Origin of the sequence: Massilia rhizosphaerae (genome assembly GCF_016093545.1) — a bacterium.
GTDB classification, from domain to species: domain Bacteria; phylum Pseudomonadota; class Gammaproteobacteria; order Burkholderiales; family Burkholderiaceae_D; genus Telluria; species Telluria rhizosphaerae.
Genome location: NZ_JADKYX010000027.1, coordinates 57,672 through 104,616 on the forward strand (window position 1 = coordinate 57,672; position 46,945 = coordinate 104,616).

Annotated in this window: 48 protein-coding genes (1 of these 48 running past the window's edge); 38 read left to right on the top strand and 10 right to left on the bottom strand. The window is 67.4% G+C overall.

Going from position 1 to position 46,945, the window contains the following annotated elements; translation table 11 throughout:
• Positions 1 to 457, top strand: the 3' portion of a protein-coding gene (locus tag ISF28_RS27840) for a DUF488 domain-containing protein (RefSeq protein WP_198120434.1). Its footprint begins 107 nt before the window's first position; 457 of the gene's 564 nt are visible here — the last part of the coding sequence; the start codon falls outside the window, past its left edge; it ends in the stop codon at positions 455 to 457.
• Positions 458 to 484: 27 nt separating this feature from the next.
• Here ISF28_RS27840 and ISF28_RS27845 read toward each other — a convergent pair whose 3' ends face one another.
• On the bottom strand, positions 485 to 1,255 hold the full coding sequence (locus ISF28_RS27845; protein WP_198120435.1) for a hypothetical protein: 771 nt from the start codon (positions 1,253 to 1,255) through the stop codon (positions 485 to 487).
• A gap of 236 nt (positions 1,256 to 1,491) precedes the next feature.
• Between ISF28_RS27845 and motA the strand changes: the two genes are divergently transcribed.
• Positions 1,492 to 2,352 carry a flagellar motor stator protein MotA gene (gene motA, locus ISF28_RS27850; protein WP_198120436.1) on the top strand — a complete coding sequence of 287 codons (861 nt, stop codon included), beginning with the start codon at positions 1,492 to 1,494 and terminating at the stop codon, positions 2,350 to 2,352.
• Between the two features lie 120 nt (positions 2,353 to 2,472).
• On the opposite strand, the gene ISF28_RS27855 is transcribed toward motA, so the two are convergent.
• The 3 genes from ISF28_RS27855 to ISF28_RS27865 all read right to left on the bottom strand — a co-directional run bounded on the left by ISF28_RS27855 (position 2,473) and on the right by ISF28_RS27865 (position 5,296).
• Positions 2,473 to 3,006, bottom strand: coding sequence for a DUF2939 domain-containing protein (locus ISF28_RS27855; protein ID WP_198120437.1), 534 nt, complete (start codon positions 3,004 to 3,006; stop codon positions 2,473 to 2,475).
• A gap of 106 nt (positions 3,007 to 3,112) precedes the next feature.
• Positions 3,113 to 4,012, bottom strand: coding sequence for a serine hydrolase (locus ISF28_RS27860; RefSeq protein WP_370663510.1), 900 nt, complete (start codon positions 4,010 to 4,012; stop codon positions 3,113 to 3,115).
• A gap of 267 nt (positions 4,013 to 4,279) precedes the next feature.
• On the bottom strand, positions 4,280 to 5,296 hold the full coding sequence (locus tag ISF28_RS27865) for a sulfate ABC transporter substrate-binding protein (RefSeq protein ID WP_198120439.1): 1,017 nt from the start codon (positions 5,294 to 5,296) through the stop codon (positions 4,280 to 4,282).
• Between the two features lie 230 nt (positions 5,297 to 5,526).
• Here ISF28_RS27865 and ISF28_RS27870 point away from each other — a divergent pair, with 230 nt between their 5' ends.
• The 6 genes from ISF28_RS27870 (at position 5,527) to ISF28_RS27895 (ending at position 9,075) form a co-directional block, all read left to right on the top strand.
• Positions 5,527 to 6,054 (top strand): GNAT family N-acetyltransferase, encoded by a 528-nt coding sequence (locus tag ISF28_RS27870; protein WP_198120440.1) that lies wholly within the window; start codon positions 5,527 to 5,529, stop codon positions 6,052 to 6,054.
• Between the two features lie 105 nt (positions 6,055 to 6,159).
• Entirely contained in the window at positions 6,160 to 6,822 is a 663-nt protein-coding gene (locus ISF28_RS27875) for a YcbK family protein (protein ID WP_198120441.1), read from the top strand.
• Between the two features lie 100 nt (positions 6,823 to 6,922).
• Positions 6,923 to 7,207, top strand: a complete 285-nt coding sequence (locus ISF28_RS27880) for a DUF378 domain-containing protein (RefSeq protein WP_198120442.1) — start codon at positions 6,923 to 6,925, stop codon at positions 7,205 to 7,207.
• A 4-nt stretch (positions 7,208 to 7,211) separates the two neighbouring features.
• Positions 7,212 to 7,670 carry a metallophosphoesterase family protein gene (locus ISF28_RS27885; protein ID WP_198120443.1) on the top strand — a complete coding sequence of 153 codons (459 nt, stop codon included), beginning with the start codon at positions 7,212 to 7,214 and terminating at the stop codon, positions 7,668 to 7,670.
• 70 nt (positions 7,671 to 7,740) lie between these two features.
• Positions 7,741 to 8,187, top strand: a complete 447-nt coding sequence (locus tag ISF28_RS27890; RefSeq protein WP_198120444.1) for a hypothetical protein — start codon at positions 7,741 to 7,743, stop codon at positions 8,185 to 8,187.
• An 81-nt stretch (positions 8,188 to 8,268) separates the two neighbouring features.
• Positions 8,269 to 9,075 carry a transporter substrate-binding domain-containing protein gene (locus ISF28_RS27895; RefSeq protein WP_198120445.1) on the top strand — a complete coding sequence of 269 codons (807 nt, stop codon included), beginning with the start codon at positions 8,269 to 8,271 and terminating at the stop codon, positions 9,073 to 9,075.
• Between the two features lie 35 nt (positions 9,076 to 9,110).
• On the opposite strand, the gene ISF28_RS27900 is transcribed toward ISF28_RS27895, so the two are convergent.
• The gene (locus ISF28_RS27900; RefSeq protein ID WP_198120446.1) at positions 9,111 to 10,787 is read right to left on the bottom strand and encodes an electron transfer flavoprotein-ubiquinone oxidoreductase; all 1,677 of its coding nucleotides are present in this window, start codon (positions 10,785 to 10,787) and stop codon (positions 9,111 to 9,113) included.
• Between the two features lie 179 nt (positions 10,788 to 10,966).
• Here ISF28_RS27900 and ISF28_RS27905 point away from each other — a divergent pair, with 179 nt between their 5' ends.
• The 23 genes from ISF28_RS27905 to ISF28_RS28015 all read left to right on the top strand — a co-directional run bounded on the left by ISF28_RS27905 (position 10,967) and on the right by ISF28_RS28015 (position 30,489).
• The gene (locus tag ISF28_RS27905; protein ID WP_198120447.1) at positions 10,967 to 11,743 is read left to right on the top strand and encodes an SDR family oxidoreductase; all 777 of its coding nucleotides are present in this window, start codon (positions 10,967 to 10,969) and stop codon (positions 11,741 to 11,743) included.
• A complete protein-coding gene (locus ISF28_RS27910; protein ID WP_198120448.1) occupies positions 11,740 to 12,522 on the top strand; it encodes an alpha/beta fold hydrolase in 783 nt (260 codons plus the stop codon). The genes ISF28_RS27905 and ISF28_RS27910 overlap by 4 nt, the downstream gene beginning before the upstream one ends.
• A gap of 42 nt (positions 12,523 to 12,564) precedes the next feature.
• Positions 12,565 to 12,984, top strand: coding sequence for an acyl-CoA thioesterase (locus ISF28_RS27915; protein WP_198120449.1), 420 nt, complete (start codon positions 12,565 to 12,567; stop codon positions 12,982 to 12,984).
• Between the two features lie 258 nt (positions 12,985 to 13,242).
• Positions 13,243 to 13,977 (top strand): beta-ketoacyl synthase chain length factor, encoded by a 735-nt coding sequence (locus ISF28_RS27920; protein WP_198120450.1) that lies wholly within the window; start codon positions 13,243 to 13,245, stop codon positions 13,975 to 13,977.
• Positions 13,970 to 14,743, top strand: coding sequence for a lysophospholipid acyltransferase family protein (locus tag ISF28_RS27925; RefSeq protein WP_198120451.1), 774 nt, complete (start codon positions 13,970 to 13,972; stop codon positions 14,741 to 14,743). Before ISF28_RS27920 ends, ISF28_RS27925 begins: the two co-directional genes overlap by 8 nt.
• On the top strand, positions 14,736 to 14,990 hold the full coding sequence (locus tag ISF28_RS27930; protein WP_198120452.1) for a phosphopantetheine-binding protein: 255 nt from the start codon (positions 14,736 to 14,738) through the stop codon (positions 14,988 to 14,990). The genes ISF28_RS27925 and ISF28_RS27930 overlap by 8 nt, the downstream gene beginning before the upstream one ends.
• Positions 14,991 to 14,999: 9 nt before the next feature.
• Entirely contained in the window at positions 15,000 to 15,296 is a 297-nt protein-coding gene (locus ISF28_RS27935) for an acyl carrier protein (protein WP_229519435.1), read from the top strand.
• 4 nt (positions 15,297 to 15,300) lie between these two features.
• The gene (locus tag ISF28_RS27940) at positions 15,301 to 15,846 is read left to right on the top strand and encodes a COG4648 family protein (RefSeq protein ID WP_198120453.1); all 546 of its coding nucleotides are present in this window, start codon (positions 15,301 to 15,303) and stop codon (positions 15,844 to 15,846) included.
• Complete coding sequence (locus ISF28_RS27945) at positions 15,839 to 17,581, top strand: ApeI family dehydratase (protein WP_198120454.1); 1,743 nt, start codon at positions 15,839 to 15,841, stop codon at positions 17,579 to 17,581. The genes ISF28_RS27940 and ISF28_RS27945 overlap by 8 nt, the downstream gene beginning before the upstream one ends.
• Entirely contained in the window at positions 17,575 to 18,657 is a 1,083-nt protein-coding gene (locus ISF28_RS27950) for an SAM-dependent methyltransferase (RefSeq protein WP_198120455.1), read from the top strand. Before ISF28_RS27945 ends, ISF28_RS27950 begins: the two co-directional genes overlap by 7 nt.
• A gap of 1 nt (position 18,658) precedes the next feature.
• The gene (locus ISF28_RS27955) at positions 18,659 to 19,399 is read left to right on the top strand and encodes a glycosyltransferase family 2 protein (protein ID WP_198120456.1); all 741 of its coding nucleotides are present in this window, start codon (positions 18,659 to 18,661) and stop codon (positions 19,397 to 19,399) included.
• Positions 19,387 to 20,340, top strand: a complete 954-nt coding sequence (locus ISF28_RS27960; protein WP_198120457.1) for a lysophospholipid acyltransferase family protein — start codon at positions 19,387 to 19,389, stop codon at positions 20,338 to 20,340. The genes ISF28_RS27955 and ISF28_RS27960 overlap by 13 nt, the downstream gene beginning before the upstream one ends.
• Positions 20,327 to 21,886, top strand: a complete 1,560-nt coding sequence (locus ISF28_RS27965) for an HAL/PAL/TAL family ammonia-lyase (protein WP_198120458.1) — start codon at positions 20,327 to 20,329, stop codon at positions 21,884 to 21,886. The genes ISF28_RS27960 and ISF28_RS27965 overlap by 14 nt, the downstream gene beginning before the upstream one ends.
• Positions 21,879 to 22,313 (top strand): acyl-CoA thioesterase, encoded by a 435-nt coding sequence (locus tag ISF28_RS27970; RefSeq protein ID WP_198120459.1) that lies wholly within the window; start codon positions 21,879 to 21,881, stop codon positions 22,311 to 22,313. Before ISF28_RS27965 ends, ISF28_RS27970 begins: the two co-directional genes overlap by 8 nt.
• Positions 22,310 to 22,918 carry an outer membrane lipoprotein carrier protein LolA gene (locus ISF28_RS27975; RefSeq protein ID WP_198120460.1) on the top strand — a complete coding sequence of 203 codons (609 nt, stop codon included), beginning with the start codon at positions 22,310 to 22,312 and terminating at the stop codon, positions 22,916 to 22,918. The genes ISF28_RS27970 and ISF28_RS27975 overlap by 4 nt, the downstream gene beginning before the upstream one ends.
• Complete coding sequence (locus ISF28_RS27980; RefSeq protein WP_198120461.1) at positions 22,915 to 25,278, top strand: MMPL family transporter; 2,364 nt, start codon at positions 22,915 to 22,917, stop codon at positions 25,276 to 25,278. Before ISF28_RS27975 ends, ISF28_RS27980 begins: the two co-directional genes overlap by 4 nt.
• Positions 25,256 to 25,819, top strand: a complete 564-nt coding sequence (locus tag ISF28_RS27985) for a DUF3261 domain-containing protein (RefSeq protein WP_370663511.1) — start codon at positions 25,256 to 25,258, stop codon at positions 25,817 to 25,819. Before ISF28_RS27980 ends, ISF28_RS27985 begins: the two co-directional genes overlap by 23 nt.
• Before the next feature lie 8 nt (positions 25,820 to 25,827).
• A complete protein-coding gene (locus ISF28_RS27990; protein ID WP_198120462.1) occupies positions 25,828 to 27,009 on the top strand; it encodes a beta-ketoacyl-ACP synthase in 1,182 nt (393 codons plus the stop codon).
• On the top strand, positions 27,006 to 27,464 hold the full coding sequence (locus tag ISF28_RS27995) for a hotdog family protein (protein ID WP_198120463.1): 459 nt from the start codon (positions 27,006 to 27,008) through the stop codon (positions 27,462 to 27,464). Before ISF28_RS27990 ends, ISF28_RS27995 begins: the two co-directional genes overlap by 4 nt.
• A complete protein-coding gene (fabG, locus tag ISF28_RS28000) occupies positions 27,461 to 28,195 on the top strand; it encodes a 3-oxoacyl-ACP reductase FabG (protein WP_198120464.1) in 735 nt (244 codons plus the stop codon). Before ISF28_RS27995 ends, fabG begins: the two co-directional genes overlap by 4 nt.
• Positions 28,192 to 29,412 (top strand): beta-ketoacyl-ACP synthase, encoded by a 1,221-nt coding sequence (locus tag ISF28_RS28005; RefSeq protein ID WP_198120465.1) that lies wholly within the window; start codon positions 28,192 to 28,194, stop codon positions 29,410 to 29,412. The genes fabG and ISF28_RS28005 overlap by 4 nt, the downstream gene beginning before the upstream one ends.
• Before the next feature lie 28 nt (positions 29,413 to 29,440).
• A complete protein-coding gene (locus ISF28_RS28010) occupies positions 29,441 to 30,028 on the top strand; it encodes a hypothetical protein (protein WP_198120466.1) in 588 nt (195 codons plus the stop codon).
• 23 nt (positions 30,029 to 30,051) lie between these two features.
• Positions 30,052 to 30,489: an excinuclease ATPase subunit gene (locus tag ISF28_RS28015; protein ID WP_198120467.1), complete on the top strand. Its 438-nt coding sequence runs from the start codon at positions 30,052 to 30,054 to the stop codon at positions 30,487 to 30,489.
• Between the two features lie 80 nt (positions 30,490 to 30,569).
• Here the strand turns inward: ISF28_RS28015 and ISF28_RS28020 are convergent, their stop codons facing one another.
• Positions 30,570 to 31,130, bottom strand: a complete 561-nt coding sequence (locus ISF28_RS28020; RefSeq protein ID WP_198120468.1) for a LuxR C-terminal-related transcriptional regulator — start codon at positions 31,128 to 31,130, stop codon at positions 30,570 to 30,572.
• A 147-nt stretch (positions 31,131 to 31,277) separates the two neighbouring features.
• Between ISF28_RS28020 and ISF28_RS28025 the strand changes: the two genes are divergently transcribed.
• A complete protein-coding gene (locus ISF28_RS28025) occupies positions 31,278 to 31,976 on the top strand; it encodes a CoA transferase subunit A (RefSeq protein ID WP_198120469.1) in 699 nt (232 codons plus the stop codon).
• A 17-nt stretch (positions 31,977 to 31,993) separates the two neighbouring features.
• Positions 31,994 to 32,644, top strand: coding sequence for a 3-oxoacid CoA-transferase subunit B (locus ISF28_RS28030; RefSeq protein WP_198120470.1), 651 nt, complete (start codon positions 31,994 to 31,996; stop codon positions 32,642 to 32,644).
• Positions 32,645 to 32,680: 36 nt separating this feature from the next.
• Here ISF28_RS28030 and ISF28_RS28035 read toward each other — a convergent pair whose 3' ends face one another.
• The 3 genes from ISF28_RS28035 to ISF28_RS28045 form a co-directional block, all read right to left on the bottom strand.
• Positions 32,681 to 33,052: an energy transducer TonB gene (locus tag ISF28_RS28035; RefSeq protein WP_198120471.1), complete on the bottom strand. Its 372-nt coding sequence runs from the start codon at positions 33,050 to 33,052 to the stop codon at positions 32,681 to 32,683.
• Positions 33,053 to 33,182: 130 nt separating this feature from the next.
• Entirely contained in the window at positions 33,183 to 34,502 is a 1,320-nt protein-coding gene (locus ISF28_RS28040) for a M56 family metallopeptidase (RefSeq protein WP_198120472.1), read from the bottom strand.
• Positions 34,499 to 34,885: a BlaI/MecI/CopY family transcriptional regulator gene (locus ISF28_RS28045; RefSeq protein WP_198120473.1), complete on the bottom strand. Its 387-nt coding sequence runs from the start codon at positions 34,883 to 34,885 to the stop codon at positions 34,499 to 34,501. The genes ISF28_RS28040 and ISF28_RS28045 overlap by 4 nt, the downstream gene beginning before the upstream one ends.
• Positions 34,886 to 35,032: 147 nt before the next feature.
• On the opposite strand from ISF28_RS28045, the gene ISF28_RS28050 reads away from it, so the two are divergent.
• Together ISF28_RS28050 and ISF28_RS28055 are read left to right on the top strand one after the other, a co-directional pair.
• Positions 35,033 to 35,785, top strand: a complete 753-nt coding sequence (locus ISF28_RS28050) for an SIMPL domain-containing protein (protein WP_198120474.1) — start codon at positions 35,033 to 35,035, stop codon at positions 35,783 to 35,785.
• Positions 35,786 to 35,870: 85 nt separating this feature from the next.
• Positions 35,871 to 37,691 (top strand): ABCB family ABC transporter ATP-binding protein/permease, encoded by a 1,821-nt coding sequence (locus ISF28_RS28055; RefSeq protein ID WP_198120475.1) that lies wholly within the window; start codon positions 35,871 to 35,873, stop codon positions 37,689 to 37,691.
• Here the strand turns inward: ISF28_RS28055 and ISF28_RS28060 are convergent.
• Positions 37,679 to 40,738, bottom strand: a complete 3,060-nt coding sequence (locus tag ISF28_RS28060) for a TonB-dependent receptor (protein WP_198120476.1) — start codon at positions 40,736 to 40,738, stop codon at positions 37,679 to 37,681. The genes ISF28_RS28055 and ISF28_RS28060 overlap by 13 nt on opposite strands.
• Positions 40,739 to 40,958: 220 nt before the next feature.
• On the opposite strand from ISF28_RS28060, the gene ISF28_RS28065 reads away from it, so the two are divergent.
• The 3 genes from ISF28_RS28065 (at position 40,959) to ISF28_RS28075 (ending at position 46,761) form a co-directional block, all read left to right on the top strand.
• Complete coding sequence (locus ISF28_RS28065) at positions 40,959 to 43,256, top strand: ATP-binding protein (RefSeq protein WP_198120477.1); 2,298 nt, start codon at positions 40,959 to 40,961, stop codon at positions 43,254 to 43,256.
• Positions 43,257 to 43,571: 315 nt separating this feature from the next.
• Positions 43,572 to 45,656, top strand: a complete 2,085-nt coding sequence (locus ISF28_RS28070) for an ATP-binding protein (RefSeq protein WP_198120478.1) — start codon at positions 43,572 to 43,574, stop codon at positions 45,654 to 45,656.
• Positions 45,657 to 45,807: 151 nt separating this feature from the next.
• Positions 45,808 to 46,761 carry an IS1595 family transposase gene (locus ISF28_RS28075; protein WP_198120479.1) on the top strand — a complete coding sequence of 318 codons (954 nt, stop codon included), beginning with the start codon at positions 45,808 to 45,810 and terminating at the stop codon, positions 46,759 to 46,761.
• Positions 46,762 to 46,945 lie beyond the last annotated feature (184 nt).

A 46,945-nucleotide genomic window follows, 5' to 3' on the forward strand; every position in this document is an offset into this window, starting at 1 on the left:
GAAATCGCGCCACAATCCGCAATTCGGACAGGATCAGCTGGCCGCGTCGCTGGCCGACGCCGGCATCGAATACCGCTACTTGCCCGGCCTCGGCGGCCTGCGCCGGCCGCGCAAGGATTCGCCGAACACGGGCTGGCGCAACACGTCGTTCCGCGGCTATGCCGACTACATGCAGACCGGCGACTTCGCTGCCAACGTCGACGCCGTCATCGAACTGGGGCGCGAGAAGCCTTGCGCGCTGATGTGCGCGGAAGCGGTGCCGTGGCGCTGCCACCGCTCGCTCGTGGCCGACGCGCTGCTGGTGCGCGGCGTGCCCGTCGACGACATCATCGACGCACGCCAGCGCCGCCCGCACAAGCTGACGCCGTTCGCACACGTCGAGGGCTTGCGCATCACGTATCCGCCGGAGCCGGATTTGCTGACGCAACCCAAACCGTCCGGCAAGGAAACGACGTGACTCATGGCAAGGCTTCGACGTCGTGCGTCAAGGATGCGGTATCGGGTTACCGGCCTTGCACCAGTGGCGGGCAAGCGCAAAACCGAACAGGGCGATGGGCACTTCCAACCAGAACGGCGTTGCCATACTCCATCGGTAGCCCCATTCGGGCAACTGCAGCGCTGTGAACAGTGCTGCGAACAGGAAAAGTTTCTTTGCTCGCTCCGGGTGCGACCGTATTGTCAAGATGGCGGCATAAAACGCACCGCAACCGACCAGTGCCGCCAGCACCAGGATTGGCGGCAGGGCGCCTGACCTGGCCAACTCTGGATACGCGTACGAATATCTGATCAAAACGGTCAGATGATTCGCAGCCAGACCAAGGAGCAACATCCTGTATAGATGGCGTCGGTCTGACTGTACCGGCGAACGACGCCTGGGCGATCGCTCGAACAGCCGTACCGTGAAATATATCAAGGCAAGGTAGTACAGCGCGTCAAAGAAGGTGACGGGCACGTTGGGCCGGCCAAATAACTCGGACAGGCTGTTCGTCAGCAAGTAGCCCATACCAGCCAGTGCTTCAGTACGCATCAGGAACACGGCGCAACCGGTAGCCACTTGCACGACACAGGTGACGCCCCAGAGCAATAATACGTAGGCGGTCGTAATGCCCGCTATGGTATTCAACGGTGGGACCGCAGGAGCATCGTTGAGAACCATGAGGCCGGCCGCAAGCAGCATCAGTGCTGACAGCCAACAAATCGCAGAGATGATGTAGGCGGCCAGGTCGCGCTTGAGTGCAGGAGATTCGGTTGACATTGTTGAGCCAGGCGTAACGAAGGAATGGTGTGTTGAGCAATATATTATTGCATTTTGGAAAGTTTGTTTGAAAATAGTTAGACTGAGCCTATAACGTCGCATGTGCGCCGATGTCGATTACCGACGGCACTTGCTGTTCGATCGCAAGCTGCTTTCCAACTCGCACGCTAACCTTTGCTTTCCATATGGCAACAATGTTAAAGTTGCGGCTTGGGAAAAGTTATCGGAGCGGTATCATGTTGATTGTCGTGGGTTTCGTGATCGTCCTGCTGGCGGTGTTCGGCGGCTTCGTCCTGCAAGACGGGCACCTGGCCGCGTTGTTCCAGCCTTACGAACTCCTGATGATCTTCGGCGGCGCGCTGGGCGCGTTCGTCATCGCCAACGATCGCAAGGCCATCGGCCTCACGTGGCGCAGCCTGCCGACGCTGTTCCACGGCTCGCGCTACACGCGCGAACTGTATATGGCCTTGATGGGGCTCATGTTCGACCTGTTGACGAAGGTTCGCCGCGAAGGGTTGATGGCGCTGGAAGACGAGATCGACGCGCCTTACGAAAGCGCCATCTTCACGAAGTACCGCGCCATCTTGCTGGACGATCATTTATTGGAATTCATCACCGACTACCTGCGCCTGATGGTGTCGGGGACGATGAACAGCTACCAGCTGGAAAACCTGATGGACAACGAGATCGACACGTACCAGGAAGACGCCGACATCCCCGTGCACGCCATCCACAAGCTGGCGGACGGCATGCCCGCGTTCGGCATCGTGGCGGCCGTGATGGGCGTCGTGCACACGATGGGTGCCATCGGCCGTCCACCGGCCGAACTGGGAGCCCTGATCGCGGCCGCGCTCGTCGGCACCTTCCTCGGCATCCTGTTGTCGTACGGCCTCGTCGCGCCGCTCGCGAGCCTGCTGCAGCGGCGCCACCAGGAAGTCGTGAAGGCGCTGCAATGCGTGAAGGTGACGTTGCTGGCGTCGATGAACGGCTACGCCCCGCCGATCGCCGTGGAATTCGGCCGCAAGGTCATCTCGGCCACGGAGCGCCCGACGTTCGCCGAGCTGGAAGGCCACGTGCGCCAGCTGAAGTCGCGCTAACACCCCATCTCGGTAGGCGCGAACTGGTAGGGTGGGCGGCCTCCGCCCACCAAACGTATGCGTCGCAGTAACGCATGGTGGGCACTGGGGTGCCCACCCTACTGGGATAGGCGCTAGACGTCAGCGGTCCGCCGCCATCTCGATGGCGGCCAGCTTCCACGTCCACAGGCCGTCGCGCCGGAACACGAAGCTGCCGCCGTCCTCTCCCGTGATGGCAAAGCGATCCCAGCTGCGGTAGCGCAGCGCGAAACGGGGCTTGTCGTGCACGGGCTCGGCATCGGGCGCCGGCGCGGCCTGGCCCGGCCTGGCGATCGAAATCCGGCCATGCTCGACCATGGCGGCCACGGCCGCGGGCGATACGACGGCGTCGACGAGCGGATCGACGAGGGCCTGCGCGAGTTTCGTCCCGAACTCGGCGAACGGATTCGCGCCGCCGGGCTTGTCCAAGTCCGCCTTCATCGACGCCAGCATCTGCGCCTTCACGCTGGTACGCAAGGCCGGGAAGTCGACTTGCTCGGCGACGGCGCCGCCGTCGTGCCGCTCGACGGCGGCGCGCAGGCGGTGCAGCGTCCACCATGGGCTGGCGATGCTCGTGGCGGCGACGGCGAGGAGGGCGCCGACGGCGGCGGTGGTGAGGACTCGGGTGCGGTTCATCACTGATTTCTTAATGGAAAAAACGTCATGATACCGGAGCGTGTTGCGGTTAACGAAAAAGCCGGAACGGTCGCCCGTCCCGGCTTTTTAGATCCTGTTGCCGCGCTCAGCGATGCCGGCGATGGCGCGTCACGACCATGTGCCTGTGCCTGTGATGTGAACCGCGGCCGACGGACGCGCGGATGCGCGGACCGCCCACGGAGGCGCGCACGCGCGGCGATTCGGCGCGCGTGGAGACAGGGGCGGTGTCGCCCAGCACGTGGCGGCGGACGTTCAGGGCGTCCAGCAGGCGCACGGACGAGGCGCCCGCGTTCAGCAGCACCATCGTTGCGTTCTTGCCGGCGGCCTTGATGCGCATGATCAGGCAGCGTCCCGCTTCCAGCGTGTAGCCCGTCTTCGACAGGCCGATGTCCCAGCCTTTTGCGCCGACGAGGCGGTTCGTGTTGTGGTATTCGACTTCGCGGCCCTTGATGTTGATCAGGTCCTTCGGCGACGTGGTGATGCGGGTGATTTCCGGATAGTTCGAGGCGGCCGTCGCCATCTTGACGAGGTCGGCGGCCGTCGAGCGGTTGTGCGGGCTCAGGCCGGTCGGTTCCTCGAGGACGGTCTGGGTCATGCCCAGCGCCGCGATCTTGCGCTTGACGGCCACATGGAAGGCATCAATGCCGCCCGGATACGTGCGCGCCAGCGCGGCGGCGGCGCGGTTGTCCGAGGACATCAGCGCCAGCTGCAGGACGTCGCGGCGCGGAATCGTCGCACCGACGGGCACGCGCGACGAGCTGTGCTTGAGCATGTCGACGTCCTCCTTCTCGATCTCGATCGGCTCGTTCATGTCCTGGTGGGCATCGAGCACGACCATGGCGGTCATGAGCTTGGTCAGCGAAGCGATGGGCGCGACGGTGCTGGCGTTCTTTTCGAACAGCACTTTGCCGGTGTCGTCTTCGACCACCAGCACGGATTGCGATCCGAACGGCACGGCGAGGGCCGCGGCACTGGAGATCGTCATCACTACGGCAGCGAGGAATTTTTTGATCATGGATGGTTGTCTGGGTACGGTTAATGGTCGGGCGCCGGGCGGCGGCGGAGCATCAGCGTCGGGTTGGCAGATAGCGTCTAGCTATACGGCAACAATAAAGTTGAACGATAGCATCAATGATTGACACATGTCCATGTCCATCAGTGAAATATCGAGTCCATGAGCAAGATTCTACAAGAAAAAAAAGCCCCGCGTTGCCGCAGGGCCTTCTTTTTGAACGGAATTTTCCGAACTGTCTTATTTTGAGGTGTAGATTTTGTCGAATTCACCACCATCGTCGAAATGCCGTTTCTGCGCGGCACGCCACCCGCCGAATACGTCGTCCACCGTGAACAACTGGATCGGCTTGTAGTTGGCGGCATATTGCTTCATGACTTTTTCGTTGCGCACGCGCAGGTAGTGCTTGGCGCCGATGGCCTGGCCCTGTTCCGAATACAGGAAGTTGAGGTAGGCCGTCGCCTGCTTGCGGATGCCCTTGCGGTCGACGACCTTGTCGACGACGGCCACCGGCGACTCGGCCAGCACGGAAATCGACGGGTACACGACTTCGAAGTTGTTGCCGAACTCGGCGCGCACGAGGTTCACTTCGTTCTCGAACGTGACGAGGGCGTCGCCGATCTGGCGCTGCGTGAACGTGGTGGTCGCGGCGCGGCCCCCGGCGTCCAGCACGGGCACGTTCTTGAAGATCTTGCCGACGAGCGCGCGCGCCTGCGCTTCGTTGCCGCCTTTCTTGATCACGGAGCCCCACGCCGCCAGGTAGGTGTAGCGGCCGTTGCCGGCGGTCTTGGGATTCGGGATGATGACTTTCACACCCGGCTTGGCCAGGTCGGCCCAGTCGTGGATGCCCTTCGGATTGCCCTTGCGGACCAGGAACACCATGGTCGAGTAATAGGGCGCGGCGTTGTCCGGGAATTTCTTCGCCCAGTCCTTCGCGACGAGGCCGCGGTCGGCCAGCATGTCGATGTCGTTGGCCTGGTTCATCGTGACGACGGACGCTTCCAGGCCGTCGGCGACGGCACGGGCCTGCTTGCTGGAGCCGCCGTGCGATTGCTTGATCGTGATGTTCTGGCCGGTCGTCTTTTTCCATTCGGCGACGAAGGCCGGGTTGATGTCCTTGTACAGCTCGCGTGCCACGTCGTACGACACGTTGAGCAATTCCACGTCGGCGGCCTGGGCGGTGAACGGGATCACGGCACTGCCGAGGGCCAGCGCCAGCAGTGCGCGGCGCAGCGAGGAAATGGATGGGATCGCCATATCGTTTTCCTTGTGAAGACTTTGCTAGGGGTGTTCGATCGTCCGTTAAAAAATAGCAAAACAAAAGTACATTTTTATCATATGCTTAGACGCCATATGAGACATGCATACGCTTGGGACCGCCGCAAAGCAGGCATGTCGCGTTTGCGGTATAGTCCGGCCTTTCGGATTTTGGCCGGTCGGTCCGGCCCGCTGATTCATTGTTTGTTCTAGGTTGATGCTGAAAAACCATGGGTATCGAAATTCGCCAGGCAACACCGAATGATGCGCCGGCGGCGTGCGCTCTGCTGCGTCGTTCGATCGAGGAGGGCTGCGTGGCCGACCACGGCGGCCGTCCCGAGATCCTGCAGGCCTGGCTCGGCAACAAGACGACGCAGAACGTGCTCGGCTGGCTGTCGTCGCCCACCAATCATGCCGTCGTGGCGGAGAGAGTGGCGGACGGGACGCGCGAGCTGGTCGGCCTGGCCTTGTTGAACCAGGCCGGTAAGGTGCCGCTGTGCTATGTCCGGCCGGATCTGTTGCGCCACGGCGTCGGGCGGGCGTTGCTGTGCGCGCTGGAAGCGCAGGCGCGGGCGTGGAACATCCGCAAGGTGCACATGCAGAGCCCGGGTTCCGCCAGCGGCTTCTTCGAGCGCCTCGGTTATGTCAATGCGGGCAAGGACAAGTCCTGTTTCGGCCTCGAATGTGACTTTCTCTGGAAACAGCTGGACGCCGAAACGGTGCCGGCACGCAAGCGTTTTTGCAATTGCAGCCAGTGAGCTGCGTCACGCCGCTGTCGCTATTTAACGTTACAGATCGTGAACTCGTCTTTGTTCTGCCGGATGCATGCGCTATAGTAGTCGGGTTGCAATGATGAGTTCGATATGGCTTCCCGCAGAGACTTTCTTCACCAGGGTTTGCGCCTGACCGCGCTTGGGCTCGTGTCCGTCCCCTTGGTCGACGCCCACGCGGCCCGCGCCGCCGCCGGCCGCGACCAGGCCGACGCGCCCGGCCCCGACCTGGAACCGCCCCCCGACCTGTTCGACTCCCAAGTGGTCGACATCGACTTCTGGGTCAAGCCGCGCACCTTGTCCGTGATCCGTCCGGCCAGCGGCGAACGCGCCAGCGTCCTGTACTGGAAGGACGGCGAGGTGATCGACTCGGCCTACCAGGAACTGTGCCATCTGCTGCGCGACGTGAACGGCAAGGCGTCGATTGCCATCGATCCCAAGCTGCTCGAGACGCTGTGGGCGTCGCAGGCGTTCGTGGCGCGCTACGGCCTCGACCGTCCGCTCGAGATCCTGTCCGGCTACCGCACGCCGGCATCCAACCGGCGCCTGATCGAGCAGGGCGTGCCCGCCGCGCGCCAGTCGCTCCACATGTCCGGCAAGGCGGCCGACATGCGCATCGCCGGCCTCACCGAGGAAGTGCTGGGCGGACTCGTGAAGAGTTTCCGCACGGGCGGCGTCGGATTCTATTACCGCTCCGGCCCGAAAGGCGGCTGGATCCACACGGACACCGGCCTGAACCGTACCTGGAAGGGCTGAGCGTGCGCGCCGCCGCCGGATTCCGGCACGGATAGGCGGCGCACGGCTTCGCGCGTTTTTGCTATCGTGGGCGCACCAACCTTTCCCGAAGGAGGACATGATGGCAACCATGAACGCACCCACGATGGAACGGCGGCACTTGCCCGAGCGGCGTGCTTCCGTGCGTGAAGGCACGACGGCGATGACCGGACTCGATTATGCCGCGATGGTCCTCCTGATCATCGGCGGCCTGAACTGGGCGATGGTCGGCCTGTTCGACGTCGACGTCGTCGCCACCTTGTTCGGACCGGGCAGCCCCGCCAGCCGCGTCGTGTATGTGATCGTCGGCCTCGCGGCCCTGTATTCGATCTATACCGCAACGAAGCTGAGCCGCTATAAGCACTGAATCCATGCGGGTCGGCCTGATTTCCGACACGCACGGCCTGCTGCGCCCCGAGGCGCTCGATTTTCTCGCCGGGGCCGACCATATCGTCCACGGCGGCGACATTGGCGGCCCGGAGATCCTCGAGCGCCTCGCGGCCATCGCGCCGCTGACGGTGGTGCGCGGCAATAACGACACGGCGCCGTGGGCGCGCGCGATTCCCGAGGCGGCCCGCGTCGACGTCGGGGCCGTCGCGCTGTACGCGATCCACGACCTGAAACGCCTGGTCATCGACCCGCGCGCGACCGGGGTCGGCGTCGTCGTGTCCGGCCACTCGCACCATCCCGCGTGCAGCGAACGGGACGGCGTGCTGTACGTGAACCCGGGCAGCGCCGGACCGCGCCGTTTCAGCCTGCCGATCTCGGCCGCCGAGCTCTTCATCGATGACGCCGGCGTCCGTGCGCGGCTCGTCACGCTCATCCCGTAGCGGCGCTCTGGCCGCGGGACGGGAAATGCCGTAGCATACGCGCCGTCTCCCAGCTTGATCGATCCCCTCCATGACGTCCGACCAGAACACCAACGACCGCGCCGCCGACAGTACCGACAGTACCAGCGCCGAACGCCCGCGCTTCCGCCCCGTCCCGTGGACGCCGCTGGAAACGCCGCAGGACGTCGAGCTGTGGATCGACGAGCACAACCGCGCGATGCAGGAACTCGTCAGGCCGCAGGAGACGGGCGTCGGCGTCCGCTTCCACCTCGAGGCGGGCGGCAACGTGACCATGCAGACGGCGGCGGACGCCGTCATCCTCGACGTCGAGTCGGACGCCAGCTGGGTCGCGCCCCTCATCATGGCCGCGACGGGCGCGGAGCAGCCGGCCGGCACGATCTGGGTGCTCTCCGATGACAAGCTCGTGCAACTGCTGCTGGGCTTGTCGACGCTCGTCGAGAGCTCGCTGATCGTCACGGGCCACAACTTCGGCAAGCATGGCCGGCGACAATTTTAGTAAAATTCAAGACAATATTTCCTTTGCGCAAAAGCGTGATTCGGCGTTAAATCAGGGCTGTCCGAACGAAGCCCTGAGCCGATGCACATTCGAATTCCGAACACGACGCGGCGCGCGCTGGTGGCCGCCGCGGCGCTGATCCTGGCCGTGGCGCCGCCGGCCCGCGCGGCCGACCTGCTCGACGTCGTCAAGGCCCGCGGCACGCTGCGCGTCGCACTGGAAGGCACGTATCCGCCGTTCAATTTCAGGGATGGGAAGACGGGACACATGGCGGGCTACGACGTCGACGTCGCGACACTCGTCTGCGCCCGGCTGGGCGTGCGGCCGGCATTCGTGACGATGGAATGGGCGGCCATTCTCCCGGGCTTAAGCGCCGGCAAATACGACGTCGTCGTCAGCCAGGTGGGCATCACGCCGCGGCGCCTGCGGGCATTCGATTTCTCCCAGCCTTACACCTACTCCGCGCCGCAATTGATCGTGCGCCGCAACGAGGACGCCAACTATCGAAGGCTGGGGGACCTCAAGGGCAGGACGGTGGGCGTGGGGCACGGCAGCGTGTTCGAGCAACAGGTTCGTGCCGTGCACGGCATCGACGTCAAGCGCTACCCGGCCGCGCCGGAAAACCTGCAGGACCTGGCATTCGGCCGCATCGACGCCGCGCTCAACGACAGCCTGATGGTCCCCTACCTGCTGAAGAATTCCGGATTGCCGATCCGCGCCGGCGCGCGCGTGGGCGACGTGGAGCGCATGGGCATCGCCTTCCGCAAGGGCAACCCGAAGTTCCGCGCGGCCGTCGACGCGGCCCTGGACGCCGCGCGTGCCGACGGCAGCCTGCGGCGGGCGTCGATGAAGTGGTTCGGCGTCGACGCCACGCGCCCGCCTCGCTAAAAACGAAACGGCGGATCGCGCCGCCGTTTCGACCATCACATGTTCGGGTAGTTCGGCCCGCCGCCGCCTTCCGGCGTGACCCAGACGATGTTCTGCGTCGGATCCTTGATGTCGCACGTCTTGCAGTGCACGCAGTTCTGCGCGTTGATCTGCAGGCGATCCTTCCCCTCGTCCGTCTTGACGAATTCGTACACGCCGGCCGGGCAGTAGCGCTGTTCCGGACCGGCGAATTTCGCCAGGTTCACTTCGACCGGCACGTTCGGATTCTTGAGCGTCAGGTGCACGGGCTGGTCTTCGGCGTGGTTCGTGTTCGAGATGAACACGGACGACAGGCGGTCGAACGTCAGCTTGCCGTCCGGTTTCGGATAGGCGATGGGCGCGAAGTCGGACGCCGGGCGCAGGCATTCGTGGTCGGCGTGCTTGTGGTGCAGGGTCCACGGGGCCTTGCCCTTGAACACAATCTGGTCGATGCCGACCATGAGCGAACCCAGGTACAGGCCCTTGCTCATCCACGGCTTGAAGTTGCGCGCGATGTGCAGTTCCTCGTGCAGCCACGATTGCTCGAACGCGACCGGATAGCTCAGCAGTTCGTCATGCTGGCGGCCCGCGCCCAGCGCGGCGAAGGCGGCGTCGGCCGCGAGCATGCCCGTCTTGATGGCGGCGTGGCTGCCCTTGATGCGGCTGGTGTTGAGGAAGCCCGCGTCGCAGCCGATCAGCGCGCCGCCCGGGAACACGGTCTTCGGCAGCGATTGCAGGCCGCCCGCGGTGATCGCGCGCGCGCCGTACGAGATGCGCTTGCCGCCTTCGAAGAACTTGCGGATTTCCGGATGGGTTTTATAGCGCTGGAATTCCTCGTACGGCGACAGGTAGGGATTCTGGTAGGCGAGGCCGACGATGAAGCCGACGACGACCTGGTTGTTTTCCAGGTGGTACAGGAACGAGCCGCCATACGTGTCCCGGTCCAGCGGCCAGCCGGCCGTGTGGATCACGAGGCCGGGCTTGTGCTTGCTCGGGTCGACTTCCCACAATTCCTTGATGCCGATGGCGTAGGTCTGCGGATCCTTGCCTTTGGCCAGGTCGTATTTCGCGATCAATTGCTTGCCGAGATGGCCGCGCGATCCTTCGGCGAACAGCGTGTATTTCGCGTGCAGTTCCATGCCCAACTGGAACGCATCGGTCGGCTGGCCGTGGCGGTTGACGCCCATATTGCCGGTGGCGACGCCCTTCACGGAACCGTCGTCGTTGTACAGGATTTCCGCGGCCGGGAAGCCCGGGAAGATTTCGACGCCCAGCGCCTCCGCCTGCTGGCCCAGCCAGCGTACGAGGTTGCCGAGCGAGGCGATGTAGTTGCCGTGGTTTTGCAGCGACGGCAGCATCATCATGCCCGGTGTCTGGATCGCCTTCGATTCGGTGAGGAACAGCAGGCGGTCTTCCGTGACGGCCGTATTCAGCGGTGCGCCAAGTTCCTTCCAGTTCGGGAACAGTTCGTCCAGCGCGCGCGGGTCGATGACGGCGCCCGACAGGATGTGCGCGCCCAGCTCGCCGCCTTTTTCCAGCACGCAGACCGACACGTCCTGGCCTTTTTCCGCAGCAAGCTGCTTCAGGCGGATTGCCGCCGACAAGCCTGCGGGACCGCCGCCGACGATGACGACGTCGTATTCCATGGCTTCGCGGGGACCGTATTCTTCGAGGAGGGTGTTGGGCTGGGTCATGTCTTATAGTGGTTAAAAAAATTTAAGCACGAGTGTGCACTTTTTTGCGCTCGTTGGCAACGTCGGGTGCCATTGTAGGGCAACTATTAGACGCGGCAATCTAATCGGCGTGAAATAGGTGAAGTGTGTAATCATTATGACTTCGCAACAGAATTTAGTTCGGGGACAGGGGGCGTAACGTGGGGATTGAAGTCAATTTCGAAGGAAAGATCGCGATGGTCACGGGCGCGTCCAGCGGGCTGGGCGCGCGCTTTGCCAAGGCCCTGGCCGGCGCCGGTGCCCAGGTCGTGCTCGCGTCGCGCCGCATCGACCGCCTGAAGGAATTGCGCGCCGAGATCGAGGCGGACGGCGGCGCCGCGCATGTCGTCGCGCTCGACGTGACGGACCTCGCGAGCATCAAGTCCGCGATCGCCCATGCCGAGACGGAAGCGGGGCCGATCGACATCCTCGTCAACAACTCGGGCGTCTCGACGACGCAGCGCCTGCTCGACGTGAGCGAGGAAGACTACGCCTACGTGATGGACACGAACCTGCGCGGCGCCTTCTTCATGGCCCAGCAGACCGCGAAACGCATGATCCAGCGCGCCAAGGGCGACCCGAAGAAGCAGCACCGCATCGTGAACATCGCGTCGGTGGCGGGCCTGCGCGTGCTGCCGCAGATCGGCGTGTACTGCATGAGCAAGGCCGGCGTCGTGCAGATGACGAAGGCGATGGCCGTCGAGTGGGGCCGCTACGGCATCAACGTCAACGCCATTTGCCCGGGCTATATCGCCACCGAAATGAACGAGGATTATTTCGAGACGGAGCAGGGCAAGAAACTGATCGAGATGCTGCCGCGCCGCCGCACGGGCAAGCCGGAAGACCTGGACGGCCTGCTGCTGCTGCTCGCCGCCGAGGAAGCCCATTTCATCAACGGCGCCATCATCACTGCCGACGATGGCATGACGGCGCAATGACGGGCCCGGCGACGGCGCATGCGCGGCCGCGGCTGTTGCTGATCCACGGCCTGCTGGGTTCGCTGACGTATTTCGAGCCGCGGCGCTACCTGCCCGGCGTCGACATCTTTGCGCCGGACCTGGTCGGCTACGGCCGGCGCCGCAGCGAGGACACGGGCATCACGCTGCCGGACCAGGCCGCCGCACTGGCCCGCTTCCTGCAGGACGAGGCCGGCGGGCCCGCCTGGGTGCTGGGCCACAGCGTGGGCGGCGCCGTCGCGATGCTGCTGGCGGACCTGGTGCCCGACCTCGTGCACGGGTTGATCAGCGTGGAGGGCAACTTCACGTTGAAGGACGCGTTCTGGACGGGGCGCGTGGCCGCGCTGCCTGACGCCGACTGGGCCGCGGAGTACGGCGCGATGGAGGCGGCGCCGGCCGCCTGGCTGGAACAGAGCGGCATCGAGGCGAGCGACGAGCGCATCGGATGGGCGCGCGACATCCTCGCCAACCAACCGTACACGACCGTGCAAAAGATGGCGCATTCCGTGCTCGACACGACGGGCGCGCCGGACTTCCTGGGCTGCGTCGGCCGCGTGCTGGCGCGCGCGACGCCGCTGTACCTGATCGGCGGCGAGCAGTCGGTCGCGGGCTGGGACGTGCCCGACTGGGTGCTGGCCCAGGCCCGCCGCGTGCACATCCAGCCGAAGACGGGGCACATGATGATGCTGGAAGATCCGGCGAACTTCTGCCGGATCGTCGAGTCCATCCTCTACGACGGGGACTGCCGTTCGGGCGCCTGAGCCCGTATCATTGGGGCTTTTGGCAACGACGTAGACGCAATAATGACTGAAAAGAAGCAGGTTCATGCCATGCGCCAGGCGATCCGCTGGGGCGACATGGATGCATTCGGGCACGTGAACAACACGGTGTATTTCCGGTACATGGAGAGCGGGCGCATCGCCTTCCTCGAACAGGCGGCGGGCGACCTCGACATCCAGGGCCAGGGCCCGGTGATCGTCACCGCCTACTGCAGCTTCATCAAGCAGCTGAAGTATCCGGGCGAGATCGAGATCCGCACGTTCGCCGGCCCGGCGGGACGGTCCAGCTTCGAAGTGACGCACGAGATCCGCATGGTCAACGAGCGCGGCAATGCCGACGTGGTGGCCGCGGAGGGCGGCGGCAAGGTCGTGTGGATCGATTTCGCGGCCGAGAAATCGGTGCCGCTGCCGGCACGGTTGCGGGAGCTGTTGCCGGCAGGATGAGCCGGTACGGTTGTGACATTGTGTGAGTCTTTTGCCCGTGTTTACGTGGCAATATCACCGCTTCGCCCGCGACAGTGGGCGTTGCCCCCCTCGAATTCATCCCATCCAGGCCGGTTCGGACGATGCCCCGCATGTTGCGGAACAGTGCAATCGCGGCATTAAATCGTTCCACGGGGCAAATCGTCGGATTATAATTATTACCGTTTGTCCATGTTGTACGATTACGGCGCGGTAGCGCTATCCCCTGGCTTGTGATTTATGTCTGAGAACGAGGTCGTCTTTTCCATCGCCCGCCATGCGGCATGGGCGCCCGGTGTCGCCTCGCCCGAGCGGTGGGACGCCTGGGCGCGCGAGCCGTGGTCGTTCGACGGCGCGGACGAGCCCAGGGTGGCCGCGATGCCGGCCATGCTGCGCCGGCGCGCCGGGTTGTTGGGGCGCATGGCGCTCGAAGTCGCCTACGAATGCCTGGGGCAGCGTACCGATGTGCCGACCGTATTCTGTTCGCGCCATGGCGAAGTGGGGCGCGCGGTCGGCCTGCTGGACGATCTGGCGCGCGGCGAGCCGCTGTCGCCGACGGCGTTCGGCCTGGCCGTCCACAATGCGAGCGCCGGCCTGTTTTCGATCGCGCGCGCGGACCGCGCCAACCACGTCGCGCTCGCGGCCGGCGCGGCCACGCTCGAACATGCCGTGATCGAAGCCTGCGGCCTGCTTGCCGACGGCGCCGACATGGTCCTGCTGGTTGCCTGCGACGCGCCGCTGCCCGACGTGTTGAAGGAATTCGAGGATTGCGACGAGCAGCCGTTCGCCTTTGCCTGGGCGATGGTCCCGGCCGGCGCGCAGCCGGTGCGCTTGTCGTGGCGTACCGAACCGGCGCCCGCCGCGCCGCCGCGCCGGCCCGGCGCGCTGGACGTGTTGCGCTTCCATCTCGCGAGGGCCCCGTCGCTCGTGCGGCATGCCGCCGATCGCCGCTGGACCTGGTGCCGCGATGCTTGACAGGATCGGCCTCGGTTGGCGCGTGTTCGCGACCGGCTTGAGTTTTTCCCTGTTCGGGCTGGGCGGGCTGTTGCTGCGCGTGTTCGTCTTTCCGCTGCTGGCGTTGTGCGTGCGGGACGGCGCGGTGCGGGTGCGCGCGGCGCGCGCCACGGTGCGCCTGAGCTTTCGTGCATTCGTCGGCATCATGCGCGGGCTCGGGGTGCTGCGCTACGAGGTGCGCGGGCTCGATAAACTGGACCGCGAAGGCCAGCTGATTCTCGCCAACCACCCCACGCTGATCGACACCGTCTTCCTGATGGCCTTCGTGCGCAACGCCGACTGCATCGTGAAGGGCGGCTTGTGGAGCAACCCGTTCACGCGGGGCCCCGTGCGCGCGGCCGGCTACATCTGCAACGACCGCGGCCCGGAACTGATCGAGGATTGCATCGCCTCGCTGCGCGCGGGCGGCAACCTGATCATCTTCCCCGAGGGGACGCGCACGCCGCGCGGCGGCGCGCCGGAACTCAAGCGCGGCGCCGCCAACATCGCCGTGCGCGGTGCGCGGCCGGTGACGCCGGTGCGCATCACGTGCGAACCGCCCACGTTGGGCAAGGGCGACAAGTGGTGGCACGTGCCGCCGCGCCGGGCCAGCTTTCGCATCGACGTGATGGACGACATCGGCACCGAGCGCTTCCTCGCGCCCGCCGTGCCGGACGTCGTTGCCGCGCGCCGGCTGACGGAATACCTGCAACGCTATTTTACGGAAAAAGGGCAGCAACATGCTTGAACAGGAAGTGAAGGAATTGATCGTCGACGTCCTCCAGCTCGAGGACGTCGAACCCGCCGACATCGACAGCGACGCGCCGCTGTTCGTGGAAGGACTGGGACTGGATTCGATCGATGCCCTGGAAATCGGCGTGGCGCTGCAGAAGCGCTACGGCATCACGCTGCCGCCCGAAGCGCAGGAAACGCGGCGGCATTTTGCATCGGTGCGCGCGCTCGCATCGATGATCGAAACCCACCGCAAGAAGTAGGAGAAGGCCATGGTAGCCCTGAACGAGATGAATCGCGATGAATTGTTTACGTGGGTCGCGGACCTGTTGGCCGAGATGTTCGAACTCGATCGCGCGGCGCTGACGCCGGCGACGAACCTGTACGCCGACCTCGACATCGACAGCATCGACGCCGTCGACCTGGCCGTGAAACTCAAGCAGATGACGGGCAAGCGCCTGCAGCCGGAAGTCTTCAAGACCATCCGCACGATCGACGACGTCGTCGACGCCCTCGTCGGCCTGGGACAGGCGGAGCCGGAAGCCCGGACGGAAGTGCAGGCGGCCTGACCCGATGGCGTGGAACGTCCTGGCGGGTGCGCTGACGCTCGTCTATCCGCTGGCGATCTGGTTCGGCCACGGCACGATCGCGCCGCGCTGGCTCGCGGGCCTGTTGCTGCTGGCGGTGGCCACCCGATTGCCGGCGCTCAGGTTGAGCGCCACGGCGCGCTGGTCGGCGGGCGCCGCGCTGGTACTGGCCGCGTTTGCGATCGGCGCCAACGCCGTGCTGCCCCTCAAGCTGTATCCGGTGCTCGTCAACGGCGCGTTCCTGGCCGCCTTCGGCTGGAGCCTCGCGCACGGTCCGTCGATGGTCGAACGCTTCGCGCGGCTGCGCGAGCCGGACCTGCCGCCGGCCGCGGTGGGTTATACGCGGCGCGTCACGCAGGCCTGGTGCGTGTTCTTCGCCGCGAACGGCGCCGTCGCGCTGCTCACCGCGCTGTACGCGCCGGAAGCCGTGTGGTCGCTGTACACCGGCGTCGTTTCCTATGTGCTGATGGGCGCCATGTTCGGCGGCGAATACCTGGTGCGCATGCGTTTCCGGCGGCTGCACCATGCCTGACCTGTTCTCCCGTCTCGCCGCGCGTGCACCGGACGCGCTGGCCGGCTGGCGCGCCGGCGCACCCGTGCGCCATGGCGCGCTGCTGGGTCGCATCCACGCGTGGGCCGCGCTCGGGCGCCGCGGCGGCCCCGGGCCGGTCGCGCTGCACCACGAGGACAGCCTCGAGTTCGCGGCCGCCCTCGTCGGGGCGTGGCTCGCGGCGAAGACGGTGTGGCTCGCCGCCGACGTGCTGCCCGCCACCTGTGCCGCGCTGGCCGGCCGCGTCGACGCGTTCTGGGGCGACTTCCCCGCGGCCTGCGTGCCGCAGGCGCCGGCGGACGCGGATGGCGTCGACGCCGCCGATGCGGTCGCTGCCTGGCACGCGCCGGCGCCGGACTTTCCCGCGCTCGTCGTGTTCACGTCCGGGACTACCGGCACGCCGGTGCCGATTCCCAAGCGTCTCGTCCAGCTGACGAGCGAGCTGGCAGCGCTGGAAGCGCAGTTCGGCGCGGCGCTGGGCGACGCCGACGTCGTCGCCACCGTGTCGCACCAGCACATCTACGGCCTGCTGTTCCGCATCCTGTGGCCGCTCGCGGCCGGCCGTCCGCTGCACGCGGCGCGCCACGAATTTCCCGAAACGCTGGCGCCGGCGCTGGCCGCGCGGCCCGCAGTCCTGCTGGCCAGCCCGGCCCACCTGAAGCGGCTGCCCGGCCACCTCGACTGGCACGGCGCGGCCGCGAACCTGCGCGCCGTGTTCTCGTCCGGCGGCATGCTGGAGCCGGCGGCCGCGCACCACGCCGCCGCGTTGCTCGGGACGGTCCCGATCGAAGTCTACGGCAGCTCCGAGACCGGCGGCATCGCCTGGCGCCGGCGTGCCGGCGACGCCGACGACGGCTGGACGCCGCTGCCGGGCGTGGCCTGGCAGGCTGGCGACGACGGCCTGCTCGCCGTGCGCTCGCCGCATACCGGCACCGACGCCTGGCAAACCCTCGCCGACCGCGTCGAGGCGGCCGGCGGCGGCCGCTTCCTGCTGCGCGGGCGGGCCGACCGGATCGTCAAGATCGAGGAAAAACGGATTTCGCTCGACGCCATCGAATCCGCCCTGGTGGCCGGCGGCCTGGCGCGCGAGGCGCGCGTGCTCGCCGCGCCGGACGCCGGCCAGGGCCGCCAGGTGCTGGCCGCCTTCGTCGTGCCGTCGGACGCCGGCCGCGCCGTGCTGGCGGAGGACGGCAAGAGGGCGCTCAATGCCCGCCTGCGCGCGCAGCTGGCGTCCGGGCTGGAGGCCGTGGCGCTGCCGCGCCGCTGGCGCTATCTGGACGCGCTGCCGGTCGATGCGCGCGGCAAGACGACGGCGGCGCAGCTGCTCGCGCTGCTCGATCCGGCACCCGAGGCGCCAGCGCGGCCGCGCCATCCGGCCGTGCGCGTGCTGGAGCGCGACGATGCCCGCGTGCTGCTGGAGCTGACGGTGCCGGCCGACCTGCTGTACTTCGACGGTCATTTCGCCGTGGCGCCCGTCCTGCCGGGCGTCGTGCAGGTCGACTGGGCGATCCGCTATGGCCGGCAGCACTTCGGCCGCGCCGGCAGCTTCGCCGGCATCCAGGCCCTGAAATTCCAGCAGATGATCCGCCCGGAACAGCCGGTGCGGCTCGAACTGTCGCGCGACGCCGCCAAAGGCAGCCTCGCATTCCGTTATTTTTCCGAGGCCGGCGCCCACGCCAGCGGACGTATCCTGTTCGGGCCCGACCAACCATGCTGAACAAAAAATTCTCGCCCCCGCGCCAGAGCGCATTCGATGCCCGTTTCGACGCCCAGAAGATCGCCTTCGGCCCGGTCGTGTTCCAGTGCGTGCGCTACGCGTGGAAGCGCGGCATCCTGCAGGCGGTGGCCGACGCCGGCGACACGGGCCGTTCGATCGCCGACCTGGCGGCCCAGGGCGGCTGGAGCGCCTACGTGCTGAAGATCGTGCTGGAAACCTGCCTGTCCGCCGGCGTCGTCTACCTGGACGACGGCCGCTACGTGCTCGACAAGGCCGGCTTCTGCATCCTCACCGACCCGATCACCCAGGTCAACATCGACTTCAACCACGACGTCTGCTACCAGGCGCTGTTCGATCTCGAACGCACGCTCGACGCCGAGCGGCCGCTCGGGCTGAAGGTATTCGGCGACTGGCCCACGCTGTACGAGGGCCTGGCGCAGTTGCCCGAACCGGCGCGCACCAGCTGGCTCGCGTTCGATCATTATTATTCCGACGTGTCGTTCCCGGCCATCCTGCCCGACGTGTTCGCGACGGCGCCGCGCAAGCTGATGGACATCGGCGCCAACACGGGCAAGTTCGCCTTGGCCGCGCTGGGCTACGACGCGGCCGTCGAGCTGCACGCCGTCGACCTGCCGGGCCAGCTGGCGGTGCTCGACGCGAACCTCGCGGCGGGCGGCGTGCGCGAGCGCGCCGTACTGCATCCGACCGACATGCTGGACGATGCGGCGGCGCTGCCGGGCGGGATGGACCTCGTCTGGATGAGCCAATTCCTCAGCTGCTTTTCGGAAGACGCGATCGCCAGCATCTTCCGCCGCGTCGCCACCGCGCTGGCCCCGCGCGGACAGGTGCTCGTGATGGACACGTTCTGGGACCGCCAGCGTTACGACATCGCGTCCTACTGCCTGATCAACACGTCGCCGTACTTCAACAATCTGGCGAGCGGCAACAGCAAGGTCTACGAGAGCGACGACTACATCCGCCTGGCGCGCGCGGCCGGCCTGGAACTGCGGACGGTGCGCGACGGTATCGGCTACTGTCATTCGCTGCTGCGCTTCGTGCGGGCGGAGCACGGCTGACATGTTCCGTCCCTGCGTCGTCATCCCCGTCTACAACCACGAGCACGCGATTCAAGGGGTGCTCGCGCAGGTGCTCGCGCATGGCCTGCCGGTGATCCTGGTCGACGACGGCTGCTCGGCCGCCTGCGCCGCGGTGCTCGACCAGCTGGCGGCCGGCCACCCGGACCGGGTCGTGCTGGAGCGCCACGCCGTCAACCTGGGCAAGGGCGGGGCGGTGCTGACCGGCTTCGCACGGGCGGAGCGCGACGGCTACAGCCACGTGCTGCAGGTCGACGCCGACGGCCAGCACAGCGTCGCCGACGTGCCGCGCTTCCTCGCCGCCGCGCGCGCCGCGCCGGGCGCCGTCATCGCCGGCCGCCCGGTGTACGACGAATCGGTGCCCGCGCTGCGCCTGTATGCGCGCTACCTCACGCACGTCTGGGTCTGGATCAACACGCTGTCGCTGGCCATCCGCGACTCGATGTGCGGCTTCCGGGTCTACCCGGTCGCGCCGGTGCTGGCGCTGGCGCGGCGGCGCCGTCTCGGCCTGCGCATGAACTTCGACATCGAGATCCTCGTGCGCCTGTACTGGGACGGCCTCGCCATCGTCAACCTGCCGACGCGGGTCGGCTATCCGGACGATGGGGTGTCGCACTTCAAGGCGTGGACCGACAACGTCCTGATCAGCCGCCTGCACATGACCCTGTTCTTCGGCATGCTGCCGCGCATTCCTTCGCTGCTGGTGCGGGCATGGCGCAGCTAGGCACGTCCGCCGGCGACGCGCGCCACTGGGCCGCCATCAACGAGGCGACCTGCGTGGCCGGCATGCGCCTGCTGTTCTGGGTCTGCCGCACGTTCGGCCGCTGGCCGTTCCGCGTCGTGCTGTACCCGGTGCTGCTGTGGTACGTGGCGACCCAGCCGCGCGCGCGGCGCGCGTCCGCCGCCTACCTGGCGCGCGTGGACATGCCGGCGGGCGCGGGCGGCGTGCTGCGTCATTTCGGCGCGTTCGCCGAAGCGATCCTCGACAGGATGCTGTTGTGGGGCGGCGCGTTCGACTTCGGCCGGGTGCGGGTGCATGGCGCCGACGCATTGCTGGACGGCGCCCGCCAGGGCCACGGCGCGCTGCTCGTGTGCGCGCACCTGGGCAATCTCGACCTGTGCCGCGCGCTGTCGCTGCGCACGCCCGGCCTGCGCGTGACGGTGCTCGTGCACACGAAGCACGCCCAGGCCTTCAACGACGTGCTGGCGCAGCTCGACCCCAGGAGCGGCCTGAATCTGCTGCAGGTGACCGAGATGGACGCGGCGATGGCGATGACGCTGTCCGAGCGCATCGGCCGCGGCGAATTCGTCGTCATCGCCGGCGACCGCGTGCCGGTGTCGGACAGCCCGCGCGTGGCGCTGGCGCCTTTCCTCGGCCGCATGGCGGCGTTCCCGATCGGCCCGTACGTGATGGCCGCGGTGCTCGGCTGCCCGCTGGCCGCGATGTTCGCCACCCGCACCGGCGACCGCTACGACGTGCACTTCGAGCCGTTGCGCGACAAGGTCGTGCTGCCGCGCCGCGACCGTGCGCAGGCGCTGGCCGGGCTGGCCGCCGCCTACGCCGCGCGCCTCGAGCATCACGCGCGCCGCTCGCCGCTCGAGTGGTTCAACTTCTACGATTTTTGGCATTTACCCGAAACGGATTTTCCCGATGCTGCTCAGTGACATCAACACACACCGGCGCACCGTGCGCTTCGACCGCGCCCGCCTGACGCTGGAGGATATCGTCGACATCGCGCGCGGCGCTGCCCGCCCGGCGTTGTCGGAAGATCCGGCGTTCCGCGCCGCCATCGCGCGCGGTGCCGACTTCCTCGACCGCCTGCTGCGCGAGGACGGCGTCGTGTACGGCGTCACGACCGGCTACGGCGATTCATGCACCGTCGAGGTCCCGCTGGCGCTCGTGCCCGAGCTGCCGCACCACCTGTACACCTACCATGGCTGCGGCCTGGGCGTCCACCTGACGGCGGCGCAGGCGCGCGCCGTGATGGGGGCGCGCCTCGCGTCGCTGTCGAAAGGGTATTCCGGCGTCAGCGTCGAGCTGCTCGACCAGATCGTGCGCCTGTTCGACGCCGGCCTCGTGCCGGTGATCCCGAGCGAAGGCTCGGTCGGCGCCAGCGGCGACCTGACCCCGTTGTCCTACCTGGCCGCCGTGCTGTGCGGCGAGCGCGAAGTGCTGCGCGACGGCGCCGTGGTGCCGGCGGCGCAGGCGCTGCGCGACGCCGGCATCGCGCCGCTGCGCCTGCGCCCGAAGGAGGGGCTGGCGATCATGAACGGCACCGCCGTCATGACCGGCCTGGCCTGTCTCGCCTGGGACCGGGCCGCGTACCTGACGCGGCTCGTCACGCGCATCACCGCGCTGGCGTCGTTCGCGCTCGACGGCAACGATCATCATTTCGACGAGACGCTGTTCGCCGTCAAGCCGCACGCGGGCATGCAGGACGTGGCGGCGTGGCTGCGCCAGGACCTGGAATACGGCGGCCAGCTGGAACGCAACGGCAAGCGCCTGCAGGACCGCTATTCGATCCGCTGCGCGCCGCACGTCATCGGCGTGCTGGCCGACGCGCTGCCGTTCTTCCGCACCGCCATCGAGAATGAACTCAACAGCGCCAACGACAACCCGATCATCGACGCCGAGGGCGAGCGCGTGCTGCACGGCGGCCACTTCTACGGCGGCCACATCGCCTTCGCCATGGACGGCATGAAGAACGCGGTGGCGAACCTGGCCGACCTGCTGGACCGCCAGATGGCGCTGCTCGTCGACGCGCGCTACAACGCGGGGCTGCCCGCGAACCTCTCCGGCATGCAGGGCGAGCGGGCGCCGATCAACCACGGCCTGAAGGCGCTGCAGATCAGTGCCTCCGCGTGGACGGCGGAAGCGCTCAAGCTGACGATGCCGGCGTCGGTGTTCTCGCGCTCGACCGAATGCCACAACCAGGACAAGGTCAGCATGGGCACGATCGCCGCGCGCGACTGCCTGCGCGTGCTGGAATTGACCGAGCAGGTCGCGGCGGCCCTGCTGGTCACGGTGCGCCAGGGCGTCTGGCTGCGCCGGCGCGTCGACCCGGGCAAGGCGCTGCCGGCGCCGCTGGCGCGCATGGTCGACCTGCTGGGCCAGGACGTCGCCCCGGTCACCGAGGACCGCCGCCTCGACTCCGAACTGCGGCTGCTGCTGGACCGCATCCGCGACCAGGCCTGGAGCCTGTATGCGTAAGGCGAAGGCGGCGTCGCGCTGGCATGCGGAAGTCGAGATCCAGGTGCAGTTCTACGACCTGGATCCGATGGAAGTGGTCTGGCACGGCAATTACGTGAAATACCTCGAGGTGGCGCGCTGCGCGCTGCTGGACGCGATCGGCTACAACTATGCCGAGATGAAGGCGTCCGGCTACATGTGGCCCATCGTCGACATGAACCTGCGCTACGCGGCACCCGCCACGTTCGGCCAGCGCCTGCGGCTGCGCGCCGAGATCGTCGAGTGGGAAAACCGCCTGCGGATCGACTACCTGGTCAGCGATGCCGGCACCGGCCGGCGCCTGAACCGTGCGTCGACGACGCAGGTCGCGGTCGACATCGCGAGCGGCGAGATGTGCTTCGTCTCGCCGCCCGTCCTGTTCCAGAAGCTGGGAGTGCAAGCACCATGAAACGATTACTCGCCGCCGGCCTGCTGCTGGCATCGATGCTGGGCGGGGCCGCGCAGGCCGCCGCGCCCGTCGCGAAGATCCAGGCCATGCTGGCCAAGCCCGAGCGGCTGTGCGGACGCTTCGAGCAGAGCAAGCACCTGGCCGGGATGAAGAAGCCGCTGGCATCCAGCGGCCGCTTCTGCGTCGTCGCCGGCAAGGGCGTCCTGTGGCGCACGCTGAAGCCGTTCGCGAACACGCTGCGCCTGACGCGCGACGAGATCGTGCAACTGCAGGGCGAGCGCGTGGCGATGCGCATGGAGGCGAGCCGCGAGCCCACCGTCCGCATGATCAACGGCGTGCTGTTCGCGCTGCTGTCCGGCGACCTGGGTCAGCTCGACACGCTGTTCGAGGTGGACGGCACCGTGACCGACGCCAGGTGGAAGGTGGCGCTGAAGGGGCGCAACCCGGCGCTGGCGCGCGCGATCGGCGCGATCACGCTGGACGGCGACGCCTACGTGCGCACGATCCACATGGTGGAGGAGAGCGGCGACCGCACCGACATCGTGTTCTCCGACATCAGGACCGGTCCCGACGCCGTCCTGCCCGAAGAGGCGGCCCAGCTTTGACGGCGCATCGCCGCCTGGCGCTCGCCTGGGCCCTGGTCGTGTGCCTGGTGGCCGGGCACAATGCCTGGCTGTGGCTGGGCCGGCACGTCCATCCCGACACCGACATCCTCGCGCTGCTGCCGGCCGGCGAGCGCGATCCGGTGCTGCAGCGCTCCTTCACGCACATGGTCGACAGTGCCCAGCAGCGCGTCGTCGTGCTGGTCGGCGCGGCGCGGTGGCTCGATGCCGTGCGCGCCGCCGCCGCGTTTCAGGCCGTGCTGCGCCCGCACGCGGCGTTGTTGAAAGAGGACGCCGGCGCCGACGCGCAGGCGGCGTGGCTGGACGGTTTCACGCCGCACGCGACCTTGCTGGTCGGCGCGGCGGACGAACGCGCGCTGCGCACGCAGCCGGCCGCGTACTGGAAGGAGAATGCGCTGGCCCGCGCGTACGGCGCGTTCGGCGGGCCGAAGCTGGGCAGCTTCCGCGACGATCCGTTCGGGCTGTTCGCGGGCTGGATGCAGGAGCGCGCCGGCGAAACCCCCGTGCGTCCGCGCGACGGCCACTTGTACGTGGGCGGCGAAGGACGCGAGTACGTGCTGCTGACTTATACGCTGGCGCCGTCCGCGTTCGCGCTGGCCGCGCAGCGCGAGGCGGTGCCGTTGCTGGATGCGGCGTCCGCCGCCGCGCGCCGCGCCGTGCCGGCGGCCGAGGTGATCGAGGCCGGCGTCGTGCTGCACGCGGCGGCGGCGGGGCGCCAGGCCAGTGCCGAAGTGGAGACGATCGGCCTCGGCTCGCTGGTCGGCATCGTCGTGCTGACGTGGTTGACGTTCCGCTCGGTCAAGCCGATCGGCCTGATCGTGCTGGCGATCGGCATCGGCTTCCTCGGCGCGCTGTCCGTGTGCTGGCTCCTGTTCGGCCGCATCCATCTGCTCACGCTGGTGTTCGGCGCCAGCCTGATCGGCGTGGCCCAGGACTACGGCCTGTATTTCCTGTGCCATCGGCTCGGGGCCGGGCGCGAGCTCGACTCGGTACGGCTGCTGCGCCGCCTGCTGCCCGGCCTCGGCCTGACCTTGCTGGCCGCCGTCATCGGCTACATGGGGCTCGCGCTGACGCCGTTCCCGGGGCTGCGCCACATGGCCGTCTTTTCCGCGTGCGGCCTCGTGTTCGCCTGGCTCACCGTCGTGTGCTGGTTCCCGCAACTGATCGGTCCGGGCACGCTCGAACGGGGCTGGCTCGCGCGCCGCTACGGCGGCATCGTCGCGCGCTGGCCGCGCGTATCGATGCGGCCGTCCGTGCTGGGCGCGATCGCGCTGCTGGCCGCCGTGGCGGCCGCGGGCTGCGCGCGCCTCGGCACCGACGACGACATCCGCTCGCTGCAATCGTCGCCGGCCCGTCTCGTGCGCGACCAGATCAAGCTGGGCCGCCTGCTCGACGCGCCCACGCCCGTCCAGTACTACCTGGTGCGCGGCGCGTCGGACGAACAGGTCCTCGAGCGCGAAGAAGCCCTCAAGCGCCGCCTCGACCCGCTCGTCGCGCAAGGGGATCTCGGCGGTTACCAGGCGCTGTCGAACTGGGTGCCGTCGGCCCGCACGCAGACGGAGCGCCTGGCGTTGCTGGATGCGACCGTGCTGGCACCTGGCGGTCCGCTGGCTGCGCTGGCGCGCGAACTCGGCGCGGACGGCGACTGGGTCGCGGCCACCCGCGCGCACCTGCGCGGGCGCGCCGCGCCCATGACGGCGGACGCGTTCCTGCGCACGCCGGCCAGCGAACCGTGGCGCTACCTGTGGCTCGGCGACGTGGGCGGCGTCCACGCCAGCATCGTCGCGCTGCGCGGCATGCGTTACGCGTCGATTCCCGTGCTGGCCCAAGCGGCCGCCGGGCTGGAGGGCGTGCAATGGGTCGACAAGGTCGGCGGCATCTCGGCCGTGCTGGGACGCTACCGCGCGTACATGGGGGCCGTCCTGCTCGGGGCATACGCGCTCGTGTACCTGGCGCTGCTGCCGCGCTACCGCGGCCGCACGTGGCGCGTGCTGGCGCCGACGGCCGCCGCGAGCGTGCTCACGCTGGCCATCCTCGGCCTGGCCGGCCAGCACCTGCAACTGTTCCACGTGCTGGCGCTGATGCTGCTGCTGGGCGTGGGCGTCGACTACGGCATCTTCATGCAGGAAGACCGGGAGCGGGCCGACGTGGCGCCCTGGCTCGCCGTCGGCCTGTCCGCCGCCAGCACCTTGCTGTCGTTCGGCCTCCTGGCGCTGTCCGGCACGCCGGCGCTGCGCGCGTTCGGGCTCACGATGCTGTGCGGGACCGCGCTGGTCTGGCTCGCGGCCCCTTGTTTCACCGTCATCGCAAAGGAGCGCCGTGAAGCGACCGTCACTGCCTGAATCCGGCGCGCGCCTGGCCGCGCTGGCCGCCTCCCTGCTGCTGGCCGGCTGCGCCGGCGTGCCGCAAGCGCCGGCGCGCCTCGGCCTGCGCCTGCCGCCGGCCGCGCTGGGCGCCGCCATCAGCGTGCAGCAGCACCTGACCGTCGCGCGGCCCGGCGGCACGAACGATCTCGACGTCGCGCTCGAAGTGGACGCCACGCACGTCGGCCTGGTCGGCCTGGCGTTCGGCCAGCGCGTGCTGAGCCTCGACTACGACGGGCAGGCGCTGCACGAATGGCGCCACCCGATGCTGCCGGCCGAGGTGCGCGCGGCCGATGTGCTGGAAGACCTGCAACTGACCCTGTGGCCGGCCGACGCGATCGCCAAGGCGCTGCCGGCGGGCTGGCGCATCGACGACCAGGGCCTCACGCGCGTGCTGCGCCGCGACGGCCAGGTGATCGAGACCATCACGTATGGCGGCATGCCGCGCTGGCAGGGCCGGGCGGTGCTCGACAACGTGCGCTACCACTACCGGCTGACCATCGAGTCGGCCTCCGAGTGAGGTTTCCGATGTTGTACCTGAACGATTGCGCGCTGTTGTGCGCACTGGGCGACGAGCGCGACGCGATCGCGCGCCGCCTGCTCGACGAGGCGGAAGGGGGGCTTGCCGTGTCGGATGCGTGCTCGCCCGGCCGCCCGCTGCCGCTGGGCCGCGTGCACGCCGCGCTGCCCTCGGTCGACCATTTGCCGCTGGCGCTGCGCAGCCGCAACAACCAGCTGGCGCTGGCCGCGCTGGCAGGCATCCGGCCCGCCGTCGACGCCGCCATCGCCCGCTACGGCGCGGGCCGCGTCGGCGTCGTCGTCGGCACCAGCACGTCGGGCGTGGCCGCCACGGAAGGCGCGCTGGCGGCGCGCGCGGCCACGGGCGCGCTGCCGGACTGGTTCCATTACGGCCAGCAGGAGATGGGCGCGCCGGCCGCGTTGCTGGCGCGCGAGCTGGGCGTCGGCGGTCCGGCCTACGTCCATTCGAGCGCGTGCTCGTCGAGTGCGAAGGCGCTGGCCAGCGCGGCGCGCCTGATCCGCATGGGCTTGTGCGACGCCGTCGTCACGGGCGGCGTCGACACGCTGTGCGGCTTCACGGTGGCCGGCTTTTCGGCGCTCGAATCCGTCAGCGCGGCGCGCTGCAATCCGCTCTCCGCCGCGCGCAACGGCATCAACCTGGGCGAGGGCGCGGCGCTGTTCCTCATGTCGCGCGAACCGGCCGCCGTGGCGTTGTGCGGCTGGGGCGAATCGTCCGACGGCCACCACATGTCGGCCCCGGACCCGGCCGGCGGCGGAGCGCGGCTGGCGATGCGCGACGCGTTGCGCCGGGCCGGCATCGAACCGGCCGACGTCGACTACATCAACCTGCACGGCACCGCGACCGTCCAGAACGACGCGATGGAGTCGCGCGCCGTCGCCGACCTGTTCGGCACGGATGTCGCGGTCAGTTCCACGAAGCCGTTCACGGGCCACACGCTGGGCGCGGCCGGCGCCGTCGAGGCGGCGTTCTGCTGGCTGGCGATGCAGGACGATAATCCGGACGGCAAGTTGCCGCCGCATTTGTGGGACGGCGCCCAGGACCCCGCGCTGCCGGCGTTGAACGTGGCACGCCCGGGCACGCGCCTGGGCCGCCCGCTGCGCTGGGCGCTCAGCAATTCGTTCGCGTTCGGCGGCTCGAACGCGACGCTCGTGTTCGGGAGGACGCGATGAACCTGCCCGACATCCGCACCCTGGTGCCGCACGACGGCGCCATGTCGCTGCTCGGACGGCTGCTCGCGGCCGACGCCGAGACCCTGTGCGCCGAGGTGGCGATCGCCGCGGACACGCTGTTCCTTGCCGACGGCGCCGTGGGCGCGTGGGTCGGCGTCGAATACATGGCGCAGGCGGTGGCCGCGCATGCCGGCTTCGGCGCCCGCCTGCGCGGCGAACCGGTGCGCGTGGGCTTCTTGCTCGGCACCCGCCGCTACGCCTGCACGGTGGCCGCCTTCCCGGCGGGGAGCGTCCTGCACGTGCACGTGCAACAGGTGCTGAAAGGCGAGAACGGCCTGGGCGCGTACGACTGCCGCATCGTGGACGGCGCCGGCGGCGCCGAATGGGCGAGCGCCACGATCACCGTGTTCCAGCCCGACAACGTAGAAGAGTTTTTGCAACGGAGTTCCGAATGAGTAGTATCGAGAAAAGTGTGCTTGTGACCGGCTCGTCGCGCGGCATCGGCAAGGCGATCGCGCTGCGCCTGGCGCGCGACGGCTACCGCGTGGTGGTGCATTGCCGCAGCCGCCGCGCGGAGGCCGAGGCCGTGGCGGCCGACATCGCGGCGGCCGGCGGCAGCGCGCGCGTCCTGCAGTTCGACATCGGCGACCGCGCGGCGACGGCCGACGCGCTGCTGGCCGACGTCGAGGCGCACGGCTGCTACTACGGCGTCGTCTGCAATGCCGGCGTCGCCTGCGACACGGCGTTTCCGGCCATGACCGGCGAGGAATGGGACCAGGTGCTGGGCACGAACCTGGACGGCTTCTTCAACGTCCTGAACCCGCTCGTCATGCCGATGGTCCAGCGCCGCAAGCCGGGCCGCATCGTCACGATGGCGTCGGTGTCGGGCCTGATCGGCAACCGCGGCCAGGTCAACTACAGCGCCGCCAAGGCCGGCATCATCGGCGCCACCAAGGCGCTCGCGCTGGAACTGGCCAAGCGCGACATCACCGTCAATTGCGTCGCGCCGGGCCTGATCGAGACCGAGATGATCGACGGCGTCCCGTTCGACGACATCGTCAAACTGATCCCGGCGCGCCGCGTCGGCCGTCCCGAGGAAGTGGCGGCCGCGGTCGCCTACCTGATGTCGGACGACGCCGGCTACGTCACGCGCCAGGTCATTTCCGTCAATGGAGGCCTGGCATGAAGCGCGTCGTCGTCACCGGCATGGCCGGCATCAGCCCGCTGGGCAACGACTGGGGCACGATCCGCGCGCGCCTGGTCGAGGGGCGCAACGCGATCGTCCGGATGGCGGCGTGGGACGACTACGAGGGCCTGAACACCCGCCTGGGCGCGCCCGCCGCGCCGTTCGAACTGGGCGAGCGCTACCACCGCAAGGCGATCCGCAGCATGGGCCGCGTCGCGCTGATGGCGACGCGCGCCAGCGAACTGGCGCTGGCCGATGCGGGCCTGCTCGACCATCCGCTGCTCACCAGCGGCAGGATGGGCATTTCGTTCGGCTCGTCGGCCGGCACGCCCAGCGCCATCGGCGACTTCGGCCGCATGATGGAAGAGCGCACGACCAAGGGCATCAACGCGACCACCTACATCAAGATGATGGCGCACACGGCACCGGTCAACATCGGCGTGTTCTTCGGTGTGACGGGGCGCGTGATCACGACGTCGTCCGCCTGCACGTCGGGCAGCCAGGGCATCGGCTATGCCTACGAGGCCATCAGGACGGGCAAGCAGACGGCGATGATCGCGGGCGGCGCCGAGGAATTGTGCGCGACGGAGGCCGCCGTCTTCGACACCCTGTTCGCGACGAGCGTGCGCAACGACGCGCCCCATACGACGCCGCGGCCGTTCGACCGCGTGCGCGACGGCCTCGTCATCGGCGAGGGCGCCGGCTGCCTCATCCTGGAAGAGCGCGAACATGCGCTGGCGCGCGGTGCGACGGTGTATGCGGAGATCGTCGGATTCGGCACCAACAGCGACGGTTGCCACGTCACCCAGCCGAACGCCGACATGATGCGGATCGCGATGGAACTGGCGCTGGAAGACGCCGGCCTGGCGCCGCACGCCATCGGCTACGTCAACGCCCACGGCACGGGCACGCAGCACGGCGACGTCGCGGAGACCGTGGCGACGAACGCCGTGTTCGGCACGGGCATGCCGATCAGTTCGCTGAAGAGCTATATGGGCCACACGCTCGGCGCCTGCGGCGCGCTGGAAGCGTGGATCAGCATCCGGATGATGCAGGAAGGCTGGTTTGCGCCGACCGTCAACCTTGACGAGATCGACCCGCAGTGCGGCGAGCTCGACTATATTCGTGGCGACGGGCGACATCTCGACTGCGAATACGTCATGTCGAACAATTTTGCGTTTGGCGGCATCAACACGTCGCTGATCTTCAAGCGGTAGTTTCACCACACCTAGAAACGGAGAAAAAATGAATAACAAGCACCGGACCGTCCTGCTGGCATCCGCAATCGTGAGCGTCGCGCTGCTGCAAGGCTGCGCGACGAAAATCAAGGCGTCGTCGACCGACAATCCGCCGCCCGCGAAAGCGTTCTCGGCCTACAGCCATATCGAGGTGAAGCCCGTCGTGTTCAAGGCAGGCTACAAGGGCGACGCGGCCGGCCTGGCCAAGATCGACGAGAACCTCAAGAAGGATCTCGAACCGAAGCTGGCGCAATGGAACGCACGCGTGGCGACCGGCAATACGCTGGTGGTGGAACCGGTTATCGAAGAAATGTCGTTCAAGCACGGCGCCAAGCGCGTCCTGCTCGGCCCGCTGGTCGGCGGCTCGGGCGTTCTGATGCGCGTGACGTTCCGCGACAACATGGGCAAGGTGATCGCGACGCCGGAATTCTTCCAGCGCACGGCGGCGTTCAGTGGGGGTTTCACGATGGGCACCATGGACAACCTCATGCTGACCCGTGTCGCGAACCTCGCCAGCGATTACATCATCGCCAACTACGACAAGGCCGTCGGCGGCCCGACCGGCGCGGACGACCAGTCCGTCAAGGCTAACTGAGCGGGGGAACCATGAACTACAGGATGCTGCCAGCGATACTGGCCTGCGCACTGGCGACGCTGGGCGTCACCGCGACGGCGCAAGCACGGGACACGAAGCTGTTGCTGCCGCTGTCCGCGGCGATGAGCGCGAACGACGCCAAGGTCCGCCTGGGCGATTCGGTGAAATTCTACTTTGGCAACCAGCCGACCCCGCCCGTCCTCGAGCGTCTCGGTGCGGACAAGACGAACCAGAAGACCAACTCGTTCGGTAAGTCGGCGGAGACCGCGTGTAATTGGGCGTTCCTGTCGGCCATGTTGCGCCTGCAGCAGCGCGCCCACGAACTGGGGGCGAATGCCGTGATCAACATCGTCAGCAATTACAAGAACGTGGAAATGTCGAGCGACACCCAGTTCGAATGCCATGACGGGGCGATCATGTCGGGCGTCGCGCTGAAGGGCGAATTCGTCAAGCTGAAGTAATGAGCCTGGCCGGCCGCCCTCGCGTCCCATGCAGGCTGGCTCGGTTCGACTGACGCAGATCAAACGTTGAGCGCCCCGGGTCAGCGCGACATGCTGATGAGCTTGTGCACCAGCTCTGACGATGTCGATGCGGAAAATTTCTTCATCAGCTTGGCGCGGTGCATCTCCACCGTGCGCGGGGACAGGTCCGTCTCGCGCGCGATCAGCTTGCTCGTCTTGCCCTCGACGAGCAGCGCCGCGATCTCGCGCTCGCGCGGGGTCAGCTCGGCCGTCACGGGGCGCTTTTCGCTGACGTCCTCGAACGTCCAGACCCCGGCGCCCAGCGGCTCGGCCGGGTCGAGCGCGCGGCCTGTCACGTGGCACCAGAATAATTCCCCGTTTTCGCGGCGCATGATCCGCTCGTCCGAGTAGCGGCCCTTCGCGTTCATGATCGGAATGATGCGGTCGCCCGTGCGCAGGAACTCGTCCATCGTGGGGTAGAGTACCGAGAACGACTGGCCGTCCAGCTGGATGCGCTGGTAGCCGAACATCGCCGCGAGGGCGTGGTTGCACGACCGGATCACCCGGTTGACCGAGATGCACATGCCGACGGGCGCGTGCTGGAAAATCATCTCGTAATCGATGGCGTATGATGCGTTCATTTGATGGTAGTCGAGTGCCCTGCAGGAAACGCTTGCCGGTATTTCTACGGTATTGTGCTTTGGAGGGGCGTATTTTATTCTCGAATTCTACTTTGCTGTAGAGAGAAGCTTAACCACGCTTGAAGCTCAATAATTAAAGGGACGGCTATGAACAAAGTGTATCCTGATGCGCGCGCCGCGCTGGAGGGGGTCGTGGCAGACGGCCAGACGATCGCCGTGGGCGGTTTCGGCCTGTGCGGCATTCCCGAGGCGCTGATCCTCGCGTTGCGCGACTCCGGCGTCAAGAATCTGACGGCCATCTCGAACAACGCCGGCGTCGACGATTTCGGCCTCGGCCAACTCCTCACCACGCGCCAGATCAGGAAGATGATCGCCTCGTACGTGGGCGAGAACAAGGAATTCGCGCGCCAATTCCTGGCCGGCGAACTGGAACTGGAATTCACGCCGCAGGGCACGCTGGCCGAAAAGCTGCGCGCCGGCGGCGCCGGCATCCCCGCCTTCTTCACCAAGACGGGCTACGGCACCATCGTCGCGGAAGGCAAGGAAACCCGCGAATTCGACGGCGAAATGTATGTGATGGAACGTTCGCTCGTGCCGGATGTGTCGCTCGTCAAGGCCTGGAAGGCCGACCGCGCCGGCAACCTCGTGTTCCGCAAGACGGCGCGCAATTTCAACCCGAACGTGGCCACCGCAGGCAAGGTCTGCATCGTGGAAGTCGAGCAACTGGTCGAGATCGGCGAGATCGAGCCGGACCAGGTGCATACCCCGAGCATCTTCGTGCACCGCATCGTTCACAACCCGACGCCGGAAAAGCGCATCGAACAGCGCACCGTGCGTCAAGCATAAGACCAGGGGAGACAGACATGGCATGGACTCGTGATGAAATGGCCGCGCGCGCGGCCAAGGAACTGCAGGACGGTTTCTACGTGAACCTGGGCATCGGCCTGCCCACCATGGTGGCGAACTACGTCCCCAAGGACATCGAAGTGTTCCTGCAGTCGGAAAACGGCTTGCTGGGCATCGGCCCGTTCCCGACGGACGACCAGGTCGACGCCGACCTGATCAACGCCGGCAAGCAGACCGTGACGGCGTTGCCGGGCGCGGCCTACTTCAGCTCGGCCGATTCCTTCGGCATGATCCGCGGCGGCAAGATCAACCTGGCCATCCTCGGCGCGATGCAGGTGTCGCAAAAGGGCGACCTGGCCAACTGGATGATCCCGGGCAAGATGGTCAAGGGCATGGGCGGCGCGATGGACCTCGTGGCCGGCGTCAAGCGCGTCGTCGTGGTGATGGAGCACGTGGCGACGGCCAAGGACGGCACCATCAGCCACAAGATCCTCAAGAAATGTGACCTGCCGCTGACGGGCGTCGGCGTCGTCGACCGCATCATCACCGACCTGGGCGTCATCGACGTCACGGACACCGGCCTCAAGCTGGTGGAACTGGCGCCGGGCGTCACCAAGGACGACGTCCTGGCCGCCACGTCGGCCGAGCTGGACGTCTCGGCCGTCTGACGGCAACGGGCGGCGCCGCGGCGCTGCCCATCCGCCTCAGTGCATCTTCCACACGTATCGCACCGAGGTCCATTGCCGGACCGGCTTGCCGTTCTCCTGCCCGGCATGAAAGCTGCAGCGCGCCAGCGCCGTGCGGGCGGCCTCGTCGAGCGTCGCGAAACCGCTCGACGCCTCGACCTTCGATTCCTGCACGCGGCCGTTCTCGTCGACGAGAAAACCGAGCTGGACCTTGCCCTGGTGGCCCGCCTGCAGGTCCGCATGCGGATATTGCGGCTTGGCGCAAGAGGCGAAGTCGAGGGTGGGACGGACTGTCTGCGGCGGCGTCGCCGCGTGGGCGGGCGCGGCGCAGGCGACGGCGAACGGCAGGCAGTGCAGGGCGGTACGGAAAAAGCGGGCGAAGCGGGACATGGTGCCTCCTTTGCGATGAGAACTGATGACCTTCAGTCCGTAAGGGCGTGACGGCGCCTTGCGCCGTTGCGCAAAAAATCGGTTGCGGATGCGGGCGGGAGCGCCTTGCGATCAGCGGCGCGGTGCCGCGTCAGCCGAGTGTCCAGACATACTTGACGGGCGCCCATGCCGATACGGGCTGGCCGTGCCGCAGTGCCGGCCGGAAGTGGCATTGGTGCAGCACACCGCGGGCCGCCTCGTCCAGGCTGGCGTAGCCGCTCGACTGCAGGATCTTCGATGCCGTCACGGTCCCGGTGGCATCCACGAGAAAGTCCATCGTGACCGCGCCCTCATGGCCGGCCGCGATGTCGGCTTGTGGGTAGTGCGGCTTGCGGCAGGTCGCGAAATCCAGCATCGCGCGGCGCGTGACGTCGGACGGCGCGGCGGTGGATGCGGTTGCCGTGTCGCCGCGGGTGGCCAGCGCGTGGGCGCTGGCGGCGCAGGCCAGCACGAGTCCCAGCACGGGGATCGCGGCGCGCCAGTCCAGCCCCTGCGGGTCGGGACGGAGCAGGCGGCGGATGCGCGCCGCCAGGTCGCCGCCGGTCGCGGCCTGGGCCAGGTGGTGGCGCGAGAACTGCAGCCGTTCCAGTTCCGACAGCGCCCGCGCCAGCCGGCGCGGTTCGCCCAGCCGGCTTGCCGCGAAATCGTCGGCGATCTGTTCCCGTTCGTGGCGGATGCGGTGCGAGATCCACCAGACGGCCGGGTGGTAGAACAGCAGCGCTTCGATCACGTTCTGCACGAGGTTGACGAGATAGTCGTGGCGCCGGACGTGGCCGAGTTCGTGCGCCAGCAGCGCTTCCAGCAATGCCGGCGGCATGCCCGTGACGAGGGCGGCAGGGACGAGCACGACGGGCCGCCAGAAGCCGGCCGTGATCGGGCTCGCCAGGCTGTCGACGATGCGCAGGCGCACGTGGCGATCCAGGCCGCAGCGCGCGGCCAGTTGCGACAGCCGTGCCTGCCAGGCGCGCTGCTCGTCCCGGTCGTCGGCCGCGGCGCGTTCGGCCGCACCCGGGGCGCGCACGATCCACAGCAGCCCCAGCGCCATGCGCAGCCCGAGCGCCGCCGCGCAGGCCGCCCAGGCGCCGACGATCCACGCGAGATGGTGCTGCACCCAGCCGAGCAGGCCGGCCGCTTCCCGCAGGGTCACCTCGGGTGCGCGTACCAGCGCCAGCAGGCGTACGGACGGGCTCCCGCGACCATCGTGCAGCATCAGCGCGAGGTTCGCAGCCGGCCACGCAATGCAGAGCAGCAGGGCGCCGCACGCCACGGCATAGCGCGTTTCCGGCCGGGCATTGCGCAGTGCGACGAGCAACACGGCCGTCGCGCAGCCGATCAAGGCCCCTTGCCACACGAAGTGCAGCAACGCCCAGCCGAGGCTCCCCACGAAGCTGCCGGCGAGCCCGGCGCTCATTGTTCGTCTCCGTCTTTCAGCAATTGTTCGATCTCGTCGCGCTCCTTTTTCGAGATGCCGCTCTTGAGCGCGGCCAGTACCAGGGCCTTGGCCGAGCCGGCGAAGGCGCGTTGCATCAGGTCCTTGAGCAGATTCGTCTGCAGCGCTTCCTGCGCCTGGGCCGGTGCGTACACGTGTGACCGTTCGCTTTCGTCGCGGATCAGCAAACCTTTGCCGTGCATGATCTGCATCAGGCGCAACACGGTCGCATACGTGACGTCCGGACGCTCCTTGATGATTTCCTCGTGGACCTGGCGCGCGGTGGCCGCGCCGAGCGGCCACAACACTTGCAAGAGGTCGAGTTCGGCCGGCGTCGGCTTGGGCAGGGCGGGAGATTTGGCCATGACAAGGCTTTCGTTACGTTGTCGATGAATCTAGACTAACTCGTCTAGATCGACTTGTCTACAAGTTTATTTTGCGTTCGTTGGCTTGCGCCAAGCCTCGGAAGGGGAATAATATAGACATCACTGTCTACGTTAAAAGGAGTGTTTATGCCGATATCCCGCCTGTGCAACGCGGTTCTCGTTCTGCTGCTGGCCGCCGGGGCGGCGCATGCGTCGCCCGTTCCCGGCTATCCGTTCGTGCACGTAACGGGCAGTGCCTTCGAGGCCGTGGCGCCGGACATCGGCAGCCTCGATTTCGAGATCGTGGCCGTGGATGCCGACCCGGCCGCCGCCCGTGCCGTCCTCGAAACGCGCGTGGGCGAAGTGCGCGCCCTGATGCAGCAACTGGGCATGGAGGCCGACGACGCCGCCGTGCGCGAGGTGCGGCAGAGCATCCGCAAGGACGACCGGACCGCGGCCGGGGCCCCGCTGTACGAGCTGCGCTGCGACGTGCACATCAATGTAAGCAACCTCGCCAACTGGGCACCGCTGGCCGGCGGCCTGCTCGGCAAGCCGAACCTCGACGGCTTCGCATCCGCGTTCGACCGCAGCGATATGGGGAGCATCAACGACGAACTCATGACGCAGGCGATCCGGGATGCGCGCCGCCAGGCCGACGTGATGGCGGCCGCCTTCGGGCGCCGCGTCGGCGCCGTGATGGCCGCGACGCCGGATGGGTTGAAGAACCTGGGCACCGCGATGGGCCTGGAGCGCGAGGAGTTCCGCCGCCCGCGCGCCGCCGCCAGTGCGCGCGCCCAGGAGGTGGACCGCGAGCAGCTGCTGACGGTCCCGTCGCTGAAGCTGCGCCAGCCCGTCGACGTCATTTTTCGGCTGGAAAACGTGCCCAGGCGCACGCGCTGACGCGTACACCGCATCCGGCGCGATGGCTTGAGGCAGCACAGGCGCCGGCCGGGAGCCTGGCGGCCGCCCGGCTGTCCAAGGCTGCATGACCTCCGACCCCGATGTCCACGACGACCACGACGACCATGCCGCCCGGCGCCGCTTCATGGCCGAGCTGTGGGAGGTCATGCGCGCGAGTCGCGCTCGCGTGGCGGTGTCCATCGTCCTGCTGCTGGCCGCGAAGGTGGCCACGGTGGCCGTGCCGCTGCTGCTCAAGCGCATCATCGACGCATTTTCGCAGGCCCGGCTGCCGCCGCAGCTGCCCGCCTATCTGCTGGTCGGCTATGCGTTGCTGCGGTTCGCCAGCACGCTGTTCAACGAATGGCGCGACCTGCTGTTCGCGCGCGTGACCCTGGGCGCGGTGGCGGCGTATGCGCGCAAGACCTTCGCCCACCTGCACGCGCTGGGCCCCCGTTTCCACGCTCGGCGCCAGGTCGGCAGCCTGCTGCCGGACATCGACCGCGGCACCAGCGGCATCGCCTACCTGCTGGGGGTGGGGCTGTTCACCATCGTGCCGACGCTCGTCGAGATCGGCCTCGTGCTCGTCGTCATGCTGCGCCGCTATCCCGGCGGCTATGCCGCCATCATCGTCGCGACCTTTCTCATGTACACCGGCTTCACGCTCGTGTTCACGGCGCGCCGCGTCCTGTACCAGCGGCGCGTCAACAAGCTCGATTCGCGCGCCAAGGGGCAGATGGCGGACAGCCTGCTGAACTACGACACCGTCAAGTATTTCGCCAACGAAGCCCACGAAGCGGCGAAATTCTCGTCCACGATGGACGGCTGGCGGGACGCCGGCATCAAGAACCAGCGCGCCCTGTTCCTGCTGCACGTGGGGCAGAGTGCCGTGATCGCCGCGGGGGTGGCTGCCATCATGCTGCTGGCCGGGCAGGACGTGCTGGCGGGCCGGATGCGCGTGGGCGACCTCGTGCTGATCAACGCGTACGCGCTGCAGGTCTGCCTGCCGCTGAACGCCCTCGGCTTCGTCTACCGCGAATCGCGCGATGCGTGGGTCAATGCGGAACGGCTGTTCGCGTTGCTGGGCGAGCGGCCCGAGATGCCGGAGCTGCCCGGCCTGCCGGCATTCGTGCCCGGCGTCGGCGAAGTCGTGTTCGAGCACGTGGGGTTCGACTACGAGCCGGGCCGTCCCGCGCTGGACGACGTCAGCCTGCGCATCCCGCCCGGCACGACGCTGGCCGTCGTCGGACGCAGCGGCTCCGGCAAGTCGACCCTGGCCCGCCTGCTGTTGCGTTTTTACGACCCCGACCGCGGACGGATCCTCATCGACGGCCAGGACATCCGCGCGTGCAGCCCGGCCAGCGTGCGCCGGGCGATCGGCGTCGTGCCGCAGGACGCCGCCCTGTTCAACGACACGATCGCCAGCAATATCGGCTATGCGCGCGAGGGCGCCAGCCGCGCCGAGATCGTGGCGGCCGCGCAGGCCGCGCAGCTGCACGACGCCATCGCCGCGCTGCCGGAGGGGTACGACAGTCCCGTCGGCGAGCGGGGCGTCAAGTTTTCCGGCGGCGAGCGCCAGCGCATCGGCATCGCGCGCGCCATCCTCAAGCAACCGCTGATCCTCGTGTTCGACGAGGCCACGTCGGCGCTCGATTCCGTGTCCGAGCACGCCATCGTCAAGGAGCTGGACCGGTTGGCCGAGCGGCGCACGACGCTCGTCATCGCGCACCGGCTGTCGACCATCGTCCATGCGCACGCGATCATCGTCATGGAAAGAGGCCGCATCGTGGAGCAGGGCACGCATGCGGAGCTGTTGCGGCGCAAGGGCGCGTACGCGCGGTTGTGGCTGCTGCAGCAGCGCATCGACCAGGACGAGGCGCGGCGCACGACAGTCGGTCAGAACGAGTAACCCAACCGTATCGAGTAACGGCGGCCCGTGTAGAACGCGCCGCGCTCCTTCAAGCCGATCCCCTGTTGCATGTACTGCTTGTACAACGCATTGGTCAGGTTCGTCGCCTGTACCGACAGGTTCAGGTTGTCCGTGAACTTGTACTGCAGGCTCGCGTCGAGCTGGCCGTACGCGCCGCCCCAGGTCGGCAGTGCGTACTGCACCGAGTACGGCTGGCCGAATTTCGGGCTCGCGGGATTCGCATCGATGCCGTCGCCGCCGTTCGTGCCGTAGGCGTTGACCGCCTGCAGGTACTTCGACCGCCAGCTGTACGCAAGGCGTGCCGACACCGGGCCCCTGTCGTACAACAGCGCCAGGTTGTAGGCATTCTTGGAGAGGCCCGCCATCGGCACGTTACCGACGTTCAGCAGATGGCCATCCGTGTCGCAACCGGAAAGATCACGTGCGATGAACGCGTTCGTATCCTGCGGCGTGCACCAGACCTGCTTCAGCGGCTTGCCCAGGTCCTGGTGGCTGTCGATATAGGTGTAGTTGGCGGAGACCCCGAAGCCCGACCACCAGCCCGGGAGCTTGTCGAAATACTGCTGGTAGCCGATCTCGGCCCCGCTGGCGCGTCCGGTCGCGCCATTGACGGGCGACGTGACCGCGAAGTCATGCGCCCGGCCGGTCGAGTCGTCGAGTGTGACGATCGCGGTCTTGCCGATGATGATGTCCGACAGGCGCTTGTTGAACAAGGCCAGCGTAAGCTGCCCGCCATGGCCGAAATAATACTCGGCCGTCAGGTCGACATTGTTCGAGCGGGTCGGCTTGAGCATCGGGTTGCCGACGCCGGCGCCGGTATAGTCGACACTGTCGAGGATCGTCGCCTTCGTCACCGGGTCGGTGTGCGTGTGCACGTTCTGGCTCAGCGTCGTGTAGGCCTGCATCTGCCAGAAATCCGGACGCGTCATTCCTTTCGAGAACGCGGCGCGGAACTGCAATGCGTCGCTGGCCTTCATGCGCAGGTTCAGGCTGGGCAGGACGTTCGTGTACGCGTTGTCGAAGCTGGTCTTGTCCGACCGCGCGGCGATCCTGGGTACGCCGGGGACCTGGGACGTATCCGGCGGCGAGAACAACAGGTAACCGGACGCCGACATGTCGGTGCGCACCACACGGATGCCGACGTTGCCGTCCACCGGGTAGCGCAGCTTGTCGAAGTTGAAGCGCAGCTGGGCGTAGGCGGCCCTGGTCTTCTCGTGCTGCCGGTTCTGGCTCTCGGGGTCGCCGAACTTCGCGTACTCCCACAGCGCGTCGCTCGAGCACGGCATGTTGCAGAGCACTTTCACCATGTCGTGCAGTTGGGCGAAGCCCGGCGGCGGCGCGCCTTCCGTCAGCGCCCTGTTCGCGACGACGATCGCCGGCGGCATCGCGGTCGATCCACCGAAGAAGTCGTCGAATGCCAGGGGCGCGACCTTGTCGCCGGCGAAACGCGGGTCGCTCAGGTAGGCCAGTTGGCTGAACGGCTGCCAGCCGTCGTGGCCGACGGCCCAGGGCGCCGTGATCTCGTGCCACTGGCTGTTGCCATGGGTCGCGCGCGTGTCGGCATGGCGGTTGGTAAAGCGCACGCCGAAACGCACATCGTTCAGCACCGGGCTGTCGAAGGTGTACCTGGCGTCCAGGCGGGCCGCGTTCTGGGATGAGACGGCGACGTCGCGGTGTTCCTGGGTGGAGTTCCAATAGTAGTTGTCCGGATCGGCCAGGAAGGCGCGGTCCGCGGCGTCGAAGGTCAGTGTGGGCGGATCGGTGCGGAAGTCCACGCCCTCCTTCGGCATGAAGCCGCCCAGTCCGACGAGGTTGTCGTACCCGTCCGTCGTGGCGCGCGTATGCTGCAGGTCGCCGCTGAAGGTCCACCGGTCGGTGGCGCGCCACTGCAGGTTCCACGCGATGTCGCGCGTGTCGGACGTCCGGCCGGCGCTGCGGGATTGGGTGCCGAAACCGATGCCCGGGTCCTGCGGCGCGCGGATCGTCCCCGCCTGCAGCACGCCGTTCGCGTCGAACAGCGCGCCCGGATCGAGCATGATGGTGGCCGGATTCGCGCCCGCGGCCAGCGAGTATTCCGACGTGTGCATGTCGTACTTCGAGCGGAAATAGGTCAGGTGCGACGACAGGTCGTCCTTCTTCCACTGCAGCGCGCCGTACAGGCCGTCGCGGTCGCGTTCGAAGTCGTTCGTGGTCCAGCTGCCGCCGTTCGAGATCCAGCGCCGGGCGCCGCTGGTGTCGCCCGTCACGGCATCGGTGCGCGGGATATACGGCGAAAACTGCAGGCCGTCGCTGCGCGTGTCGATGCGCGAATGGGCCAGGTCGATCAACGCGCCGAACTCGCCGAAACCGGTCTTCCAGCGGTTCGACAACAGGCCGGAGAACGACGGCGAATTCTTGCCGCGCAACCGCGAACGCGATACTTCCACGGACAGCGCGCCCTTCCTGCCCTTGAAATCGAACGGCAGTGCGGTGCGCAGGTTGACGAGGCCGCCGATGGCGCCTTCGATCTGCTCGGCCGATGGATTCTTGTACACGTCCACGCCGGCCATCAGCTCGGGCGGCACGTCCTCGAAGTTCAGCGCGCGGCCGCCGTTGGCGGAGAACGAATCGCGGCCGTTCAATTCCGACCGCACGTACGACAGGCCGCGCACCGAGACGCCCGTGCCTTCCGCGGCGAAGTGGTTGATGCCGTCGCCCACGCTTTGCAGCCGATCGGGGACGTTCAGGGTGCGGTCGATGGTCACGCCGACCACGCGCTGCAGCACTTCGGTCACCGACTTGTCCGGCAACTTGCCGATGTCGTCGGCGACGACCGAATCGACGATCTCGTCCGAGTTTTTCTTGCGGGCCGCGGCGGACTGCAGCGCGGCGCGCTGTCCGACGACCACGACGGTGGCGACATCGGACTTGCCGCCTTCTTTGGGCGCATCCTGGGCGCGCGCACCGTGTGCGCCCATCACGCCACCGGCCACGAGCACGAACCGGGCGGTGCCGCCGGCGATGGCGGTTCTGTGGAAGTGCGTCATTCCTCGTCTCCTCGCTGTTCCCTGCGCCTGATTAGACCTAGACACTAGCCATAAATTCTGGCGTGTGGCGGAACGTCGACACGGGGCGCGGTTCATCGCGGGGCGGCAAGTCGGCGGACACGTTGGGCGGGTGCACGCTTCGCGGCCGGTTGAAGTCGAAATCACTCGGGCGGCGTTGCCCGGGTATATACTGAATCATCCTGTCCGATGTCCAATCGGTATGCATTTGACCCCGTGGCGCTTCCGCTCGACCAGGGTGAATTACGTCCTGGTCATCCTGTTGATGCTGGCGACCCCCATCTTGTTGGTCTGGCAGCATTACGGGATGACGCGCACCCTCGAGATCTCCCCGCGGCACCCGTATGACGCGATGGTGACCGACGACCGCGGGACCATGCTCGGCCACCGCGAGAACGGCAATTCGGTCGCTTCCTTGACCGTCACGAGCGATGCCATCACCATGCGTTGCATTCTTGGGGCGGTCGCAACGTACCGATTCTGCGCCTTGCGATTCCTGATGGGCGATCCGGTCAACGGCATCGACCTGAGCGGGTACGACACGATCGCGTTCGACATGCGTTATTCGGGACCGGGCCGCCACGTCGTCAAGCTTCACCTGTTGAATTTCGACCCGGACTTGTCGACGCGGGACGACCCGGATTCGCAGCGGGTCAACGAAGTACTGATCGATCTGCCGTCCGCGCCGGAATTCACGATCCCGATGAGTGCCGTGCGCACCGCGGACTGGTGGCTATTCTCGCGCCGGATCCCGCTGTCCAAGAGCTATGTGCGGCTCGACCACGTCACGGCGGTGGACATGTTGACGGACGACTACAGCGCCACCGGACAGGTCGTCACGGTCGAGGTGCGCAAGATCGAGTTTCGCGGGAAATGGATATCGAAGACAACCTTGCTGACCTGGCTGACGTCCGCATGGATAGCTTTTGGTATGTTCGGCCTGTCGCTGGGCCTGCTCCACTTCCGGTCCGACCTGCAAGCCAACAAGACACGCCTGGAACAACTGGCCGCCATCGACCGGGAACGCAAGGCGGCCGAGGCCGCACGTGAGGCGGCGCTGGCCGAGGCCGTCGCACTGGCCCGCCAGCGCAGCAACTTCGTGGCGCAAATGAGCCATGAACTGCGCACGCCGCTCAACGCCATCATCGGCTATGCCCACCTGCTGGCGCGCGACCGCGACCATTTGACCGAGCGGCAGGCGTCCGGCCTGGGCACCATCCGCGAGAGCGGGCAGCATCTGCTCGTCCTGATCAACGACATCCTCGACCTGGCCCGGGTCGAGGCCGGCAAGATGGTATTGCATCCCGCCACCGTCGATCTCGGCGCCTTCGTGCGGGTCGTTGCCAACATCATGCGCGTCAAGGCCGAGGAGAAAAGCCTCGCGTTCAGCTGCGAACTGGCGCCGTGCCTGCCGTCGACGGTGACGGTCGACGAAACCCGGCTGCGCCAGGTGCTGCTCAACCTGCTGGGCAACGCGGTGAAATTCACCGACAGCGGCAAGGTCACGCTGCGGGTGCTGCCCGCGCCGCTCGCCGATGTGCCGGACGGCCAGGACGACGCGGCCACCGCGCGGTTGCGCTTCGAGGTGTCCGACAGCGGCATCGGCATGAGCGCGCAACAGATCGGACGCATCTTCCAACCCTTCGAACAGGTGGCCACCGCAAAGCGGAGCGAGGGCGGCACGGGCCTGGGCCTGGCCATCAGCCAGCAACTGGTGCGCCTCATGGGCGGCAATATCGACGTCGCCAGCGAACCGGGCAAGGGCAGCACGTTCCGGTTCGAGATCGCCGTGCCGGTGGCGGCCGGCGGCCCGGTCACCGCGCAGCCGCAGGACACCCCGGTCGGCTACGAGGGCGAGCGCAAGCGGTTGCTGGTCGTCGACGACGTGCCGCTGAACCGCGCGATGATGCTGGACCTGCTTCAGAGTGCCGGCTTCGTCGTGGCGGCCGCCGCGAACGGCCTTGAGTGCCTGGTCCTGCTCGACAGCTTCAAGCCGGACCTGATCCTGATGGACGTCATGATGCCGGTGATGGACGGCAACGAGACGACGCGGCGGATCCGCCGCATGCCGGAATGGGACGGCATACCGATCGTCGCCGTGACCGCCAGCGCCGGTGCCGAAGACGAACGGAAAAGCCGCGATGCCGGCGCCGACGCCTTCCTCGCCAAGCCCGTCGACCACGACGCGCTGCTGCGCACTATCGGCAAGCTGTTATCGCTGCAATGGATCACGGAACAAGCGGCACCGGCGACGACCGAGGGCGGCGATGACGCCCGCATGACCGTCCCGCCGGCGGCGGAGATCGAGGAACTCTGGCAACTGGCGCGCATCGGGAATATGCGCCAGATCCGGGAGCGGGCGGCCTACCTGCAGGGGCTCGACCCGGCCTACACGGCGTTCGCGAGCCGCCTGGACATGCTGGCGCAGGGCTACCATTCGAAACGGCTGGCCGCCTTCGTCGCGCGCTTCCGGACCGAGGACGCGGTGCGGCCGCCGTGACGCCTGGCCGCAGCATCACGGCGCCGACGCTTCGCGCAAGGGAATGTCCGGTCGCGTAACGCGTGGGTATATGATGAATCATCCGGTCCGATTCCAATCGGTACGCACATGAATCAGTGGCGCTCCCGCTCGACCAGGATCTGTTACGTCCTGTTCATCCTGTTGATGCTGGCAACCCCCATATTATTGGTCTGGCAGCATTACGGGATGACGCGCACGCTCGAGATTTCCCCGCGGCATCCGTATGGCGCGAGGGTGACCGATGACCGCGACAACACGCGCGGCAACAGCTCGAATGGCAATTCGGTCGCTTCCTTGACTATCACCAGGGACGCCTTCGTCATGCGTTGCTACCTGGGGGCGGCCGCAACCTATCCATTCTGCAAGTTCCAATTCCTGATGGGCGATCCGGTCAAGGGCATCGACCTGAGCGGGTACGACACGATTGCGTTCGACATGCGTTATTCGGGCCGGGGCCGCCGCGTCGTCAAGCTTCACCTGTTGAATTTCGAGCCGGAGTTTTCCAACCTGAGCGACTGGAATTCGCAGCGGTTCAACGAACTGCTGATCGATCTGCCGTCCGAACCCAGGTTCACGATCCCGATGAGTGCCGTGCGCACCGCGGACTGGTGGCACTTCTCGCGCCGGATCCCGCTGTCCAAGAGCTATGTGCGCCTCGACCACGTCACGGCGGTGGAGCTGGCGACGGACAACTACAGTGCCACCGGACAAGTCATCACGGTCGAGCTGCGCAAGATCGAGTTTCGCGGGAAATGGATATCGAAGACAACCCTGCTGGATTGGCTGATGTTCGCATGGATAGGTTTCGGTATGCTAGCCCTGTCGCTGGGCCTGCTTCACTTCCGGTCGGACCTGCAAGCCAGCGAGACACGCCTGGAACAAATGGCCGTCATCGACCGGGAACGCAAGGCGGCCGAGGCCGCACGTGAAGCGGCGCTGGCCGAGGCCGTCGCACTGGCCCGCCAGCGCAGCAACTTCGTGGCGCAAATGAGCCATGAACTGCGCACGCCGCTCAACGCCATCATCGGCTATGCCCACCTGCTGGCGCGCGACCGCGACCATTTGACCGAACGGCAGGCGTCTGGCCTGGGTGCGATCCGCGAGAGCGGGCAGTATCTGCTCGCCCTGATCAACGACATCCTCGACCTGGCCCGGGTCGAGGCCGGCAAGATGGTATTGCATCCCGCCGCCGTCGATCTCGGCGCCTTCGTGCAGGTCCTCGCCAACATCATGCGCGTCAAGGCCGAGGAGAAAGGCCTCGCGTTCAGCTGCGAACTGGCGCCGGGCCTGCCGTCGACGGTGACGGTCGACGAAACCCGGCTGCGCCAGGTGCTGCTCAACCTGCTGGGCAACGCGGTGAAATTCACCGATAGCGGCAAGGTCACGCTGCGGGTGCTGCCCGCGCCGCTCGCCGATGTGCCGGACGGCCAGGACGACGCGGCCACCGCGCGGTTGCGCTTCGAGGTGGCCGACAGCGGCATCGGCATGAGCGCGCAACAGATCGGACGCATCTTCCAGCCCTTCGAACAGGTGGCCACCGCAAAGCGGAGCGAGGGCGGCACGGGCCTGGGCCTGGCCATCAGCCAGCAACTGGTGCGCCTCATGGGCGGCAATATCGACGTCGCCAGCGAACCGGGCAAGGGCAGTACGTTCCGGTTCGAGATCGCGGTGCCGGTGGCGGCCGGCGGCCCGGTCACCGTGCAGCCGCAGGACACCCTGGTCGGCTACGAGGGCGAGCGCAAGCGGTTGCTGGTCGTCGACGACGTGCCGCTGAACCGCGCGATGATGCTGGACCTGCTTCAGAGTGCCGGCTTCGTCGTGGCGGCCGCCGCGAACGGCCTGGAGTGCCTGGTCCTGCTCGACAGCTTCAAGCCGGACCTGATCCTGATGGACGTCATGATGCCGGTGATGGACGGCAACGAGACGACGCGGCGGATCCGCCGCATGCCGGGATGGGACGGCATACCGATCGTCGCCGTGACCGCCAGCGCCGGCGCCGACGACGAACGGAAAAGCCGCGATGCCGGCGCCGACGCCTTCCTCGCCAAGCCCGTCGACCACGACGCGCTGCTGCGCACCGTCGGCAAGCTGTTATCGCTGCAATGGATCACGGAACAAGCGGCACCGGCGACGACCGAGGGCGGCGATGACGCCCGCATGACCGTCCCGCCGGCGGCGGAGATCGAGGAACTCTGGCAACTGGCGCGCATCGGGAATATGCGCCAGATCCGGGAGCGGGCGGCCTACCTGCAGGGGCTCGACCCGGCCTACACGGCGTTCGCGAGCCGCCTGGACATGCTGGCGCAGGGCTACCACTCGAAGCGGTTGGCGGCCTTCGTGGCGCGCTTCCGGACCGAGGACGCGGTGCGGCCGCCGTGATCCCGATGCGCGCCGTCAGGCAGAACGCGAGAATACGGCTGACAAGCAAACTTTGCGATCCTGAAAAAAGGCTGTGTTCGCGCTAGTTATGTGAACTGAAACTGGTTGCAGCGGTCATACGTATCGTCGAGTTAACTCATGGGGAGCGACGATGCGTAGCCTGCAGTTCGACGAAATCTTTGCCACGTTGACCGCGGTACCGTTGTCGGCAACCGACCTGGTCCGGTTGAGGAAATGGATCGCGAGTATCGCGGATCCGACGGAGTGCATCGCGCTGATCGAGGCCGCCGCCAGAGGTCGCCCCTGTCCGCGCTGCGGTTGCCGCCACGTCCACCGCTGCGGCCAGGCCAGCGGCTTGCAGCGCTTTCGCTGTCTCGGCTGTGGCCGCAGCTACAACGCGCTGACGGGCACGCCGCTCGCGCGGTTGCGCAAGAAGGAGTGCTGGCTGACCTACCTGCAATGCATCCTGGAATCGCGCACGGTCCGTGATGCGGCGCGCGTCGTCGGCGTGCACCGCACGACCAGTTTCCGGTGGCGCCATCGCTTCGTGCCCGGCGCGATGCGCGACCGGCCTGCGACGTTGTCGGCCATCGTCGAGGCGGACGAAACGTATCGCCTCGAATCGCAAAAGGGCTCGCGCCACTTGACGCGCAAGCCGAGGAAGCGCGGCGGCGTGGCGAGACGGCGTGGCATCAATCGAGAACACGATTGCCTGCTCGTCGCGCGCGATCGCAATGGCCAGACGCTTGATTTTCATACCGGACGAGGTCAAGTGACGGTCGCGCAACTGGATTGTTGCCTCAGGCCGGTGCTTCCGACCGACGTGTTACTGATCAGCGACGGTGCCGTCGCCTATCGACATTTCGCGGCGCAAGCGGGCATCACGCACGAGTGGGTGAACGTGAAGGCGGGCATCCGGGCGCGTGGCGCGATCCACATCCAGAACGTTAACAGCTGGCACAGCCGCTTCAAGAGTTGGCTGGTGCGCTTTCGCGGCGTCGCGAGCCGCTACCTGATCAATTACTCGGGATGGCAGCGTGTGCTGGACGCGCAGCTCCTGACGACGCCCGCGCATCTGCTGCGTGCTGCAGCCCAGCTCGGTTAGTTCGTTGCAGTCGAGTCACTGAAATAACGCGAACACAGATCGAGTAGGGGGCGGGGCTACCCCCGCCGCCCTCTCACACCACCGTACGTGCGGTTCCGCATACGGCGGTTCATTCAACACACTGGAAGCGCTGCCGGGTGTCCAGCAACGAAACCAACCCAAGCGCATCGAAATAACTTTTCGG

Excerpts from the sequence above, each read along its gene's own strand:
- ISF28_RS27845 (WP_198120435.1), bottom strand. The coding sequence starts at position 1,255 with ATGTCAACCGAATCTCCTGCACTCAAGCGCGACCTGGCCGCCTACATC.
- motA (WP_198120436.1), top strand. The coding sequence starts at position 1,492 with ATGTTGATTGTCGTGGGTTTCGTGATCGTCCTGCTGGCGGTGTTCGGC.
- ISF28_RS27855 (WP_198120437.1), bottom strand. The coding sequence starts at position 3,006 with ATGAACCGCACCCGAGTCCTCACCACCGCCGCCGTCGGCGCCCTCCTC.
- ISF28_RS27860 (WP_370663510.1), bottom strand. The coding sequence starts at position 4,012 with ATGACGATCTCCAGTGCCGCGGCCCTCGCCGTGCCGTTCGGATCGCAA.
- ISF28_RS27865 (WP_198120439.1), bottom strand. The coding sequence starts at position 5,296 with ATGGCGATCCCATCCATTTCCTCGCTGCGCCGCGCACTGCTGGCGCTG.
- ISF28_RS27870 (WP_198120440.1), top strand. The coding sequence starts at position 5,527 with ATGGGTATCGAAATTCGCCAGGCAACACCGAATGATGCGCCGGCGGCG.
- ISF28_RS27875 (WP_198120441.1), top strand. The coding sequence starts at position 6,160 with ATGGCTTCCCGCAGAGACTTTCTTCACCAGGGTTTGCGCCTGACCGCG.
- ISF28_RS27880 (WP_198120442.1), top strand. The coding sequence starts at position 6,923 with ATGGCAACCATGAACGCACCCACGATGGAACGGCGGCACTTGCCCGAG.
- ISF28_RS27885 (WP_198120443.1), top strand. The coding sequence starts at position 7,212 with ATGCGGGTCGGCCTGATTTCCGACACGCACGGCCTGCTGCGCCCCGAG.
- ISF28_RS27890 (WP_198120444.1), top strand. The coding sequence starts at position 7,741 with ATGACGTCCGACCAGAACACCAACGACCGCGCCGCCGACAGTACCGAC.
- ISF28_RS27895 (WP_198120445.1), top strand. The coding sequence starts at position 8,269 with ATGCACATTCGAATTCCGAACACGACGCGGCGCGCGCTGGTGGCCGCC.
- ISF28_RS27900 (WP_198120446.1), bottom strand. The coding sequence starts at position 10,787 with ATGACCCAGCCCAACACCCTCCTCGAAGAATACGGTCCCCGCGAAGCC.
- ISF28_RS27910 (WP_198120448.1), top strand. The coding sequence starts at position 11,740 with ATGACGGGCCCGGCGACGGCGCATGCGCGGCCGCGGCTGTTGCTGATC.
- ISF28_RS27915 (WP_198120449.1), top strand. The coding sequence starts at position 12,565 with ATGACTGAAAAGAAGCAGGTTCATGCCATGCGCCAGGCGATCCGCTGG.
- ISF28_RS27920 (WP_198120450.1), top strand. The coding sequence starts at position 13,243 with ATGTCTGAGAACGAGGTCGTCTTTTCCATCGCCCGCCATGCGGCATGG.
- ISF28_RS27925 (WP_198120451.1), top strand. The coding sequence starts at position 13,970 with ATGCTTGACAGGATCGGCCTCGGTTGGCGCGTGTTCGCGACCGGCTTG.
- ISF28_RS27930 (WP_198120452.1), top strand. The coding sequence starts at position 14,736 with ATGCTTGAACAGGAAGTGAAGGAATTGATCGTCGACGTCCTCCAGCTC.
- ISF28_RS27935 (WP_229519435.1), top strand. The coding sequence starts at position 15,000 with ATGGTAGCCCTGAACGAGATGAATCGCGATGAATTGTTTACGTGGGTC.
- ISF28_RS27940 (WP_198120453.1), top strand. The coding sequence starts at position 15,301 with ATGGCGTGGAACGTCCTGGCGGGTGCGCTGACGCTCGTCTATCCGCTG.
- ISF28_RS27945 (WP_198120454.1), top strand. The coding sequence starts at position 15,839 with ATGCCTGACCTGTTCTCCCGTCTCGCCGCGCGTGCACCGGACGCGCTG.
- ISF28_RS27950 (WP_198120455.1), top strand. The coding sequence starts at position 17,575 with ATGCTGAACAAAAAATTCTCGCCCCCGCGCCAGAGCGCATTCGATGCC.
- ISF28_RS27955 (WP_198120456.1), top strand. The coding sequence starts at position 18,659 with ATGTTCCGTCCCTGCGTCGTCATCCCCGTCTACAACCACGAGCACGCG.
- ISF28_RS27960 (WP_198120457.1), top strand. The coding sequence starts at position 19,387 with ATGGCGCAGCTAGGCACGTCCGCCGGCGACGCGCGCCACTGGGCCGCC.
- ISF28_RS27965 (WP_198120458.1), top strand. The coding sequence starts at position 20,327 with ATGCTGCTCAGTGACATCAACACACACCGGCGCACCGTGCGCTTCGAC.
- ISF28_RS27970 (WP_198120459.1), top strand. The coding sequence starts at position 21,879 with ATGCGTAAGGCGAAGGCGGCGTCGCGCTGGCATGCGGAAGTCGAGATC.
- ISF28_RS27975 (WP_198120460.1), top strand. The coding sequence starts at position 22,310 with ATGAAACGATTACTCGCCGCCGGCCTGCTGCTGGCATCGATGCTGGGC.
- ISF28_RS27990 (WP_198120462.1), top strand. The coding sequence starts at position 25,828 with ATGTTGTACCTGAACGATTGCGCGCTGTTGTGCGCACTGGGCGACGAG.
- ISF28_RS27995 (WP_198120463.1), top strand. The coding sequence starts at position 27,006 with ATGAACCTGCCCGACATCCGCACCCTGGTGCCGCACGACGGCGCCATG.
- fabG (WP_198120464.1), top strand. The coding sequence starts at position 27,461 with ATGAGTAGTATCGAGAAAAGTGTGCTTGTGACCGGCTCGTCGCGCGGC.
- ISF28_RS28005 (WP_198120465.1), top strand. The coding sequence starts at position 28,192 with ATGAAGCGCGTCGTCGTCACCGGCATGGCCGGCATCAGCCCGCTGGGC.
- ISF28_RS28010 (WP_198120466.1), top strand. The coding sequence starts at position 29,441 with ATGAATAACAAGCACCGGACCGTCCTGCTGGCATCCGCAATCGTGAGC.
- ISF28_RS28015 (WP_198120467.1), top strand. The coding sequence starts at position 30,052 with ATGCTGCCAGCGATACTGGCCTGCGCACTGGCGACGCTGGGCGTCACC.
- ISF28_RS28020 (WP_198120468.1), bottom strand. The coding sequence starts at position 31,130 with ATGAACGCATCATACGCCATCGATTACGAGATGATTTTCCAGCACGCG.
- ISF28_RS28025 (WP_198120469.1), top strand. The coding sequence starts at position 31,278 with ATGAACAAAGTGTATCCTGATGCGCGCGCCGCGCTGGAGGGGGTCGTG.
- ISF28_RS28030 (WP_198120470.1), top strand. The coding sequence starts at position 31,994 with ATGGCATGGACTCGTGATGAAATGGCCGCGCGCGCGGCCAAGGAACTG.
- ISF28_RS28035 (WP_198120471.1), bottom strand. The coding sequence starts at position 33,052 with ATGTCCCGCTTCGCCCGCTTTTTCCGTACCGCCCTGCACTGCCTGCCG.
- ISF28_RS28040 (WP_198120472.1), bottom strand. The coding sequence starts at position 34,502 with ATGAGCGCCGGGCTCGCCGGCAGCTTCGTGGGGAGCCTCGGCTGGGCG.
- ISF28_RS28045 (WP_198120473.1), bottom strand. The coding sequence starts at position 34,885 with ATGGCCAAATCTCCCGCCCTGCCCAAGCCGACGCCGGCCGAACTCGAC.
- ISF28_RS28050 (WP_198120474.1), top strand. The coding sequence starts at position 35,033 with ATGCCGATATCCCGCCTGTGCAACGCGGTTCTCGTTCTGCTGCTGGCC.
- ISF28_RS28055 (WP_198120475.1), top strand. The coding sequence starts at position 35,871 with ATGACCTCCGACCCCGATGTCCACGACGACCACGACGACCATGCCGCC.
- ISF28_RS28060 (WP_198120476.1), bottom strand. The coding sequence starts at position 40,738 with ATGACGCACTTCCACAGAACCGCCATCGCCGGCGGCACCGCCCGGTTC.
- ISF28_RS28065 (WP_198120477.1), top strand. The coding sequence starts at position 40,959 with ATGCATTTGACCCCGTGGCGCTTCCGCTCGACCAGGGTGAATTACGTC.
- ISF28_RS28075 (WP_198120479.1), top strand. The coding sequence starts at position 45,808 with ATGCGTAGCCTGCAGTTCGACGAAATCTTTGCCACGTTGACCGCGGTA.